General features: G+C 68.5%; 52 protein-coding genes (2 of these 52 running past the window's edge). 33 read left to right on the top strand and 19 right to left on the bottom strand.

Going from position 1 to position 55981, the window contains the following annotated elements:
* The 3 genes in view from ACQZ13_RS25180 to ACQZ13_RS25170 are tightly spaced (at most 7 nt apart) and all read right to left on the bottom strand, a layout consistent with a single transcriptional unit that may run on beyond the window.
* Positions 1 to 50, bottom strand: the beginning of a protein-coding gene (locus ACQZ13_RS25180; protein WP_431048606.1) for an efflux transporter outer membrane subunit. Its footprint begins 1474 nt before the window's first position; only the first 50 of its 1524 coding nucleotides appear in the window; the start codon lies at positions 48 to 50; the stop codon falls past the left edge of the window.
* Positions 51 to 57: 7 nt separating this feature from the next.
* The gene (locus tag ACQZ13_RS25175) at positions 58 to 1698 is read right to left on the bottom strand and encodes an MDR family MFS transporter (RefSeq protein ID WP_431048605.1); all 1641 of its coding nucleotides are present in this window, start codon (positions 1696 to 1698) and stop codon (positions 58 to 60) included.
* Positions 1691 to 2842: an HlyD family secretion protein gene (locus ACQZ13_RS25170; RefSeq protein WP_431048604.1), complete on the bottom strand. Its 1152-nt coding sequence runs from the start codon at positions 2840 to 2842 to the stop codon at positions 1691 to 1693. The genes ACQZ13_RS25175 and ACQZ13_RS25170 overlap by 8 nt, the downstream gene beginning before the upstream one ends.
* A gap of 108 nt (positions 2843 to 2950) precedes the next feature.
* Here ACQZ13_RS25170 and ACQZ13_RS25165 point away from each other — a divergent pair, with 108 nt between their 5' ends.
* From ACQZ13_RS25165 to ACQZ13_RS25150, 4 genes are all read left to right on the top strand, one after another.
* Positions 2951 to 3670 (top strand): CerR family C-terminal domain-containing protein, encoded by a 720-nt coding sequence (locus tag ACQZ13_RS25165; protein WP_431048603.1) that lies wholly within the window; start codon positions 2951 to 2953, stop codon positions 3668 to 3670.
* 99 nt (positions 3671 to 3769) lie between these two features.
* Entirely contained in the window at positions 3770 to 4237 is a 468-nt protein-coding gene (locus ACQZ13_RS25160; protein ID WP_431048602.1) for a BPSL0067 family protein, read from the top strand.
* A complete protein-coding gene (locus ACQZ13_RS25155; protein ID WP_431048601.1) occupies positions 4234 to 4683 on the top strand; it encodes an STY0301 family protein in 450 nt (149 codons plus the stop codon). The genes ACQZ13_RS25160 and ACQZ13_RS25155 overlap by 4 nt, the downstream gene beginning before the upstream one ends.
* Positions 4684 to 4921: 238 nt before the next feature.
* On the top strand, positions 4922 to 6445 hold the full coding sequence (locus tag ACQZ13_RS25150) for a hypothetical protein (RefSeq protein ID WP_431048600.1): 1524 nt from the start codon (positions 4922 to 4924) through the stop codon (positions 6443 to 6445).
* 33 nt (positions 6446 to 6478) lie between these two features.
* Here the strand turns inward: ACQZ13_RS25150 and ACQZ13_RS25145 are convergent, their stop codons facing one another.
* Positions 6479 to 6877: a response regulator gene (locus ACQZ13_RS25145; protein WP_431048599.1), complete on the bottom strand. Its 399-nt coding sequence runs from the start codon at positions 6875 to 6877 to the stop codon at positions 6479 to 6481.
* A 171-nt stretch (positions 6878 to 7048) separates the two neighbouring features.
* Here ACQZ13_RS25145 and ACQZ13_RS25140 point away from each other — a divergent pair, with 171 nt between their 5' ends.
* Positions 7049 to 7681, top strand: coding sequence for a LysE family transporter (locus tag ACQZ13_RS25140; protein WP_431048598.1), 633 nt, complete (start codon positions 7049 to 7051; stop codon positions 7679 to 7681).
* Here ACQZ13_RS25140 and ACQZ13_RS25135 read toward each other — a convergent pair.
* The 4 genes from ACQZ13_RS25135 to ychF form a co-directional block, all read right to left on the bottom strand.
* A complete protein-coding gene (locus ACQZ13_RS25135) occupies positions 7671 to 8096 on the bottom strand; it encodes a DUF6220 domain-containing protein (protein ID WP_431048597.1) in 426 nt (141 codons plus the stop codon). The two genes, ACQZ13_RS25140 and ACQZ13_RS25135, sit on opposite strands and share 11 nt — an antisense overlap.
* 74 nt (positions 8097 to 8170) lie before the next feature.
* The gene (locus tag ACQZ13_RS25130; protein WP_431048596.1) at positions 8171 to 9559 is read right to left on the bottom strand and encodes a sensor histidine kinase; all 1389 of its coding nucleotides are present in this window, start codon (positions 9557 to 9559) and stop codon (positions 8171 to 8173) included.
* On the bottom strand, positions 9556 to 10221 hold the full coding sequence (locus ACQZ13_RS25125) for a response regulator transcription factor (protein WP_431048595.1): 666 nt from the start codon (positions 10219 to 10221) through the stop codon (positions 9556 to 9558). Before ACQZ13_RS25125 ends, ACQZ13_RS25130 begins: the two co-directional genes overlap by 4 nt.
* Before the next feature lie 83 nt (positions 10222 to 10304).
* Positions 10305 to 11396 carry a redox-regulated ATPase YchF gene (gene ychF / locus ACQZ13_RS25120; RefSeq protein WP_431048594.1) on the bottom strand — a complete coding sequence of 364 codons (1092 nt, stop codon included), beginning with the start codon at positions 11394 to 11396 and terminating at the stop codon, positions 10305 to 10307.
* A gap of 235 nt (positions 11397 to 11631) precedes the next feature.
* On the opposite strand from ychF, the gene ACQZ13_RS25115 reads away from it, so the two are divergent.
* The 7 genes from ACQZ13_RS25115 to ACQZ13_RS25085 all read left to right on the top strand — a co-directional run bounded on the left by ACQZ13_RS25115 (position 11632) and on the right by ACQZ13_RS25085 (position 18724).
* The gene (locus ACQZ13_RS25115) at positions 11632 to 12750 is read left to right on the top strand and encodes an FAD-dependent monooxygenase (RefSeq protein ID WP_431048593.1); all 1119 of its coding nucleotides are present in this window, start codon (positions 11632 to 11634) and stop codon (positions 12748 to 12750) included.
* Between the two features lie 41 nt (positions 12751 to 12791).
* Positions 12792 to 13583, top strand: coding sequence for a DsbC family protein (locus ACQZ13_RS25110; RefSeq protein ID WP_431048592.1), 792 nt, complete (start codon positions 12792 to 12794; stop codon positions 13581 to 13583).
* 63 nt (positions 13584 to 13646) lie between these two features.
* Positions 13647 to 14117, top strand: a complete 471-nt coding sequence (locus ACQZ13_RS25105) for a DUF3429 domain-containing protein (protein WP_431048591.1) — start codon at positions 13647 to 13649, stop codon at positions 14115 to 14117.
* Between the two features lie 143 nt (positions 14118 to 14260).
* Positions 14261 to 16027, top strand: a complete 1767-nt coding sequence (locus tag ACQZ13_RS25100; RefSeq protein ID WP_431048590.1) for a M61 family metallopeptidase — start codon at positions 14261 to 14263, stop codon at positions 16025 to 16027.
* Between the two features lie 170 nt (positions 16028 to 16197).
* Positions 16198 to 17268: a DUF3108 domain-containing protein gene (locus ACQZ13_RS25095; RefSeq protein ID WP_431048589.1), complete on the top strand. Its 1071-nt coding sequence runs from the start codon at positions 16198 to 16200 to the stop codon at positions 17266 to 17268.
* Positions 17269 to 17365: 97 nt separating this feature from the next.
* The gene (locus tag ACQZ13_RS25090) at positions 17366 to 18154 is read left to right on the top strand and encodes an enoyl-CoA hydratase (protein ID WP_088406439.1); all 789 of its coding nucleotides are present in this window, start codon (positions 17366 to 17368) and stop codon (positions 18152 to 18154) included.
* A 285-nt stretch (positions 18155 to 18439) separates the two neighbouring features.
* Positions 18440 to 18724 carry a DUF4148 domain-containing protein gene (locus tag ACQZ13_RS25085; protein WP_431048588.1) on the top strand — a complete coding sequence of 95 codons (285 nt, stop codon included), beginning with the start codon at positions 18440 to 18442 and terminating at the stop codon, positions 18722 to 18724.
* Positions 18725 to 18817: 93 nt separating this feature from the next.
* Here ACQZ13_RS25085 and lysS read toward each other — a convergent pair whose 3' ends face one another.
* A complete protein-coding gene (lysS, locus tag ACQZ13_RS25080) occupies positions 18818 to 20359 on the bottom strand; it encodes a lysine--tRNA ligase (RefSeq protein WP_431048587.1) in 1542 nt (513 codons plus the stop codon).
* Positions 20360 to 20412: 53 nt separating this feature from the next.
* On the opposite strand from lysS, the gene ACQZ13_RS25075 reads away from it, so the two are divergent.
* The 12 genes from ACQZ13_RS25075 (at position 20413) to ACQZ13_RS25020 (ending at position 33211) form a co-directional block, all read left to right on the top strand.
* Positions 20413 to 21477: a Gfo/Idh/MocA family protein gene (locus ACQZ13_RS25075; protein ID WP_431048586.1), complete on the top strand. Its 1065-nt coding sequence runs from the start codon at positions 20413 to 20415 to the stop codon at positions 21475 to 21477.
* A gap of 1 nt (position 21478) precedes the next feature.
* Complete coding sequence (locus ACQZ13_RS25070; protein WP_431048585.1) at positions 21479 to 22075, top strand: acyltransferase; 597 nt, start codon at positions 21479 to 21481, stop codon at positions 22073 to 22075.
* On the top strand, positions 22072 to 23175 hold the full coding sequence (locus tag ACQZ13_RS25065; RefSeq protein ID WP_431048584.1) for a DegT/DnrJ/EryC1/StrS family aminotransferase: 1104 nt from the start codon (positions 22072 to 22074) through the stop codon (positions 23173 to 23175). The genes ACQZ13_RS25070 and ACQZ13_RS25065 overlap by 4 nt, the downstream gene beginning before the upstream one ends.
* Positions 23176 to 23182: 7 nt before the next feature.
* Positions 23183 to 23743, top strand: coding sequence for an acyltransferase (locus ACQZ13_RS25060; RefSeq protein WP_431048583.1), 561 nt, complete (start codon positions 23183 to 23185; stop codon positions 23741 to 23743).
* Complete coding sequence (locus tag ACQZ13_RS25055; protein WP_431048582.1) at positions 23740 to 25005, top strand: DegT/DnrJ/EryC1/StrS family aminotransferase; 1266 nt, start codon at positions 23740 to 23742, stop codon at positions 25003 to 25005. Before ACQZ13_RS25060 ends, ACQZ13_RS25055 begins: the two co-directional genes overlap by 4 nt.
* Complete coding sequence (locus ACQZ13_RS25050) at positions 25002 to 26306, top strand: lipopolysaccharide biosynthesis protein (RefSeq protein WP_431048581.1); 1305 nt, start codon at positions 25002 to 25004, stop codon at positions 26304 to 26306. Before ACQZ13_RS25055 ends, ACQZ13_RS25050 begins: the two co-directional genes overlap by 4 nt.
* A complete protein-coding gene (locus tag ACQZ13_RS25045; protein WP_431048580.1) occupies positions 26303 to 27451 on the top strand; it encodes a glycosyltransferase family 4 protein in 1149 nt (382 codons plus the stop codon). The genes ACQZ13_RS25050 and ACQZ13_RS25045 overlap by 4 nt, the downstream gene beginning before the upstream one ends.
* A 14-nt stretch (positions 27452 to 27465) precedes the next feature.
* Positions 27466 to 28698, top strand: coding sequence for a glycosyltransferase family 4 protein (locus ACQZ13_RS25040; RefSeq protein ID WP_431048579.1), 1233 nt, complete (start codon positions 27466 to 27468; stop codon positions 28696 to 28698).
* Between the two features lie 83 nt (positions 28699 to 28781).
* On the top strand, positions 28782 to 29507 hold the full coding sequence (locus tag ACQZ13_RS25035; RefSeq protein ID WP_431048578.1) for a class I SAM-dependent methyltransferase: 726 nt from the start codon (positions 28782 to 28784) through the stop codon (positions 29505 to 29507).
* Positions 29504 to 30688 (top strand): DegT/DnrJ/EryC1/StrS family aminotransferase, encoded by a 1185-nt coding sequence (locus ACQZ13_RS25030; protein ID WP_431048577.1) that lies wholly within the window; start codon positions 29504 to 29506, stop codon positions 30686 to 30688. The genes ACQZ13_RS25035 and ACQZ13_RS25030 overlap by 4 nt, the downstream gene beginning before the upstream one ends.
* Before the next feature lie 24 nt (positions 30689 to 30712).
* Positions 30713 to 31306: a sugar transferase gene (locus ACQZ13_RS25025; protein WP_431048576.1), complete on the top strand. Its 594-nt coding sequence runs from the start codon at positions 30713 to 30715 to the stop codon at positions 31304 to 31306.
* Positions 31307 to 31339: 33 nt separating this feature from the next.
* The gene (locus tag ACQZ13_RS25020) at positions 31340 to 33211 is read left to right on the top strand and encodes a polysaccharide biosynthesis protein (RefSeq protein WP_431048574.1); all 1872 of its coding nucleotides are present in this window, start codon (positions 31340 to 31342) and stop codon (positions 33209 to 33211) included.
* A gap of 27 nt (positions 33212 to 33238) precedes the next feature.
* Here the strand turns inward: ACQZ13_RS25020 and ACQZ13_RS25015 are convergent, their stop codons facing one another.
* From ACQZ13_RS25015 to ACQZ13_RS24990, 6 genes are all read right to left on the bottom strand, one after another.
* Positions 33239 to 34177 carry a WxcM-like domain-containing protein gene (locus tag ACQZ13_RS25015; protein WP_431048572.1) on the bottom strand — a complete coding sequence of 313 codons (939 nt, stop codon included), beginning with the start codon at positions 34175 to 34177 and terminating at the stop codon, positions 33239 to 33241.
* A gap of 108 nt (positions 34178 to 34285) precedes the next feature.
* On the bottom strand, positions 34286 to 35353 hold the full coding sequence (locus ACQZ13_RS25010) for a hypothetical protein (protein WP_431048571.1): 1068 nt from the start codon (positions 35351 to 35353) through the stop codon (positions 34286 to 34288).
* Positions 35350 to 36624: an O-antigen translocase gene (locus ACQZ13_RS25005; protein WP_431048570.1), complete on the bottom strand. Its 1275-nt coding sequence runs from the start codon at positions 36622 to 36624 to the stop codon at positions 35350 to 35352. Before ACQZ13_RS25005 ends, ACQZ13_RS25010 begins: the two co-directional genes overlap by 4 nt.
* Positions 36621 to 37727, bottom strand: a complete 1107-nt coding sequence (locus ACQZ13_RS25000; protein WP_431048569.1) for a DegT/DnrJ/EryC1/StrS family aminotransferase — start codon at positions 37725 to 37727, stop codon at positions 36621 to 36623. The genes ACQZ13_RS25005 and ACQZ13_RS25000 overlap by 4 nt, the downstream gene beginning before the upstream one ends.
* A gap of 81 nt (positions 37728 to 37808) precedes the next feature.
* Positions 37809 to 38537: a glycosyltransferase family 2 protein gene (locus ACQZ13_RS24995; protein WP_431048568.1), complete on the bottom strand. Its 729-nt coding sequence runs from the start codon at positions 38535 to 38537 to the stop codon at positions 37809 to 37811.
* Between the two features lie 20 nt (positions 38538 to 38557).
* Positions 38558 to 39628 carry a glycosyltransferase gene (locus ACQZ13_RS24990; protein ID WP_431048567.1) on the bottom strand — a complete coding sequence of 357 codons (1071 nt, stop codon included), beginning with the start codon at positions 39626 to 39628 and terminating at the stop codon, positions 38558 to 38560.
* Between the two features lie 305 nt (positions 39629 to 39933).
* Here ACQZ13_RS24990 and ACQZ13_RS24985 point away from each other — a divergent pair, with 305 nt between their 5' ends.
* Genes ACQZ13_RS24985 through ACQZ13_RS24955 form a run of 7 tightly spaced genes read left to right on the top strand, consistent with a single transcriptional unit; the run spans position 39934 to position 48609 of the window.
* On the top strand, positions 39934 to 40941 hold the full coding sequence (locus tag ACQZ13_RS24985) for an NAD-dependent epimerase (protein ID WP_431048566.1): 1008 nt from the start codon (positions 39934 to 39936) through the stop codon (positions 40939 to 40941).
* A 46-nt stretch (positions 40942 to 40987) separates the two neighbouring features.
* Positions 40988 to 42322: a UDP-glucose dehydrogenase family protein gene (locus ACQZ13_RS24980; RefSeq protein WP_431048565.1), complete on the top strand. Its 1335-nt coding sequence runs from the start codon at positions 40988 to 40990 to the stop codon at positions 42320 to 42322.
* A 5-nt stretch (positions 42323 to 42327) separates the two neighbouring features.
* Positions 42328 to 44238: an asparagine synthase (glutamine-hydrolyzing) gene (gene asnB / locus ACQZ13_RS24975; RefSeq protein ID WP_431048564.1), complete on the top strand. Its 1911-nt coding sequence runs from the start codon at positions 42328 to 42330 to the stop codon at positions 44236 to 44238.
* A complete protein-coding gene (locus tag ACQZ13_RS24970; RefSeq protein ID WP_431048563.1) occupies positions 44235 to 45425 on the top strand; it encodes a glycosyltransferase family 4 protein in 1191 nt (396 codons plus the stop codon). Before asnB ends, ACQZ13_RS24970 begins: the two co-directional genes overlap by 4 nt.
* Positions 45422 to 46225 (top strand): glycosyltransferase family 2 protein, encoded by an 804-nt coding sequence (locus ACQZ13_RS24965; protein ID WP_431048562.1) that lies wholly within the window; start codon positions 45422 to 45424, stop codon positions 46223 to 46225. The genes ACQZ13_RS24970 and ACQZ13_RS24965 overlap by 4 nt, the downstream gene beginning before the upstream one ends.
* Before the next feature lie 4 nt (positions 46226 to 46229).
* Complete coding sequence (locus ACQZ13_RS24960; RefSeq protein WP_431048561.1) at positions 46230 to 47273, top strand: acyltransferase family protein; 1044 nt, start codon at positions 46230 to 46232, stop codon at positions 47271 to 47273.
* 28 nt (positions 47274 to 47301) lie between these two features.
* On the top strand, positions 47302 to 48609 hold the full coding sequence (locus ACQZ13_RS24955) for a hypothetical protein (RefSeq protein WP_431048560.1): 1308 nt from the start codon (positions 47302 to 47304) through the stop codon (positions 48607 to 48609).
* 43 nt (positions 48610 to 48652) lie between these two features.
* On the opposite strand, the gene ACQZ13_RS24950 is transcribed toward ACQZ13_RS24955, so the two are convergent.
* Entirely contained in the window at positions 48653 to 49759 is a 1107-nt protein-coding gene (locus tag ACQZ13_RS24950; protein ID WP_431048559.1) for a Wzz/FepE/Etk N-terminal domain-containing protein, read from the bottom strand.
* Positions 49760 to 49764: 5 nt separating this feature from the next.
* The gene (locus ACQZ13_RS24945; protein WP_431048558.1) at positions 49765 to 51804 is read right to left on the bottom strand and encodes an SLBB domain-containing protein; all 2040 of its coding nucleotides are present in this window, start codon (positions 51802 to 51804) and stop codon (positions 49765 to 49767) included.
* A 142-nt stretch (positions 51805 to 51946) separates the two neighbouring features.
* Between ACQZ13_RS24945 and ACQZ13_RS24940 the strand changes: the two genes are divergently transcribed.
* Both ACQZ13_RS24940 and ACQZ13_RS24935 read left to right on the top strand, forming a co-directional pair.
* Positions 51947 to 53071, top strand: coding sequence for an MraY family glycosyltransferase (locus ACQZ13_RS24940; RefSeq protein ID WP_431048557.1), 1125 nt, complete (start codon positions 51947 to 51949; stop codon positions 53069 to 53071).
* Positions 53072 to 53144: 73 nt separating this feature from the next.
* The gene (locus ACQZ13_RS24935) at positions 53145 to 54704 is read left to right on the top strand and encodes a DEAD/DEAH box helicase (RefSeq protein ID WP_431048556.1); all 1560 of its coding nucleotides are present in this window, start codon (positions 53145 to 53147) and stop codon (positions 54702 to 54704) included.
* On the opposite strand, the gene ACQZ13_RS24930 is transcribed toward ACQZ13_RS24935, so the two are convergent.
* Together ACQZ13_RS24930 and ACQZ13_RS24925 are read right to left on the bottom strand one after the other, a co-directional pair.
* Positions 54705 to 55496, bottom strand: coding sequence for an SAM-dependent methyltransferase (locus ACQZ13_RS24930; RefSeq protein ID WP_431048555.1), 792 nt, complete (start codon positions 55494 to 55496; stop codon positions 54705 to 54707). It lies immediately after the preceding gene.
* A 76-nt stretch (positions 55497 to 55572) separates the two neighbouring features.
* Positions 55573 to 55981 carry the 3' portion of a Maf family nucleotide pyrophosphatase gene (locus tag ACQZ13_RS24925; protein WP_431048554.1) on the bottom strand. The gene runs 203 nt beyond the window's last position, so only the last 409 of its 612 coding nucleotides appear in the window; its start codon lies off the right edge, out of view — the gene reads right to left on this strand; the stop codon is at positions 55573 to 55575.

The following is a 55981-nucleotide window of genomic DNA, read 5'->3' as shown; positions in this document are numbered from 1 at the left end:
GAGAGCCGGAAGCGGGAGAGCGGAACGGAGGGGTGGGGAAAGTGGAGCATGGGACTCTCAATGCGCGTCGTTGGACACCGGCGCCTTGCCGGGCTGCTGCGGTGTCTTGAGCGTGAGCGCGAGCGGGACGCAGAGCAGCAGCGCGGCCGCGAGCACGTAGAAGGTTTCGGAGAAGGTCATGACGCTGGCCTGCTGATGGATGGTCAGCACGATCTCCTTCATCGCCTGCAGCTGCGCATACGCGAAGTCGCCCACCTGCGCGAAGTGGCTGGCGGTGCTGCCGGCCAGGCGTTCCTGGACCAGCGTGGAGTTCGCGTTGAGCGTCTCGCCGAGCCGGTCGATGTGCAGGCTGTTGCGCCGGTCGATGAAGGTGCCGATGACGGCCAGCCCGACCGAGCCGCCGAGGTTGCGCGCCATGTTGTAGATGCCGGCGGCGTCGCCCGATTCCTCGCGCGTGACGGTGGCCATCGAGGCCTGGTTGAGCGGCATCATGCAGAGCATCTGCCCGACGCCGCGCAGCAGTTGTGAGCCGATGAAGTCGTGACCGACGCTCTGCGCGGTGAGGCTGATGTCGAGCAGGCAACTGGCGGCGAACGCGGCCAGGCCGAGGATCACCATCACGCGCAGGTCCACGCGCGAGATCAGCCGCGGCAGGATGGGCATCATCAGGAAGGCGGGCACGCCGGCCAGCAGCATGATCGCGCCGGACTGCTGCGCGTTGTAGCCGGCGATCAGCGCGAGGAACTGCGGCACCAGGTAGGAGATGCAGTACAGCCCGGCGCCGACGGTGAACACGATGACGATGACGCTGGCGTAGTGCCAGTTGCGCATCAGGCGCAGCCGCAGGATGGGCTTGGCGGCGTAGCGCTGCGAGAGCGCGATCATCGCCATGCCGATCGCCGAGACCAGGCTCAGCGTGACGATCAGCGAGGACTCGAACCAGCGCTCGCGCTGGCCTTCCTCGAGCACGACGGTGAGCGTCGACAAGCCGACCGCGAGGCCGACGATGCCGAGCCAGTCGGCGCGGATGAACTCCTCCAGATGCATGCGCTGCGCGGGCAGCCCGAGCAGCAGCAGCGCGAGCAGCGCGGCGCAGACCGGCACGTTGATGAAGAAGCACCAGTGCCAGCTGGCGTTCTCGGTCAGCCAGCCGCCGAGCACCGGGCCCAGCAGCGGGCCGAGCAGCACGATGAGCCCGAACAGCGTCATGCCGACGGGGAGCTGATGACGCGGCAGGCGTGTGCGGATGATGGTCTGCGCGGTGGGGATCATCGCGCCGCCGGTGAAGCCCTGCCCGATGCGGGCGAGGATCAGCATCGGCAGGCTGCCCGAGAGGCCGCACAGCACCGAGAAGAAGGTGAACAGCGCCGCGTTGCCGACCAGGAAGTTGCGCAACCCGAAGACGCGGGTGAGCCACGCGGCCAGCGGGATCATGACGATCTCCGACATCAGGTAGCCGGTGGAGATCCAGGTGCCTTCGGTGCCGGTCGCGCCGATGGCGCCCTGGATCTGCGGCAGCGCCGAGTTGGTGATGGAGATGTCCAGCGTCGCCATCAGCGCGCCGAGCGCGCCGGCCGCCACGGCGATCCAGTCGGCCGTGCTGGCATTGGGCTCCGCGTGCGGGGCGGCAGTGGGAACGCTCGAGGCGCTCGATGCATTCGGCGCACCGGGCGCGGCCGACGAGGCGGCCTCAGCCATGGCGGGCTCCGCGGGTGTCGACGTCGGTGGTCACGGACAGGCCGGGCAGCAGGCGGTCGCGCAGCGCCGGATCCGCCTGCGGATCGAGTTGCACGCGGATGCGCACCGGCACGCGCTGGACGATCTTCGTGAAGTTGCCGGTGGCGTTCTCCGACGGCAGCAGCGCGAACTGCGCGCCGGTGCCGGGGGAGAAGCTCTCGACGGTGCCGTGCAGGTCGAGGTCGGGCAGGGCGTCGACGTGCAAGGTCACCGGCTGGCCGGCGCACATGCGGCCGATCTGCGTTTCCTTGAAGTTGGCGACGAGGTACACGTCCTGCGTCGGCACGACGGTCATCATCCGCGTCCCCGGCTGCACGAACTGGCCGACGCGCACGGTGGTGTCGCCGATGCGGCCGTCGATGGCGGCGCGCACGACGGTGTCGTCGACGTCGAGGTGGTTCTGGCGCAGCGCGGCCTCGGCGGCCTCGACCTGCGCCTTCGACTGCGCGACCTGCGCCTCGCTCGACTTCAGCCGGCCGTCGGCGGCCTTCACCGCGGCCTCGGCGGCGGCGAGGCTGGCGACGGCCTGGTCGCGGTTGTTGCGCAGTTCAGCCAGGCGTTCCGCGGTCGTCGCGCCGGTGGCGGCCAGCGGCGTGTGGCGCGTGACCTCGTCCTGTGCGTGCGCCAACGCCAGGCGCGAGGCTTCGGCCTGGGCGCGCGTCTGCGCGAGCTGGCCCTGCTGCTGGAGGATGTCCGCCTCGAAGCGGCGGATGTCGGCCTTGCGGCCGTCGATGGTGGCCTGCGACTGGTCGGCGGCGGCCTGGTACTGGCGCGCATCCAGCTTCACGAGCGGATCGCCGCGCTTCACGGCCTGGTTGGCGACCACGTAGACCTGCGTCACGTAGCCGCCGACCTTGGGCGCCGCGGTGACGCTGTCGGCCTTCAGGTAGGCGTCGTCGGTGGTCTCGATGAAGCGGCCGGTGGTCCACCAGTGGACGCCGTACGCGCCGGCGGCGACCAGCGCCGCTGCGGCGATCACCAGCAGCAGGGGCTTGCGATTCGAGGCCGGCTTGGAGGGTAAAGACGAGGGCGGCACCGGGGCCGATGCGGGGGAGGACGCCGGGGCGTCGGGCCCGTTCGGGCCGGCGGAGGTCTGCGAAGACATGGGACGTGGCCGGGCGCGCCGGCTCGAAGAATTATTCCGGTCGCTATCTTTTTCCAGTTGGAAGATTTCTGTCAACTGGTATATTTTTGACTTCAGCCAGCTTTACACATGACCGAACGCCCTGTCCGAGCCCCCCGACACCGTGCCGACGCCGCCTATGCGCGCGGCGAGGAGACGCGCCGCCGCATCATTGACGTGGCGCTGCGGCTGTTCAGCGAGCGTGGTTTCGAAGGCGCCTCGACGCGCGAGATCGCGAAGGCGGCCGGCGTCAACGCGCCGGCGCTGCAGTACTACTTCGACAACAAGGAAGGCGTGTACCGGGCCTGCGCGCAGTACATCGCGGACAGCCTGACGGCGCATTTCGATCCGGTGGTGGCGCGGACGCAGGCGGTGCTCGACGATGCCGCTGCCACGCCGGACCAGCTCTTCGAGGCTTTCGGGGACATGCTGGATGCGCTGACCGACTTCCAGCTGTTGCCGGACGACGCCGAGCACCGCCGGCTGTTCATCGCGCACGAGCAGATCGGGCACGCGCCGGGCGTGCTGTTCGAGCTGTTCGACCAGGGGCACCGTCCGAAGATGGGCGAGATGTCGGCGAGGGTCGTCGCGCGCTACTGCGGCATGACGGAGAAGGACCCGCTGCTGGCGATGCGCGTGATGATGCTGTGCGGGCAGGTGATGGTGTTCTCGCTGGGGCGGCGGACCATGCTGACCAAGCTCGGCTGGGAGCGCTTCGGGCCGGAGGAGGTCGCGACGATCAAGCGGTCGTCGCGCGAGCACAGCCGGGCGCTGATGGACAGCTGGCGCCGGGAATCGATCGCGTCGTAACGAGTCGTTGACGCATGCCCCTGCCGGGTGACGAAGGTCAGTACGGCGGCGGGGACCGGATCCCTAGACTCCGCCGCTGTCGTCATCTCCAGGACTCCCATGACCGCAGCCGCCATTGCCACCCGCAGCTACTTCGAACACTTCGGTGTCGTCCCCGACATCTCGCGCCATGTCGGCCAGCCGCCGGTGCTGCGCGCCGACGGTGCCATCCAGTGCGCGGAGCTCGTGAAGTCGCTGGCCGGCGCCCCGCGCACGCAGCCGGACAACTGGAAGAAGGGCACGGCGCTGACGCCGGCCTTCGTGGGCTCGCTGCAACTGGGCACGCCGATCGCGAGCGGCTGGAACGCGGGCGGCTACTACCCGAACGGCTCCACGGGCCAGCACTCGGGCTTCTTCTCCGGCGTGGTGAAGGACAAGAGCGGCGTGGTGATCGGCTTCAAGATCGTCGAACAGTACCGCGGCGTGGACGCGATCAAGGAACGTGAAGTCTACTTCGACCCCGTGGCCCACAAGAAGGCCAACACCTACTTCTATCGCGGTCTCGACTACGCAACGATCCAATGGTGACCACACTTCTGCGGGCCGCGCTGCCCGCCTCGATGATCCTGGCCTGCGCGACGGCGTTCGCCGCGCCGGAGCCGTTCTCCTGCCCCACGGAACTCGGCGCGACCGAGCAACGTGCCGCGAGCGCGCCGGCAGGCTGGGAAGCAGCCGTGGAAGGCGCCGGCCCGACGCGACATGCGCTGACGGGGTTCCAGATCAACCTGGGCCCGGTGAGCAAGTCCGACGGCGCGATCTACGACGATCTGAAGGAGAAGAAGGATCCGAAGGGCGGCGTCACCGAGACGGCGACCTGGAAGGTCGGCGCGCTGGAAGACGCGTATGCGGTGTGCACGTATCACCGCACGGCGGTCGTGCTGGTCCGTCCGTTGAAGGGCTACGCCGAATGCCGGCTGGTGAACCAGCGCACCAAGGACACTGCGTTCCGGATGAAGGAAGCAGGCTGCCGCTGAGCGTGGCGCCTTGCCCATGAGAAACGCCCGCGCAAGCGGGCGTTTTGCGTTTCAGGGCCCCTGCGCGCTTGATCGCGGCACGTCCGCGAAAGCAATTTTTTGAGCGCGAGTCCGAATTGATCAACTTCGACGTCGAGCGTCGCGGCATGAGCGCAACAAACCCCAGACCCCCCGAAATGCGAGGCTTTGGAATCGCCCTGTAATGGCCATCTCGTCTTGAAGTCGAAGGTGGAATGACATGGTGGAAGGCAAGGAATTCGGGAGCGTTTCGGATGCGGGCAACGCGAGCATCAAGCGCTTGATTGAAGAGATCGGGGTCTGGACACCTCTGCTCGGCCTGGTGATTGAGGGGATCGGATCAAGCGCGTCGCAGATCGTGCAAGCGCCGCCGTACGAGGTCGTCTCAAGGAAGCTCGAAGTCGATGGCTACGTCTTCGACATCCAGGTGATCCATTGGGAATGCAACGCGCCAGGACTCACGTCCAACCTCTACTTGAGGAATGGACGAGGGCATCTCGTCCACAAGGCGCCGAGTCCGCTGCGGGACCGGCCGCACTTTCTGACGAGCGTTTGCGCATCGTCCTCCTGGGCCGATCGATTCACTCCGGAGACCGATCCCATGCACCCCGAGGCGCCGTCGCCGGAAACGCAGACGTGGGCGAAGCTGCTGGTCCAGCTGGACGAACTCGGGGAGGAGATCTACGCGGCGTTCATTCCCAAGAAGGCCGAACAGGAGGTGCAGGGCTTTGAGGCGAAGGGATTCTTCCCGACGTATGAAGGACTCGATGACGACGAGCAAGCCTGGCGCCGCGGGCATGCGCGCGAGATGGTTCGTCAGATCTACATCGCCGAGCCCCGGTTGTTCATTGGCGGCAACCACCAGCAAACCAAGGTCCTCATCCGGTTGCTTGATCGTCTGGCGGTGTCGAGCGACAACGATGCGTTGATGGAAGTGCTGAATGGAGCGCTGGATCTGGACTCTGAATCCCTGGCCCGACTTGCTGGTCATCTTCGCCGCTCGTCGATGGAGAACGTCGTGGCCACGATTGAAGTGTTGCAACGGCGGGCTCTAGCGGTGCAGCAGTTGCGGCACCTGATGAACGAGCATCATCGCGAATTGCTCGAGACGCCAGACCTGCAACGCATCATCGAAAACAACACTTGGCTCTTTGGGCCCCGATACGAAACGATCGGCGCCGAGGACGACAGCTTCACGAAAGTCGCTGAGTCGCTGCGTGAGAGCGTGTTTGGAAATCTGGATGTGAATGAAGACGACGTCGACAGGTTGGAGCACCTCCCGGCGGCGAGGCGGCAGACGGATCTCTTCCTGGCCCGGAAGTTCCCAACGCTGGATTCAGCCGGGCAGCGCATCTACAAGTGCATCGTCATCGAGATCAAGAGGCCGTCGATTTCGCTCAACAGGAAGCACTTGCGCCAATTGGAGGACTACTCCGACATCATCAAACGACTGCCGGAGTTCAGTTCCGAGAAGGTGCATTTCGAGCTGATCTTGATCGGTCGCAAACTCTCTTCGCGAGAAGGCCTGCTCACGGACCGTTTGTTCGACCTCTCGGGGCGCGGGGAGCAGGGACTTGTCGAAAGCCGTCCACGCATGAAGCTCTACGTGATGAACTGGTACTCGCTCCTGGACAGCTTCGAACTGACCAACAGCTTCATGCTGGAAAGGCTGAAGCTGAAGCGGGCGGAGCTTGAAGGGAAGACGAAGACCGAGTTGGTCACCGAGCTCCAGGAAGCCCATTGAGCGGAACCGGCCGGATGCGCGGGGCGCATCCGGTCAGCTCAGCTTGATCCTCGCCGCCTCGAAGTTCTTGGGCGCCGTGGCGAGCACGGTCAGCGCCTGGATGAGGCGCTCGATGTCGAGCAGCTTGTCGTAGAAGCCGTCGATGCCGGCCTCCACGCATTGCGGGCCGTACTCGCTCTCGTCCGCGGTCGTCAGCAGATAGGACGTGCCGTTGAAGCCGCCCGCGCGCAGTCGCTGCAGCGCGGTGAAGCCGGAACCCGATCGCAGTTCCACGTCCGCCAGCACCACGTCCGGCGCGCAGAGGGATGCGGTGACCATGGCCTGCTCTTCGCTGCCGGCCTGACCCACCACCATCGCGCCGGGCACGACGCGCAGGCGTTCGGACAGGTACTTGCGGAAGGTGTCGGAGGCGTCGACGAGGAGGATCTTCATGATGGTGCTCAGCCGGGAAGTGGCGTGAACCATTCTGAGGCTCGCGCCAGTCACCGGCGAGCAGGGAAGCGCGCGACTTCTTGTCGGGAATTGCCTGACACGGTACGTCAAGCGGGAAGTCCGCACGCCCGGGCGCGTCTGCTTTAATCGACGCTCAACTGCGCTCCTGCCATGACCTACGTTGCCTCGCTCCTGACCCTGGCGGCCGTCTACCTGGCCGTCCTGGCCAGCCCCGGACCGAACTTCTTCATCCTCAGCCAACTGGCTCTGGAGGGGCGGGCGCGGGAAGCGCGATGGACGGTCCTGGGGCTGACCACCGGCTCGATCGTCTGGGTCGTGCTGTCGCTCGCCGGCCTGTCCGCGGTCTTCGGCAGCCATCCGATGCTGGCCGCGGCGGTCCGGGTCGTCGGGGCGATCTACCTCATCTGGTACGGCGTCGGGCTGCTGAAGGCAGCGCTGAAGCCGCGCGCGGCGCCATCTGCATCGACGGGCGTCCTTCCGGTCGCGGCCGCGCCGTCGGCCGCCTACCGGACGGGCCTGATGACTGGTCTGACCAACCCGAAGGGCGCAGCCTTCTGGACCAGCGCGTTCGCTGCCATGCTGCCCGTCAATGCGCCGGGATGGTTCCTGGCGGCCACCGTGTCGATGGTGGCGTTGCTGTCGCTGGGATGGCACCTGGGCATCACGGCGGTCTTCGGCTTGCCCAGGCTTCGCAGCCGCTATCTGCGATTCGAGCGCGCCATCAATGGCGTGGCCGGGGGCGCGCTGGTGCTGCTCGGCGTGCAGCGCGCCGTCAGCCGCTGAAGGATCGAGAGCTTCCGCGCTGGTTGCGCCTCAGCGCGATCAGTTCCATCAACAGCGCCACGGCTCCGACGAGCATCAAGGCGCCGTTGAAAGGATGCAGGCTCTGCCAGAGCGGAGAAGCCCCCTGCTTGCCGGCGATGACCAGGCCGACCTGCACCACGTAGGCCCCCAGCAACGCCGACGCGTAACGCGTGACGATCCGCATGCGGGCCTTCAGGGCGACCACCAGCGCCGCGCCGATGGGCACGACGAGGAGGAAGCCCGCGATCACGTGGCAGGCCCACAGCCCGCCGTCCTTGAACAGCGCGAGGCCTGCCATCAGGAACTGCAACAGCATCAGCACCACCGTGGCACCGACGCAGGCGAACACATAACGCGAGGCGGAACGCGCCGGCGATGGGAAAAGGGCAGACATGACAGGCTCCTCGAATCACGGTTGAACACCGGCAGCGATCTGCTGCGGTTTCACACCATGTTCGTCCTGCGTTATTAGTTTCTTTTTAAGGCCGGGAACGAGAGACGTACGCGCAGTCCCGCGTTGCCCAGCCCGGTGCCCGTCTCGATCCGGGCGTGATGCAGACGCGCAATGCGGGCCACCAGGGACAGCCCGATGCCGCTGCCGCGCACCGGGTTGCCGGTCACGCGATGAAAGCGCTCGAAGATCGCATCGCGCTCGTCCTGCGGAACGCCGGGGCCGTCGTCGACGACTTCCAGAAAGACCTCCGCCGCCTCCGGACCCGTGGGGCCGCAGCGCACCACCACCTGTCCTCCGGGCGAGGTGTAGCGCACCGCGTTGTCCACCAGATTCCTCAACAGGATGCCCAGCTCGTCCACGTCGCAGAGGAGGCCACAGGGCTCGGCGTCGACGCTGATCCGGCGCTGGCTACGCCCGGCGAGCATCTCGAATTCGTCGACGACATGGCGGACGATGTCGTTGAGGTCATGGACGGCGCGCACCGGCACCTGCTCGCCGGCATCCAGACGCGCGAGATCGAGCAGCTGTTCCGCCAGCCGGCTGCTTCTCTGCGTCGCGGCCAGCAGCTTCACGAGCGCGGCATCCTTGTCTTCGAGGGTCGTCGCGCGCAGCGCCACCTCGGCCTGCGCCTTCACCACGGTCATCGGCGTCCTCAACTCATGCGCCGCATCGCCGATGAAGCGACGCTCCGCCTGGACGGTGGCGTCCAGCTTCGCGAGCAGATGATTGAACCCGTGCACCAGCGGCACCAGTTCCGCCGGCAGCGCGGACACCGCCAAAGGCGTCATGTCCAGCGACGCTCGCGCCCTGACGGTCGCCTCGATCTGTCGCAACGGCCGCAGGGCGCGTCGCACGGCCCACCCCATCGCCAGGCCGAGCAGCGACAGCAACGCCGTCGCGATGCCCAGCGCCGTCAACGCATTGCGCTGGAACGGCGCATTGATCAGGCGACGCGGACTGCCCACCTGGACCTGCACCGTGCCCGTCCGGTCGGATGCGGAATACACCCGCCACGACTCGCCGCCGATCTCCACATTCGAGAACCCGTCCGTGAACGCAGGATTCATCGGCGTCGAGGGAGATCCCAGGGTGCTCGAGAGGAGGGTGCGCCGCTCGCTCCAGATCTGGAAGCTCAGCCTGGCGTTCTCGGCGACGAGATCCGGCCGGGGTTCCAGCCGGGGCCCGGCGGCGCCGAGGCCGGCGCCGGGAACCATCGCCACCATCTTGACGCCGATCGACTGCAGCTTGTCGTCCCAGATGCTGATGCTGCTGTGGGTGCTGAAGACGAAGATGGCGACGAGCGCGCCGCACCAGGCCACCGCGATGGACAGTCCGAGCGCCCACCGCATGCGCGCGCGCAGCGAGCGCGCCGTGGACGCGGTGGACGTTGTCGACGCCGTCATGACCGGGGCCGACCGACGCTGTAGCCGAGCCCATGGACGGTCACGATGAGTTCCTCGCCGAGCTTCTTCCGGAGCTGGTGGATGAACACCGCGATCGTGTTGCTCTCGACCGCGTCGTCGTCGCCGTAGACCATCCGTTGCAGGTGGTCGCGCGTGACCACGCGGCCCGCACGCTCCATCAAGGCCACCAGCGTCTTGTATTCGTTGGCGCTCAGGACCACGTTGACCCCGGATCGCGTGACGATCTTCCGGTCGATGTCGACCGCCACGTCGCCGCACACCAGTGTCGGGACGACGCGTCCCTGGCTTCGGCGGGTGAGGGCCCGCACGCGGGCCAGCAGTTCGTCGAGCTGGAACGGCTTGATCAGGTAGTCGTCGGCGCCGGCGTCTAGCCCCTGGATGCGTTCACTCAGCTGCGCTCGCGCTGTGAGGATCAGCACCGGTGTCGAGTCGTAGCGTTCCCGCATCCATCGGAGCACCGACAGGCCGGAGTCGCCCGGCAGGCCGATGTCGAGCAGGACCGCCGCGAAGGTGTGGTCCAGCAGGGCCATCCGGGCGCCGGAGGCGTCCGAGGCATGGGCGATCGACCAGCCGCATCCGGCCATGCCGTCGCGGATGGCCTCGGCCAACATCCCGTCGTCCTCAACCAGCAGCAGGTTCACCGGGCGCCTTCCCGCGTTCCCTCCCGGCACGCCGCCCGCTCATGTCGATGGGCGGGTGCGCGCGGGTGGAGGTCGACAGGGTCTCAGACGTTGAACAGGAAGTTCAGCACGTCGCCGTCCTTGACGACGTAGTCCTTGCCTTCCGCGCGCATCTTGCCGGCGTCCTTCGCGGCCTGCTCGCCCTTGAACTGGATGAAGTCGTCGAAGGCGATCGTCTGCGCGCGGATGAAGCCGCGTTCGAAGTCGGTGTGGATCACGCCCGCCGCCTGCGGCGCCGTGTCGCCGACGTGGATGGTCCACGCGCGCACTTCCTTCACGCCCGCGGTGAAGTAGGTCTGCAGACCCAGCAGCTTGAAGCCGGCGCGGATCAGGCGGTTCAGACCCGGCTCGTCCTGGCCCATCTCGGCCAGGAACATCGCGCGGTCCTCGTCTTCCATCTCCGACAGCTCGGCCTCGGTCTTGGCGCAGATCGCCACCACCGGCGCGTTCTGGCCCACCGCGTATTCCTTCAGGCGGTCCAGGAACGGGTTGTTCTCGAAGCCGTCTTCCGCCACGTTGCCCACGAACATCGCCGGCTTGGCCGTGATCAGGCACAGCGGCTTCAGGATGACCAGCTCTTCCTTGCTGAAGTCGATCGAGCGCACCGGCTTGGCCTGGTCCAGCGCGACCTGGCACTTCTCCAGCACCTTCACCAGCGCCGCCGCGTCCTTGTCGCCCGCGCGCGCCACCTTGTTGTAGCGGTGCAGGCTCTTTTCCACCGTCCCCAGGTCGGCCAGGCACAGCTCGGTCTGGATCACCTCGATGTCGGAGATCGGATCCACCTTGCCGTTCACGTGGATGACGTTCGGATCCTCAAAGCAGCGCACCACGTTCACGATCGCGTCGGTCTCGCGGATGTGCGACAGGAACTGGTTGCCCAGGCCTTCGCCCTTGGACGCCCCCGCCACCAGGCCCGCGATGTCCACGAACTCGACGATCGCCGGCACGATGCGCTCGGGCTTGACGATCTCCGCCAGCTTCCCCAGTCGCGGATCCGGCAGCTCGACGATGCCCACGTTCGGCTCGATTGTGCAGAAGGGATAGTTCTCGGCGGCGATGCCGGCCTTCGTCAGCGCGTTGAAGAGGGTGGACTTGCCGACATTGGGCAGGCCCACGATGCCGCATTTGAGGCTCATGGTTGGCTTTCGGGGGAAATGCTGGGGTGCTGTTCGGGCCTGCGGCACGCGCGGGCGAAACCGGCATTTTAGTCAGGCGGCGCTCCCGCCACCTTCCCACCACCTTCCCGCTGTCTTTCCCACCGGCTTTCCCACCGGCTATCCCACCGGCTATCCCACCGGCTATCCCGCCTTGGATCACCGCCTGGAAGTCCGCCCGGGACGCCCGCATCGCCCCTGCCTACAATCGCCGTCCATGGAAAAGTTCGACGTCCTGGTGCGCGGCAACGGCTGCGTCGGTCGCAGCCTGGCGCTGGCGCTCGGCGCCCGCGGCCTGCGCGTGGCCCTGCTCGCCCGGCCGACCGCCCCCTCCGGCTCATCCTCGTCCGCCGACGTGCGTGCCTACGCGCTCAATGCCGCCTCCGTCGCGCTGCTCACCCGGCTGCGCGTGTGGGAAGGCCTCGCCGAGGACGCCCGCACCCCCGTGCACGACATGCGCATCCACGGCGACCGCGCCGGCGCGGAACTGCACTTCAGCGCCTGGCAGCAGGGCGCCGGCGAGCTCGCCCACATCGTCGACGCGGCCGCGCTGGAGGACCAGCTCGACGCCGCCCTGCGATTCGCGCCGCACGTGCAGCGCGTGACCGAGCCGGTCCCCGCCACGCTGCAGGCCCTGTGCGAAGGCCGCGACACCGGCGCAGCACAGGAATTCGGCGTCCAGTACGAGCGCCACGACTATGGCCACATGGGCGTCGCCACGCGGCTGATCGCCAGCAAGCCGCACCAGGGCCAGGCCTGGCAATGGTTCCGTTCGCCGGACGTGCTGGCGCTGCTGCCCTTCGACCGTCCCGAACCCGGCCACAGCTACGGTCTGGTCTGGTCGCTGCCCAAGGACGAGGCCCGCCGCCTGATGGCCGCCGGCCCCGCCGAATTCGAATCCGCGCTGCTCGAAGCCACCGGCGGTGCCGCCGGCACGCTCAAGCTGGCCGGCGAGCGCCAGTCCTGGCCGCTGCAGCTGTGCCGCGCCGACACGCTCTGCGGCCCCGGCTGGGTGCTGCTCGGCGACGCCGCGCACCTCGTGCATCCGCTGGCGGGGCAGGGCCTGAACCTCGGCCTGGCCGACGTGGAAGCGCTGGTGGACGTGATCGTCCGTCGCGAATCCTGGCGCAGCCTCGGCGACGAGAAGCTGCTGCGCCGCTACGCCCGCGCCCGCATCGCCCCGACCTGGGCGATGGGCGAGCTGACCGACGGCCTGCTGCGCGGCTTCGCCAGCCAGGCGCCGGTGCTGGCCCGGCTCCGCAATGAAGGCCTGCGCCTGGTCGACCGCGCGGGCCCGCTCAAGAAATGGCTCACGGCGCGCGCGCTCGGCCACTGAACGGCCTCGTCCGTTCATCCTGAAGTCCCTCGAAAGATCCCATGACCGCCCTGCAGTCCAAGTCCTTCTTCCGTCTGTCCCGCGCTTCCCGCAAGACCGTGGCCCTGGCCGCCTCGCTGGCCGCGCTCGGCCTGTACGGCTGCACCGCCCAGGCCAACGAGGACACCATCCGCAAGAACCTCGCGACGGTGATGCCCAAGGAGATCAAGATCGACGAGATCCGCCCCAGCCCCATCGCCGGGCTGTGGGAGGTCCGCATCGGCAGCGAGATCCGCTACACCGACGCCACCGGCCAGTACCTGATCGAAGGCGAGATCCTCGACCTCAAGAGCCGCAAGAACGTCACCCAGGAACGCATCGAAAAGATCACCGCGATCGACTTCGCCTCGCTGCCGCTCAAGGACGCGATCGTCTGGAAGAAGGGCGACGGCAAGCGCCGCATCGCCGTGTTCGCCGACCCGAACTGCGGCTACTGCAAGCGCTTCGAGAAGTCGCTGCAGGAGGTCGACAACATCACCGTCTACACCTTCGTGATCCCCATCCTGGGCGGCGACTCGCCGGAGAAGTCCCGCACCATGTGGTGCGCCAAGGACAACACCGTCGCCTGGCGCAACTGGATGATCGACGGCGCGATGGCGCCCCCGGCCGACGCGAAGTGCGACAGCTCCGCCATCCAGCGCAACCTGGCCCTGAGCCAGAAGATCCGCGTCAACGGCACGCCGGCCATCCTGTTCGAGAACGGCACCCGCGCCCCGGGCGCGATCAGCCCGCAGCAGCTCGAACAACGCTTCCAGGCGATCCAGGAAGCGGACAAGAACCAGAAGAAGTCCTGATCGAGCCCCTTCGATCCCGGCCTGAATCCCGATTGATCCCCGATTGATCCCAGACTGCCCCCGATGAGCGACCGCACGCCCCACCATCCCGCCCCGGTGCACGCCGCCTCGGCCTCCGTCAACCCGATCGCCGCGCGACTGGGTTATGCGGGGCTGATCCCCTTCGTGCTCGGCGCGGTGCTGGTCTGGCTGGTGCGCGAGGACGCCCATCCCTACGTCACCGACGGCCTGTCGCGTTACGCGGCCATCGTGATCACCTTCCTGGGGGCGGTCCACTGGGGCCTGGGCATGCGCCAGAGCGTCCCGTCGCCGTCGCCCTTCATCTGGGGCGTGGTGCCGGCGCTGCTGGCCTGGATCGCCTCGACGATGCCGCCCTACGCCGGCCTGGTGATCGAGGGCTTCCTGCTGATCGCCTGCTACGTCGCCGACCGCAAGCTGTACCCGTCGCTGGGTGCGTCGGCCTGGCTGACGCTGCGCTTCCGGCTGAGCGCCGTGGCGGCGCTGAGCTGCTTCATCGCCGCCCAGGGAACTTGAAGGCCCGCCCCTGAAGTCCAGAACCCGAGAACCCGCACGGGCGTCGATCCGGGCGAACCCTGGCCCGGCGCCCTGAACGGGAACCGCCCAGAAACGCGCACCCCGTGCACCACGCGCGGGCCAGCCTTGGTAGGCTGTTCCTCATGACCGCTCGCCCCACGATCCATTACCGCATCGCCGTCGCCGACCCGCACGCGCACCGCTTCGAGGTCACGCTGACCGTGCCGGCGCCAGAGGCGCGCCAGGTCCTGAGCCTGCCCGTCTGGATCCCCGGCAGCTACCTGGTGCGGGAGTTCTCCCGCCACCTGGGCGCCGTGACGGCGCGCCAGGGCCAGCGGGAGGTGCTGGTCACGCAGACGGCGAAGAACCGCTGGGAGTTCGAGTGCGCCGGCCGCGGCGCGCTGGTGATCAGCTGCCCGGTCTACGCCTTCGACACCTCCGTGCGGGCGGCCTTCCTGGACGCGCAGCGCGGCTTCTTCAACGCGACCGGCCTGTGCCTGCGCGCGCACGGCAAGGACGACCTGCCGCACCGCGTCGAGCTGACCGGCCTGCCCGAAGGCTGGGACGTCGCCACGGCGATGACGCCGGTCGAAGACGCGCCGTTGCAGTTCGAGGCTGCGGACTACGACGAGCTCGCCGACCATCCCTTCGAGCTGGGCCCGTTCTGGCGCGGCGAATTCGTGGCCGGCGGCGTGCCGCATGAGCTCGTCGTGTCGGGCGCGTTGCCGATCTTCGACGGCGAACGGCTGCTGCGCGACGCGCAGAAGATCTGCGAGACGCAGATCGCCTTCTGGCACTGCGGCAAGAGCAAGCCGCCGATGTCGCGCTATGTGTTCCTGCTGAACTGCACCGACGACGGCTACGGCGGGCTGGAGCATCGCGCCAGCACGGCGCTGATCGCGGCGCGGCGCGACCTGCCGCGCCTGGGCCAGTCCGAGACCAGCGACGGCTACGTGAAGCTGCTGGGCCTGATCAGCCACGAGTACTTCCACACCTGGAACGTGAAGCGGCTGCGGCCGGACGTGTTCGAGCGCTACGACTACGAGCAGGAGAACTACACCGAGCTGCTGTGGTTCTTCGAAGGCTTCACCTCGTACTACGACGACCTGTTCCTCGTGCGAGCCGGGCTGATCGACGAGGCCCGCTACCTGAAGCTGATCGCGACCACCTTCACGCAGGTGCTGGGCGCGCCGGGACGCAAGCACCAGAGCGTGGCGCGCTCCAGCCTGGAGGCCTGGACCAAGTACTACCGGCAGGACGAGAACACCCCCAACGCGGTCGTCAGCTACTACGCCAAGGGCTCGATGGTGGCGCTGGCGCTGGACCTGTCGCTGCGCGGCGCGGAGAAGTGCGAGAAGCCGATGTCGGTGGACGATCTGATGCGCGGCCTGTGGAAGGACACCGGCGGTGGTCCGGTGAGCGAGGCGAAGATCCTGCAGAAGCTCGTCGACATCGGCGGCGAGGCGATCGCGCAGACGCTGTCGACCTGGGTGCACGGCACCGAGGACCTGCCGCTGCCGCAGCTGCTGGAACGCGTGGGCGTGCGCTGGTGCCTGGACAAGCCGACGCTGGCGCAGCGGCTGGGGCTGCGGGTGACGGAGAGCGACGGCATCGTGACGGTCAAGAACGTGCTGCTGGACAGCGCCGCGCTGGCGTCCGGGCTGAGCGCGGGCGACGAGATCGTGGCCTGCAACGGCTGGCGCGTGCGCAAGCTGGAAGACCTGCCGCTGACGCTGAACCATGTCGATCCGCAACGGCTGGAGCTGCTGGTGACGCGTGACCAGCGGATGCTCCATCTGGCCCTGACGCTGCCGACGCAGGACAGCGCGGCGCGGCCGGTCTGCCTAGGCCTGCTCGACAAGGCGCCCGCGCGTGCGCAAAGCCTGCGGCGCGCATGGCTGGGTGGCTGAGACGTCGACTCGCCCTGGAGATCCGGCAGATTCGAGATGCCGGACGGGTCGTAGGCCGCTGGCTGTCCGCGGCGGCCACGGGTATCGCGACGGGGGGAGTACGTCTCGCCGACCCGCAGCGTTGGCGCGAAGCGGCGGGGAACATCCGACGACATCACGTCGCGCTCGCGGTGCTCACGGCGACGGTGATCGCCGCCCACCTCTGGCTGCTGAGCGAGGCCCGCGAGCTCCACGACCACTGGATGCCGAACATCCCCGAGCCGGAACGGCTGCAGGCCGCCTTCGTCCGGGAACTGGCGCCGGCACCTCCGCCGCCGCCCGCGACCGCGGCGCCGAAAGAAGGACCGCCGGGCACGCCGCAGCGTCGCATCGAGTCGATGCCGGCCTTGGGCGAAGGACCCGCCCCGCTGCCGCCGGATCCCGCCGCGAGCGAGCCGCCGCCTGAACTGCAGGCGCTGGCGATGCCGCCGGCGCTGGCGATCTCCGACGCGGTCGGCACCTGGATGCCGGGCATCGAATGGCCGCTCTCGACAGAGCTGGACTACAAGCTCACCGGCGATTTCCGTGGCCCCATCTACGGCGACGCCCGCGTGCAATGGCTGCGGGAGGGCTCGCACTACCAGGTCCACCTCGAAGCCTGGATCGGCCCGAAGTTCGCGCCGCTGATGTCGCGCCGGATGAGCAGCGACGGCGAGATCACGCCGGTGGGTCTGGTGCCGCATCGTTTCGACGAGGTCACCGGCGGACTCGCGGGCGGGAACCGGCAGTCGACGCTGCTGTTCGACGACGGCGGCGTGCGCCTGGCCGACGGTCGCCGCGTGCCGGTGGCCGACGGCACGCAGGACGCGGCCAGCCAGTTCGTGCAGTTCACCTGGCAGTTCCTCACCGGTCGTCTGGCCTCGCACGGCGGGCAGTTGATCCAGCAGCCGCTGGCGCTGCCGCGCAACGTGCACCTGTGGCGCTACCAGGTGAGGAACCTGGAGGAGGTCGCGACGCCGCTGGGGCCGATCCCGGCGTGGCACGTGGACTCGGACATGACCGACACCCGCGGCGACATGCAGGCGGAGTTCTGGCTGGCGCCGTCGCTGCAGTACCTGCCGGTGCGGGTGCGGATCTGGCAGAACCGTCAAACGGATCCGCGCACGCACATCGACCTGGTCTTGAAGGCGCCGCCGAAGCAGGCGCAGGCCACGTCGGCATCGGGCGCGGCGAGCAAGCCGACGGCCGCCACTGGCCCCTGAGGGCCTTGGCGCGCGGGCGTCGTCCCGTCGCGGGCGCCTCTATAGTTGCCGCCATTCGAGTTCAAGGAGACATCCCATGATTGCAGCCCTGACCGGCGTGACGTTCGAGAACATCCTGGTGGAGGTGGCCGGCAGCGGCGACCGCAAGACGGGGGTGATCCGGCTGAACCGGCCCAAGCAGCTGAACGCGCTGAGCGACCCGCTGATGGACGAACTGGGCCGCGCGCTGCTGGCCTTCGACGCGGACGACGGCATCGGCTGCATCGTGCTGACGGGCAGCGAGCGCGCCTTCGCGGCGGGAGCGGACATTCCGACGATGGCGCCGCACACCTTCCTGTCGGCGTTCAAGAGCGGGCTGATCTCGAAGAACTGGGAGACCATCCTGCAGGTGCGCAAGCCGGTGATCGGCGCGGTGGCAGGTTTTGCACTGGGCGGCGGTTGCGAGCTGGCGATGATGTGCGACTTCATCATCGCGGCGGACACGGCGCGCTTCGGCCAGCCGGAGATCAAGCTGGGCATCATCCCCGGCGCGGGCGGCACGCAGCGCCTGCCGCGGGCGGTCAGCAAGAGCAAGGCGATGGACATGCTGCTGACGGCGCGCATGATGGACGCGGCGGAGGCGGAACGCGCCGGGCTGGTGTCGCGCGTGGTGGCGGCGGAGCAGCTGATGGCCGAGGCGCTGACGGCGGCGGAGACGATCAACGGCTTCAGCGGCCCGTCGACGATGCTGATCAAGGAACTGGTCAACCTGGCCTACCAGGGGCCGCTGACCGACGGTGTCGCGATCGAGCGCCGCTACTTCCACGCGCTGTTCGGCTCCGACGACCAGCGCGAAGGCATGGACGCGTTCCTGGCGAAACGGGCACCGGCGTTCAAGCACAGCTGAGCCCTTCGCCGCAGGAGCACTGGGGTGGCCCCCTCTCCCGCACCGCGGGAGAGGGCGGGGGTGAGGGCCAGCGGCCTCGGCAGTCCACCCCATTCCCGGCCCCGATTGAAACAATCCTTGACCCCGATCGGTGTACGCTGAGTTACCGGTTGGGGGATTGTTGACAATCCGTGAACGGATCTTTCCAGATTGCCTAGTGTTTCCCCTAGGCGCTGGCGCCTAGAGTTCAACCCATGGACGACGCGGAGTGCGGAGTCCGGTGCAACGCACCGCTAGGAGCCCGCCATGAACACCCTGATCAAGACCACCCTGATCGCCGCCGCCTTCCTGACCGCCGGCGCCACCTTCGCCGCCGAACCGGCCCAGAAGACCCGCGCCGAAGTCGTCGCCGAACTGCAAGCCGCCCGCGATTCCGGCGAAATCGCCTCGCTGACCGCCGAACAAGCAGGCGTCGGCTCGCTGGAAAACGGCATCAACGCGCCGACCTCGGCCCAGATCGCCGCCAAGAAGGCCGCCGTGAAGACCGCCGCCAAGAAGGGCGCGACGACCGAAGGCAACTCGGCCAAGTAAGGCCAACGCTTCCCCCTCGACACTGCCGGACGCACCGGCCGGCCTGGGGGGCCAGCAAGAAAAAAGGACACCGTCAGGTGTCCTTTTTTTCGTTCAACCCTCGCGACGCAGCGCGGGGAAGAGGATCACGTCGCGGATCGAGGGGCTGTCGGTGATCAGCATCATCAGACGGTCGATGCCGATGCCGCAGCCGCCCGTCGGAGGCATGCCGTACTCCAGGGCACGGATGAAGTCGGCGTCGAAGAACATCGCCTCCTCGTCGCCCGCATCCTTGTTGGCCACCTGCGACTGGAAACGCGCCGCCTGGTCCTCAGCATCGTTCAGCTCGGAGAAGCCGTTGGCGTACTCTCGGCCAGTGATGAAGAGCTCGAAACGCTCGGTGATGGTCGGATCGGCATCCGACGCACGCGCCAGCGGCGAGACCTCGACCGGGTAGTCGACGATGAAGGTCGGCTCCCAGAGCTTCTCCTCGACCGCCGCCTCGAACAGGCCGAACTGCAGCGCCGACAGGCCCCAGTGCTTGGGCGCTTCCTCGCCCAGTTCCTTGAGCTTGGCGCGCAGCACCTCGGCGTCATCGGCCTCGGCTTCGCTGACGCCTGCGTGCACGATCAGCGACTGGCGCACCGACAGGCGCGTGAAGGGCTTCTCCAGATCCACCGGCTTGCCGGCGTAGGTGACCTGGGCGCTGCCGGTGGCGGCGCGCGCGGCGTGGCGGATCACTTCCTCGGTGAAGCTCATGACCTCCTGGTGGGTCCAGAAGGCCGCGTAGAACTCCATCATCGTGAACTCGGGGTTGTGCCTGACGCTGATCCCCTCGTTGCGGAAGTTGCGGTTGATCTCGAAGACACGCTCGAAACCGCCCACCACCAGGCGCTTCAGGTAGAGCTCCGGCGCGATGCGCAGGTACATCTCCTGGTCCAGCGCGTTGTGGTGCGTGATGAACGGCTTGGCGTTGGCGCCGCCCGGGATGGGGTGCAGCATGGGCGTCTCGACTTCCAGGAAGCCGTTCTCGACCATGTACGAGCGGATCGAGGACACGGCCTTGGAACGCGCCACGAAGCGGTCGCGCGCCTTGCCGTCGGAGATCAGGTCGGCGTAGCGCTGGCGGTACTTCTGCTCCTGGTCGGCCATGCCGTGGAACTTGTCCGGCAGCGGGCGCAGCGACTTGGTCAGCAGGCGCAGGGTCGTGACCTTGACCGACAGCTCGCCGGTGCGGGTGCGGAAGAGCGTGCCTTCGGCGCCCAGGATGTCGCCCAGGTCGAAGTGCTTGAAGTCGGCATAGACCTCTTCACCCAGCGCGTCCTTGGACAGGAAGAGCTGGATCGCGCCGGTGGCGTCCTGCAGCGTGGCGAAGCTGGCCTTGCCCATGATGCGCTTGAGCATCATGCGGCCGGCCACCGTCACCGCGACGGCCTGCGGCTCGAGCTCCTCGTTGGGGAGCTCGCCGTACTGGGCCTGCAGCGGCTGCGCGCGGTGCTGCGGTTTGAAGTCGTTGGGGAAGGCCGCGACCCCCTTGGCCTTGGCTTTTTCGCGGACGGCGGCGAGTTTCTCGCGGCGTTCGGCGATCAGCTTGTTCTCGTCTTGGGCGGGCGCCGGCGTGTCGTTGCCGGTCTGGGGGTCTTGGGGCTGGCTCATCGTGGGCTGCAAAAAGGGCAGGGCGCGATTTTAGGCTCTTAAAATCGCGCCCCATGTCTCAGCTCCCCATCCTGGACCGCCCGGTCCGCGTCGCCCTGGTCGGTTGCGGCCGAATTTCGAAGAACCACGTCGACGCGCTGACCCGGCATCACGGTCGCGCGGAGCTGGTCGCCGTCTGCGATACGCGGCCCGAAGCCGTGCAGGCTGCGCTGGCCCAGACCGGCCTGCCCGCGGACCGCGGCTTCGCCTCGCTGGACGCGCTGCTGGCGGGCTCGGACGCCGACCTGATCGTGCTGTCCACGCCCAGCGGCCTGCATGCGCAGCAGGCCATCGCCTGCGCGCAGGCCGGCCGCCACGTGCTCAGCGAGAAGCCGATGGCGACGAAGTTCGAGGAAGGCCAGGCCATGGTCCGCGCCTGCCGCGACGCGGGCGTGAAGCTCTTCGTCGTGAAGCAGAATCGCCTCAACGCGACCGTGCAGCTGGTCAAGAAGGCGCTGGACGAAGGCCGCTTCGGCCGCATCTTCATGAGCACGGTCAACGTGTTCTGGACCCGCCCGCAGAGCTATTACGACGCCGCCCGCTGGCGCGGCCGCTGGGACATGGACGGCGGCGCCTTCATGAACCAGGCCAGCCACTACGTCGACCTGCTGGACTGGCTGGTGGGCCCGGTGGACAACGTCCACGCCTACACCGCCACGCTGGACCGCGACATCGAGGCCGAGGACACCGGCGTGCTGGCCCTGCGCCTGCGCCACGGCGGCCTGGCCAGCATCAACGTGACGATGCTGACCTATCCGCAGAACCTGGAAGGCTCGATCACCATCCTGGGCGAGAAGGGCACGGTCAAGATCGGCGGCACCGCCGTCAACAAGATCGAGCACTGGGCCTTCGACACGCCGCATCCCGACGACGAGCTGGTGAAGAACGCCAGTTACGAGACGACCAGCGTCTACGGCTTCGGCCACGCCGCCTATTACGACAACGTCATCCAGACGCTGCGCGGCGAGGCGCAGGCGCAGGTGGACGGCTACGAGGGCCTGCGTTCGCTGGAGCTGCTGATCGCCGCCTACCGCAGCGCGCGCGACGGCCAGCGCGTCGGCCTGCCGCTGGTGTTCTGACATGGCGTTCTGGCAGCACGCCTCGGCCGTCGTGGACGACGGCGCCCAGCTCGGCGAGGGCACCAAGGTCTGGCACTTCAGCCACGTGTGCGCCGGCGCGCGCGTGGGCGACGGCTGCTCGCTGGGGCAGGGCGTGTACGTCGGCAACGACGTGACGATCGGCCGCAACGTGAAGATCCAGAACAACGTGTCGGTCTACGACGCGGTGACGCTGGAGGACGACGTGTTCTGCGGCCCGTCCATGGTCTTCACCAATGTCTACAACCCGCGCTCGGCGGTGCCGCGCAAGAGCGAGTACCGCCGCACGCTGGTGAAGCGCGGCGCGACGCTGGGCGCGAACTGCACCGTGGTCTGCGGCGCGACGATCGGCGAATACGCCTTCGTCGGCGCCGGCGCCGTCGTCAAGGGCGACGTGAAGCCGTATGCGCTGATGGTCGGCGTGCCGGCCCGCCAGATCGGCTGGATGAGCCGCCACGGCGAGAAGCTCGATCTGCCGGTCGACGGCCGCGGCCGCGCGAGCTGCCCGGCCGGCGGCGACCTCTATGAACTCGACGGCCAGACGCTGACGCTGGTCACGCCCCAGGATCCCCAGCCATGAGCCTTCCCTTCATCGACCTCAAGGCCCAGTACGCCGCGCTGAAGACGACGATCGACGCGCGCATCCAGCGCGTGCTGGACCACGGCCAGTACATCATGGGCCCGGAGGTCAAGGAGCTGGAGACCGCGCTGGCCGCCTACGTCGGCGCGAAGCACTGCATCACCGTCGCCAGCGGCACCGAGGCACTGCTGATCGCGCTGATGGCGCTGGACCTGCAGCCCGGAGACGAGGTCATCACGACGCCGTTCACCTTCGCCGCGACGGTCGAGACCATCGTGCTGCTGGGCGGCGTGCCGGTGCTGGTGGACATCGAGCCCGACAGCTGCCACCTCGACGCGTCGCTGATCGAGGCCGCCATCACGCCGCGCACCAGGGCGATCATGCCGGTGAGCCTCTACGGCCAGGTCTGCGACATGGACACGATCAATGCGATCGCGGCGAAGCACGGGAACATCCCGGTGATCGAGGACGCCGCGCAGAGCTTCGGCGCCTCCTACAAGGGGAAGAAGAGCTGCGGCCTGTCGACCTGGGGCGCGACCAGCTTCTTCCCGAGCAAGCCGCTGGGCTGCTACGGCGACGGCGGCGCGCTGTTCACCGACGACGACGCGCTGGCGCAGGCCGCGCGCGAGATCCGCGTCCACGGCCAGAGCCAGCGCTACACGCACACGCGGGTGGGCGTCGGCGGCCGCATGGACACGCTGCAGTGCGCGGTGGTGCTGGGCAAGCTGGAACGCTTCGACTGGGAAATCGCGCAGCGCCTGGCCATCGGCGAGCGCTACCAGCGCCTGATCGCCGACCTGCCGCTGCAGCGCCTGGCGGTGCGCGAGGACCGCGATTGCGTCTGGGCGCAGTTCACGGTGCAGGTGGACCGCCGCGACGCGGTGCTGGAAGCGCTGAAGCAGGCCGGCATCCCGACGGCGGTCCACTATCCGAAGCCGCTGCACCGCCAGCCCGCCTACGAGCAGCGCTGCCGCGTGGCGACGCCGCTGCCCAACGCCGAGGCCGCCGCGCAACGCGTCATGAGCCTGCCGATGAGCCCCGACCTGAGCGAGGCGCAGCAGGACCAGGTCGTCGCCTCGTTGCGCGTCGCGCTGACCTGATCCCCCGATGCTCATCGGCTACACGCTGGATGCGGTGCGCGCCCGGATGCGCGCGCGGGTCGCGGCGTGGCTGGGGCTGGACGTGGGCGTGCGCGCGCAGATCCACCCCGGCGCGCGCGTGCGCTGCGGCGCGGGCAGCGCGATCGGCGCGGGCTCCATCCTGTACCGCGACGTGCAGATCCTCGCCACCGGCCAGGGCCGCTTCACGATCGGTGCGCGCAGCCACATCGCGCCGGGCGGCTACCTGCTGGTCGGCGACCAGTCCCTGTCCATCGGCGACGACGTCGCCATCGGCCCCGGCCTGATGCTGTTCTGCGAGTCCAACGCGGTGACGGCGACCGGCCTGTTCCGCGACCACTACCGGCGCGGCGAGATCCGCATCGGCTCCAACGTGTTCGTCGGCGCGCGCGTGACGGTGCTGCCGGGCAGCTTCATCGACGACGGCGTCGTCGTCGCGGCGCACGCGGTGGTGCGCGGCCACCTGCCCAGCGGCTGGGTCTACGGCGGCGTGCCGGCGCGGCCGCTCCACCGGATCGACGGGGCCCGGCCGCCGTCGATCGTCCCGTGAAGGGCCACGTCGCCGGCGCGCTGCGCTGGCGCGACCTGCCCGGCGCGCTCTGGCACTGGCTGCGCCGCGGCGACGCCGGCGCCGAGGACTTCCGCGCCGCCTTCGCCCGCAGCCTGGGCCTGGACCCGGCGCAGGCGGGCGAGGTCCGCCTCTTCGGCACCGGCCGCGCCGCGCTGCATGCGTTCACCGCGTCGCTGGACCTGCCGGTCGGCTCGGAAGTGCTGCTGCCGGGCTACACCTGCGTGGTGGTGCCCAACGTGTTCATGCACCTCGGCCTGGCGGTGCGCTACGTCGACATCGCCCGGGACGACTTCAATCCGACGCCCGACGCGATCTCCAACGAGATTTCGCCCGCGACCCGCGTCGTCGTCGTGCCGCACAACTTCGGCCTCGTCACCGAGGGCCTGGACGCGCTGCGGGCCAAGCACCCCGACGTCGTCTTCATCGAGGACGCCGCCCACGCCTGGGGCAGCACCGACGCGGTCGGCCGCATGGTCGGCACGCTGGGGCATGCGGCGTTCTTCAGCTTCGAATTCTCGAAACCGCTGACCACCGGCATCGGCGGGGCGCTCGTGATCCACGACCCCGGCTCCCGCGAGCGTTTCACGGCGCACCTGTCGGCGAACCCGCTGACGTTGCACGCGCCGTCGACCTCGACGGTCATCAAGCAGCTGCTGACGCTGTGCTGGCACCGCCTGACGATGAGCTTGCCGCGCCCCGCGCTGCACGCGCTGATCGCGCTGCTGCGGACGCCGTCGCGCCTGCTGGGCGTTGTGGCGAAGACGCCCGACAGCGAAGTGGCCGGCGAGACCGAACCCGACTACCGCGCCGGCCTGCATCCGCTGAGTGCCGCGATCGGCCTGATGCAGGCGCGCCGCTTCGACGAGATCCATGCGCTTCGCCGCGCGCAGGCGCAGGACTACGACGCGTTGCTGACCCATCTTCCCGGCTGGGAATGGCCGGTGCGCGCGCCCGGCGCCGTGCTGCTGCGCTACCCGCTGCTGCTGCCCGACGCGACGACGCGCGACGCCGCGATCGCGGCGCTGGAGGACGTCGGCATCGTCGGCGGCACCTGGTTCGACGACGTCGTCCATCCGCGCGGCAGCCGTCGCTTCGGCTATGCCGCAGGCGATTGCCCGAACGGCGAACGCGCCGCGCGCACCGTGCTCAACCTGCCGCTCGGTCGCCACGCACGGCTGAGACCGTCGCAACGCGCCGCCCTGCGCGCCATCGCGGAGCGTCACGGGGGCAGATCGCCATGACGGTGCGCCGCCGCTTCGCCCAACTGGCCGGCGCGTCGATGCTGACGCAGGCGATCCCGATGCTGATCGCGCCGCTGCTGACGCGCTGGTACGGCGCGGAGGCGCTCGGCCACTGGGCGCTGTTCGTGGCGCTGGCCGCGAACCTCGCGACCATCGCCAACGCGCGCTACGAGTTCGCCATCGTCCTGCCGCGCCGCGACGGCGAGGCCGCGCTGGTGCTGCAGCTGGCGCTGTGGATCGCGCTCGGCGTGGGCATGGTCACGGCCGTCGGCGCCACCGCCTGGCACCTGCTGATGGCGCACCACGCCAAGCTGGGCGGACGCTGGGTCTCGCTCGATCAGCTGGATCCCTGGCTGCTGATGCTCGCGCCGGTCGTGGCGCTCGCCGGCATGCAGCAGGGCTTGAGCCTGTGGAACAACCGCCAGGGCCGCATCGACGTGATCGCCCAGGCCCGCGTGCTGCAGCAAGGCGTGATGGCCGCCGCACAGGCCGTCGCTGCGCTCGGCGGCTGGGCGGGTGTGGCGGCGCTGGTGCTGTCGCAGAGTCTGGCCGCGCTGCTCGCGCCGCTGTGGCTGCTGCGACGCGGCGCGCGCTGGCGCCGCGCGACGCGGCTGGACCAGGCCGGCAAGACCTGGCACTGGCGGCATCTGCGCCGCCTGGCGTGGCGCTACAAGCAGTTCCCGCTGCTCAACAGTCCGCATGCCTTCGTCAACGCGGCGCAGGAGACGCTGGTGCTCGCGATGATCGCCGCCTGGGCGGACGCCGCGACGGCGGGCTACTACGCGCTGATGGTGCGCCTCGTGAAGGCGCCGGCGACGCTGGTCGGCGGCGCCCTGTCCGAAGCGCTGCTCGGCGAACTCGCCCGCGACTGGCAGCGCGGCGTCGACCTGCGTCCGCGCCTGCTGCGCGGCATCAAGCTGCTGGCCATGGTCGCGCTGCCCTGCATGGTCGTGCTGATCGCCGTCGGTCCGGCGCTGTTCGGCTGGCTGCTCGGTGAGGACTGGGCCCGCGCCGGCGAGTACGGACGCTGGCTTGCCCCTTACGTGGCGGCGCACTTCATCGCGGCGCCGCTGACGGTCACTCCCATGGTCACCGGCCGCCAGCGCGGCGCGCTGGTCTTCAGCCTGGTCGGCAACGCGCTGTACGTGCTGCCGGTGGCGCTGGTGCTCAGCCGCGGCGGCGCGTTGACGACGGCCCTGGCCGCCATCGCGGTGCTGCTGCCGATCTATTTCGCGATCTATCTGGCGTGGCTGGTGCGCGGCTCGGCGCCGCGTACTGCCCTGCACGGAGCCCCTGCATGAGACTGGTCCTGATCGGTGACGGCGACAGCCCCCACCTCCTGAAATGGGCGCGAGCGCTGTCGCAGCAGCGCGACCTGGAACTGTGGGCCGCGTCCACGCGCGGCTTCGCGCCGGAGTTCCAGTTCCTGATCCCGGAGGATCGCCGCCTGGCGCTGAACACCGATCCCGCGCACGCCGGCGGCAACATCGCCGTGCTGCGACAGTTGCCGGCGCTGGGCGCCTGGCTCAAGCAGGTCGACGCCGACTGGCTGCACGCGCATTACCTGACCTCGCACGGCACGCTGGCCTGGGCCGCGCGCCGCGGCTGGAAGCTGCGCGCGAAGATCGCCGGCTCCGCCTGGGGCAGCGACATCCTCGTCACGCCCGACCAGGGCTTCGCCTACCGCTGGCTGACGACGAAGGTGCTGAAGGCCTGCGCGATCACGACCTCGGACTCCGAGCACATGAGCGCCCGCATGCGCGAGCTCGGCGCGGCCGAGGTGATGACCTTCCCGTTCGGGCTGGAGCAGCTGCCCAAGCAGAACGTGCGCAAGCAACCGTGGCTCTTCTACGCCAACCGGGGGCTGGAGCCGATCTATCGGCCGCACCGCGTGATCGAGGTCTTCGCCGCGATCGCCGCGAAGCAGCCCGAGGCGCGCCTGGTCGTCGCGAACGACGGGTCGCTGCGCGGCGCGATGGAAGCGCAGGTGGCGTCGCTCGGCCTGGCGGATCGTGTCGAGTTCGTCGGTCGCCTGGACGCCACCTCGCAAGGCCGCCGCTACGCGCCGGCGCGCTGGTTCCTGAGCCTGCCGCAGAGCGATTCCGTGTCGGTCTCCGTGCTGGAGGCGATGGCCCACGAGTGCCTGCCCATCCTGTCCGACCTGCCCGCCAACGACGAGGTGCTGGGCACCGGCGGCATCGCCAGCATCGACGCGGCGCTCCATCCCAACGTCAAGCTGCTGGGCCGTCACGGCCTGATCCTGAAGGACGGCGACGACCTGGCCACGCTGGCCGACCGGCTCCAGCTGATGGTCGGGCAGAGCGACGTCGCGGGGCACTCGGTCGACGCCGACCGGCTGGGCGCCGCCAATCGCGCCTGGGTCGCGGAACACGCGATGTTCGGTCCCGCCGTCAAGCATTTCATCGAGCGCCTGAAGCGCCTCTGAGCCTGTCCATTCCCATGAAGCTGCTGCTGATCAACCACTACGCCGGCTCGCCGAAGCACGGCATGGAATTCCGCCCGTTCTACCTCGCCCGCGAATGGGTGCGGACGGGGCACCAGGCGCTGATCCTGGGCGCGTCCTACTCGCATGTGCGCACCACCCAGCCCGAGCCGGGCATGGCGGCGATGAGCGGCGTGAACTACCTCTTCTACGACACGCCCGAGTACCAGGGCAACGGCACGGGCCGGGTCAAGAACATCTGGTCCTTCTGCCGCCAGGTCTGGAAGGACGCCGACATCCTGGCGCGCGAGTTCGCGCCGGACGTCGTGATCGCGTCCAGCACCTACCCGATGGACATCTGGGTCGCGCGCCGGGTCGCGAAGCTCGCCAAGGCCAAGCTGGTTTACGAGGTGCACGACCTCTGGCCGCTGTCGCCCATCGAGCTGTCGGGCATGTCGAAGTGGCACCCGTTCGCGATGCTCTGCCAGAAGGCGGAGAACGACGCCTACCGTGACGCCGACGTCGTCGTGTCCATGCTGCCCAAGGTGCATCAGCACATGGCCGCGCACGGCCTCGACCTGAAGAAGCTGCACATCGTGCCCAACGGCATCACGCTGGACGAATGGTCCGAGGACGGCGAGCCGCTGGACGCCGCGATCCAGGCGCATCTGGACGCCGAGCGGGCGGCGGGGCGCACCGTCGTCGGCTACGCCGGCTCGATGGGCGAGCCCAACGCGCTGGACGTGCTGCTGGACGCGGCGAAGCGGCTCAAGGACGCGCAGGGTGCCGAGAGCGCGGCGCTGAGCTTCGTGCTGGTCGGGGGCGGGCATCTGCGGGACCACCTGGAAGCGCGCGTGCGCGACGAAGGCCTGACGAACGTCGCCCTGTTCTCTGCGATCCCGAAGGCGCAGATCCCGTCGCTGCTGAAGGGCTTCGACATCGCCTACATCGGCTGGCAGCGCACGCCGATCTACCGCTTCGGTATCGCGCCCAACAAGCTGATGGACTACATGATGGCGCAGCGCCCGGTGCTGCATTCGGTGGAAGCCGGCAACGACCCGGTGGCCGAGGCCGGCGCCGGGCTGACGGTGCCGCCGCAGGACGCGAAGGCGGTCGCCGACGGTCTGCTCCAGCTCGCCGCCGTGCCGGCCGACGAGCGCGCCGCCATGGGACGCCGCGGCCGCGAGTTCGTGCTGGCGAATCACACCTATCCTGTGCTGGCGCAGCGTTTCATCGACGCGGTGTCCTGACCCGACTTTTCCTGTTTTCGCAGTTCCGATCCACGCAGTCCCGATCAACGCAGTCCTCACCACGGCGTTCCGCCGACGACGACATGACCCAGGACCGAGAACTCCAGGCCATCGCCCAGCGATACGCCCGCCGCGACCAGCGGCTGGCCGGGCTGGAGCGCTACAGCCTGCTGCGCCCGGAGGTCTGGCAGATGCTGCACGAGCGCCAGGCCGCGATGCTGCGCCTGCTGGCGGCGCACCGCGCCACACTGCCTGACCCCGCCGCGCCGCTGAGCGACTGGCGCATGGCCGAGGTCGGCTGCGGCGCCGGCGGCAACCTGATGGACATGCTGCGACTGGGCCTGCTGCCGCAGCACCTCACCGGCATCGAGCTGCTGCCCGAACGCCTGGAGGCCGCGCGCGCCGCGCTCCCGCAGCAGGTGCGGCTGCTGGCGGGCGACGCGTCCCAGGCGGACGTCGAAGCCGGCAGCCAGGACCTGGTGCTGCAGTCGACGGTGTTCTCCTCCATCCTGGACGACGGCCTGCAGCGCCGCCTCGCCGACGCGATGTGGCGCTGGGTGAAGCCGGGCGGGGCGGTGCTCTGGTACGACTTCATCGTCGACAATCCGCGCAATCCCGACGTCCGGGGCGTGCCGCTGAAACGCGTGCGCGCGCTGTTCCCTGAGGGCCGGATGGCGGTGCGCCGCGTCACGCTGGCCCCGCCGATCGCGCGTGCCGCCTGTCGCGTCCACCCGGGCGCCTACCGCGTCCTCAACACGATCCCCTTCCTGCGCAGCCACGTGCTGGCGCTGATCACCAAGACATCATGAGCACCACCGATCCGAAGCTGCCGTTCCTTCCCTTCGCGCTGCCCGAGCTGGGCGAGGAGGAGATCGCCGAGGTCGTCGATACGCTCAGGAGCGGCTGGATCACCACCGGCCCGAAGGCGAAGCGCTTCGAGCAGGCCTTCGCCGAGTTCCTGGCCGAGCCGCAGATCGAGTGCATCGCCGTCAACTCCGCGACCGCCGGTCTGCACCTGGCGCTCGAGGCCCTGGGCATCGGCCCCGGCGACGAGGTCATCACGACGACGCACACCTTCACCGCGACGGCCGAGGTGGTGCGCTACATGGGCGCGGACGTGAAGCTGGTCGACATCGACCCGGCGACGATGAACATCGCGATCGACCAGATCGAGGCCGCGATCACGCCGCGCACGAAGGCGATCATTCCGGTGCACTACGCCGGCCTGGCGGTGGACATGCTGTCGCTGCTGGACATCGCCCGCCGGCACGGCCTGAAGGTGGTCGAGGACGCCGCGCACGCGCTGCCCACGACGCTGGAGAAGGAGCTCATCGGCACCATGGGCAGCAACGCCACGGTGTTCAGCTTCTATGCCAACAAGACGATGACGACGGGCGAGGGCGGCATGCTGGTCACGCGCGATCCGGAGCTGGCCAAGCGCGCCCGCGTGATGCGGCTGCACGGCATCAACCGCGACGCCTTCGACCGCTTCACGGCGAAGGTGCCGAGCTGGTACTACGAGATCGTCGCCCCCGGCTTCAAGTACAACCTGACCGACATCGCCGCGGCGCTGGGGCTGCACCAGCTCAAGCGGTTGCCGGCCTTCCAGAAGCGGCGCGAGCAGATCGCCGCGCGTTACTTCGAGGCGCTTGCCGACCTGCCGCTGATCCTGCCGCCCAAGGCCCCCAACGAGGACGTGCACAGCTGGCACCTGTACGTGCTGCGCCTGTCCGATGCGGCGGTGGCGGCCGGCGTGTCGCGCGACCTCTTCATCGAGCGCATGTTCGAGCGGGGCATCGGCTGCAGCGTGCACTACGTGCCGCTGCACCAGCATCCGTACTGGAAGGATCGCTACGGCCTGACGGCCGAGATGTTCCCCGAGTCGCAGAAGGCCTACGAGCGCACGGTCACCATCCCGCTCTACACCGCGATGACCGACGAGCAGGTCGAGCGCGTCATCGACGCGGTGCGCCGCAGCCTGGGTTTCTGAGCCTCACCGATCGGGAACAGGCCGATGGCCAAGCGACTCTTCGACATCCTCTGCGCCGGCGTGGGCCTGCTGCTGCTGAGCCCGCTGCTGCTGGTCGTGGCGGCGTGGATCAAGCTCGACTCGCGCGGGCCGGTGATGTTCCGGCAGGAGCGGGTGGGGCGCTTCGGCCGCCCCTTCCGCATCCACAAGTTCCGCACGATGCGCGTGGACGCGCCCAGCCTCGGTCCGCAGATCACCATCGGCGACGACGCGCGCATCACGCGCAGCGGCCGCTGGCTGCGCGCGAGCAAGGTCGACGAGCTGCCCCAGCTGTGGGACGTGCTGCGCGGCGCGATGAGCCTGGTGGGGCCGCGGCCCGAGGTGCCGCGCTACGTCGCGCTGTATCCGGCGGAACTGCGCGCGCTGGTGCTCTCAGTGCGGCCGGGCATCACCGATCCGGCCTCGCTGACCTTCCGCAACGAGAGCGAACTGCTGGCGCGGGCCGAGGATCCCGAGCGCGAATACGTCGAGGTCGTCATGCCGATGAAGCTGGGCCTGGCCGCGGACTACGTGCGCAACGCCAGCCTGCTGGGCGACATCCGGCTGATCCTGGCGACGCTGGGCGCGATCAAGGCCTGAGCGCACAAGAGAACAAGAGAGCAAGAGAACCCGATGAACTGGTTGTCCCTGGATGCCTTCCTGACGCGGATCCGCCCGTACCGCGAGGCGGCGGCGCTCGCGCTGGACATGGCGGCGGTGGCGCTCGCGTGGCAGGCGACGTATCTGTTCCGCCTGGGCTTCGAGCGCTGGTTCGAGGCCCGGCCCGACTACGACCACTGGGTGATGCTGGGCATCGTCGCGCTGTACGGGCTGTTCCTGAAGCTGTTCCGCGTGCCCAAGGGGATGTGGCGCTTCAGCGGCTTCGGCGAGGTCAAGCGGCTGGCGGCGGTGTGCATTCTCGCGGGCCTCATCGCGGCGGTGGCGGTGCTGATGGCGCAGCTGACCAAGGTGCCGCGCGCGGTGCTGGCGCTGCATCCCGTGTTCACGCTGATGGCGCTGGCGACGATGCGCATGGGCTACCGCATGCTCTATGAGCACATGCGCAGTCGCATCAGCGGCAGCGCGCTGGAGCAGCGCCGCGCGCTGGTGATGGGCGCGGGCGACGCGGGCCGCCTGCTGGTGGCGGGCATCCAGCACCAGCAGGGCTGGGTGGTCGTGGGTTATCTGGACGACGCGCCGGAGAAGCGCGGCGCGCGCGTGGCAGGCGTGCCGGTGATCGGCACGTTGGAGGACGCCACGCGGCTGGCGGACATGCACGGCATCACGCACGTGATCGTGGCGATGCCGGCGGCGACGACGCCGGAACGGCGCCGCGCGCTGGACCTGGCGGGCAGGACGGGGCTGGCCGTGCTGACGGTGCCGAGCAGCGAGGAACTGCTGGCGGGGCGCACGGTGAACCAGGTGCGCGACATCGAACCGGAGGACCTGCTCGGGCGCGAGCCGGTGGAGCTGGATGAAGGCGGCATCAGCGAGTGCATCGGCGGCAAGGTGGTGCTGATCACCGGCGCGGGCGGATCGATCGGGTCGGAGCTGTGCCGGCAAGTGGCGCGCTACGGCCCGTCGAAGATCGTGCTGTACGAATTGAGCGAGTTCGCGCTCTACCGGATCGAGCAGGAGCTGTCGGAGAAGTTCCCGCACATCCCGCTGGTGCGGCTGATCGGCGACGTGAAGGACCTGGCGCACCTGCGCTTCACCTTCGGCAGGTACCGGCCGCAGATCGTCTTCCATGCCGCAGCCTACAAGCATGTGCCGCTGATGGAGGAGGACAACGCCTGGGCGGCGCTGAGGAACAACACCCTGGGCACGTATCACGCGTGCGTGGCGGCCGCGGAATCAGGGGCGGAACGCTTCGTGATGATCTCGACGGACAAGGCCGTCAATCCGACCAACGTGATGGGCGCGACCAAACGTGCTGCGGAGCTCGTCATCAGCCACATGGCCGGGCAGGGGCACGCGACGAAGTTCATGGCGGTGCGATTCGGGAACGTGCTGGGCAGCAGCGGCAGCGTGATCCCGAAGTTCAAGGAACAGATCGCGAAGGGCGGGCCGGTGACGGTGACGCACCCGGAGATCACGCGCTACTTCATGACGATCCCGGAGGCGGCGCGGCTGGTCGTCCAGGCGGGTGCGATCGGAGAGACGGGACAGGTGTTCGTGCTCGATATGGGCGATCCGGTGAAGATCGTCGATCTGGCCAGGACCATGATCCGGATGAGCGGCAAGGACCTGCGCGAGATACGGATCGAGTTCTCGGGCTTGAGGCCGGGGGAGAAGTTGTATGAGGAACTGTTGGCCCAGGACGATCGCGTGATCCCGACGCGCATCGTCCGCCTCATGATTGCCCGGCTGGACAGCACCAAGGCCGGATCCTCGCTGCCGGATGTGCTGGCGTCACTGACTGCCGACGGCTATGCGGACGACTCGACGATCCGGCGGATGCTGCGCGCCGTCCTGCCCGAATACGCCAGCGCTCGGTCCGATTGAGCCGGCGCAGGCGCCGGCGCTGGAAGTTCAGGTGCGCGGATTGGTGAGCCGCTTGAACTCGTCATAGTCGCGGATGTAGTCCGCGTTGTCGTAATAGTCCGAAGCGAAGACCAGCAGGACTGCATCTTCCGAATACTTGTACTGGATGCCCCAGGTCATCGGCGGCAGATGGATCCCCACTTCCGGGCCGTCCAGTTGGAACTCCTGGCGCGAGGTGCCGTCGTCCGCGACGACCGCGCAGCTGCCGCGCACGCAGATCAGGAACTGGTGGCAGGCGTGGTGGGCATGTTCGCCGCGGGTCTCCCGGCTCGGCACGTCGAACACCATGAAATAGCGCTTGGCCGGGAAGGGAATGCCGCGTTCGAACTCGCCGACCGTCAGGCTGCCCCGGATGTCGGAGATGCGCGGCATGCGGTGCAGGGTCACGCCGCGCACGGCGGTGGCCTCCACACCGGGCGAGGCCTTCACCGGCGCCGCGACCTTGCTGCGGTCCTTGTCCGCATCGACGTAGCCGACGATCTTGGCGGGGTTGCCCACGACGATGGCGTTCGGCGGCACCGATCGCGTCACCACGGCGCCGGCGGCTACCATCGCGTTGCTGCCGATGGTGATGCCGGGCAGCACCGTGGCATTCGCACCGATGGATGCCCCATCCTCGAGTCGCGTCTCCAGGAACTTCTCAGGCGTCCTCTTGCTGCGCGGAAAGAGGTCGTTGGCAAACGCGGCATTGGGGCCGATGAACACGTCGTTGCCGACCCGCAGACCGTCCCAGAGCTGGACGCCGCTCTTCACGGTCACGCGGTCGCCGATCTGAACGTCGTTCTCGATCAGGCTGTGCGAGCAGATGTTGCAGTCGTCCCCGATGCGGGCGCCGGGCAGCACGACGACGAATTGCCACACGCGCGTCGATGCGCCGATCTGCGTCGATTGGACGTCGGCCAGGGGGTGGATGAAAGTATTGTTCATGACGCTGGATTCTGTGGGCGGCGCGTCCGGAGAGGCCGGCGCGCGGGACGCATGAGTGTAGTGGCAGCATGCGCCGGACCGCCGTGCGCGCATGCCGGCCTCCTGCCGTCAGAGGACTTCCAGCCGCTGCAGGAAGCCTCGCGCCACCTCGACGTGGTCGTGTCGCTGGCGCGCGGCGGCGATGATGGCGTCCCGCGCCGGTCGATGGGCAGCGTGCTCGCGCAAGGCGATCGTCAGCGTTCGGGCGTCCTGCGCCGGATCGCCCGAGATCGGCACCGGCAGGCAACCCGGACCGTCGAAGCCGGTCGCGGGGGTCCCCCGCGTGTGACCGAAGGCGACCGAGGTGCCGGTCGCAAGGGCTAGCGCCCCTGACATGCCGTATCCGTTGGCCAGCAACTGATCCAGCAGGATCGGCGAATGACCGACGCAGTCGACGAAGCTGGCGAAGTTCATCCGCGGCAGCAATTCGACCTGCTCCTGCAGTGCGGGATCGGCGGCGAACATCTCTTGCAGGTGCTTCGTGCCCTTGAAGCCGAGTCGATTCTGGCCGTGGATGGCCTTGCTCCGGTCCTGACCGCCGGGTTGCACCATGTTCTGCACGTAGTCGACGTCCACGGGGAACTGCAGCGGCGCGGCGACCTGCGACTCGGGGATGCCGTATCCCCTGGCGCTGTCGGTGTAGATGCTCGTGAACGGGATCACCAGGTCCAGCCGGCGCAGCGCGGACTGCAGCATCGGCCATTGCGACGCCTCGGCCACGCAGCGGTTGCCCGGCATGTCGAAGCGCTTGCACTCCCGGCAGAGCATCTCGTCCTGATGCAGATCGTGGAAAGCCGTCGTGCAGCCGGCGTGCAGAAGCACCGTACGACCCGCCTGACGCATGAGGTTGGCGACCAGCGCGGTGTTGACCCACCGATGGAACAGCAGCTCGGTCGCCAGGACCAGGGTGTCGTCCTTGGTCAGCGCACGGCCGACCGACAGACCGCCGCTGACCTGGTTCCAGGCCCAGCTCACCTTGCTGCTGCCGGGCTTGTACAGCTGCGCGTTGCGCGGCAGGTCCTTCCAACCGTCGCCGTTGGAGTACATCGCCGTGTCGGCGCCCAGCCGATCCGCGCCCATCTTCAGGAAGAGCGACAGGCCGCTGTAGTCGCCGATGAAAACCAGTCGCCGCGTCATGTCGCTTCTCGCTGTTCAGGGGGCAACCGCGATATCTCCTTGCGCACGAACAGCGCCATCGCGATCCAGTAGAGGGCGTAGTTGAGGGCGTAGCCCATCGGGGCGCCGATCACGCCATATTGCCGCACCAGGCACCAGCTCAGGGTCACCAGGGACGCGGAGAACAGGATCTCGGTCAGGATGAAGACCCGGACCATGGCCCGACCCAGCATGATGTAGCCCAGGACCCAGGATCCGATCTTGATCACGTCGCCGGTGAGCTGCCAGGGAAACAACGCGCGCATCGGCGCGAAGTCTGCGGCGAACAGGACCTGGACGATGAAATCGCGCAGCAGGAAGATGACCAGCGCCCCGGCGATCGTCACCGGCAGGACGAGGCGATATACCTTGAAGACCTCTCGCCTCAACTCTGCGCCGGTGCGGATCTCCGCGATGCGCGGCAGGTAGTAGACCGCCAGCGTCGTGGTGATCAGCATCAGGTAGAGCTCGCTGATCTTGGTGCTGGCCTGCCAGAGGCCGGCCGTCGCGAGCCCGGTGTGGCTCACGAGGATGTCGCGGATGAGGATCTGCGACATCGGCAGGGCGACGGCGGACGTCAGGCCCATCAGCGCGAAGCCCGTCAACTCGCGGCCGGCACCTCGATCCAGGCGGCCCCACAGGTGCGCGAAGCGGAACCAGCCGTGGCGGGTGATCAGCCAGGCGGTCACGCCCAGGGACAGCACGGCGCCGATCGACGACGCCGCCAGCGTGCCATACAGACCGAAGACGTGCGTGAGGCCGCCCGTGACCAGCAGGCTCACGAGGCTGGTCGCGATGTTGGCGCCGACGTAGGTGCGGACTTCCTTCTTGCCGTTGGCGATCGCCAGCAGCAGGTTGTTCAGCGCCAGCGCGGGCAGCGACGCGGCGATCCACAGATAGATCGTGGAGAGATCGTCGCGGTGGAGCAGCCATCGGACCAGATCCGCACCGCCCGCCAGGATGGGGAGCGCCACCAGCAGGCAGGCGACCAGGGACAGGCGCAGGGCCGTCTGCCACACGGCATGCTGTCGCGCCGGGGCATCGAAGTGCTCCGCGGTCGCTTTCGTCACGCCGGGCGAGAGCGCATTGCCGACCAGATTCCCCGCGATGGCCACGGCGTTCTGGAACTGGCCGATGACGGCGTAGCCGCTGGGGCCGACGTAGAGCGCGAGGATCTTGTTGAGGACCAGGGCGCAGGCGACCTTGGTCGCCACCGCGATGCCGTTGAGCAGGCTGGTCTTGATCAGTGTCATGCGCCGACGGCCAGGGCGGCCCGGCAGGCGGCGATGACGCCGTCGACCTGGTCCGCCGACATGTGCGGCGACATGGGCAGGCTGAGCACGCGACGATGCATCGCCTCGGACACGGGGAAGGCGCCTTCGGCCAGGCCCAGATCGGCGTAAGCCGCCTGACGATGCGGCGGGATCGGGTAGTGGATCAGCGTGCCGACACCGGCGTCGCCCAGCGTCTTCTGCAGTGCGTCGCGGTCCTCCGTCTGGATGACATACAGATGCCAGGCCGGTTCGGCCCACGTCGGCACGACGGGCAGCACGAGGCCCGTGTCGGCCAGCGCCTCGCTGTAGCGCGCGGCCACGGCGGCGCGACGCTGGTTCCACTCGTCCAGGTAGGGCAGCTTGACGCTCAGGATGGCCGCTTGCAGCGGATCCAGGCGGCTGTTGTAGCCCTGCACCTCGTTGACGTACTTGACGCGCGAACCGTAGTTGCGCAGCACGCGCAGACGGTCGGCGATGACAGGGTCATTGGTGGTCACCGCGCCCGCGTCGCCCATGGCACCCAGGTTTTTGCCGGGATAGAAGCTCCAGGCCACGGCGTCGCCATGGGCGCCGATGCGTCGACCCTTGTAGCGCGCGCCTTGCGATTGGGCGCCGTCTTCCAGCACCTTCAGACCGTGTTTGGCGGCGATGGCCACGATGGGGTCCATGTCCGCCGGCTGGCCGTACAGATGCACCGGCAGGATCACCTTGGTGCGGGCGGTCACGGCGGCCTCGATCCGGTCCGGATCGATGTTGAAGGTGCGCGGATCCGGTTCGACGGGCACCGGTGTGGCGCCGCACTGCGTGACGGCCAGCCACGTGGCGATGTAGGTATTGCTGGGAACGATGACTTCGTCGCCGGGCCCGACGTCCATCGCGCGGAGCGCAAGATGCAACGCATCCAGGCCGTTGGCCAGGCCGATGGCGTGCGCCGCGCCGCAGTAGGCGGCGAACTCGGCCTCGAAGCGATCGACTTCGGGGCCGCCGATGAACCAGCCCGAACCGACGACACGCGCCACGGCAGCGTCGATCTCCTGCTTCAGTTCTTCGTAGGGGGCTTTCAGGTCGAGGAAGGGAATCATGGAGGGGCTCCGGTAGCGTGAGAGGACACGGATGGGGCGGGGGGACAAGGCGCCGGCGGGCGGCGCGTGCGAAAGATCAGATCAGTTCCCGGCCAGGAAACGGAAGGCGCTCGTCAGATGCCAGGCCAGGTGGCGCGCCGAGCGCCGGCTGGCCCGCTGGGCATCGTGGATCACCCGGACGCCGGGGACCACCACGGTGCGCAGGCCGCGACCGCGCAGCCGCTTGCAGAGGTCGACGTCCTCGAAATACATGAAATAGCGGTCGTCGAAACCGCCGATCGCCGCGTACGTGTCGCGGCGCAGCACCATGAACATGCCGGCCACCCAATCGACCTCGGCGGGGGCCTGGCCGAAGACGTAGTCCGGTCCCCGCACGCCCTGCAGCTTGCGACGCAACAGCCGTCCCACGGTCGGGAAGCGGCGTGCGCTGTCCTGCAGTTCTCCCGCGCCCGAGAAGACCAGCGGGGCGGCGAGACCGATCGACGGGTCGTCCAGTGCGGCCAGCAGCGGTGCGATGCTGAATTCCTGCAGCCGGATGTCGGGATTCACCACGACGAAATACGGTGCGGTCGACGCCCGGAAAGCGGCGTTGTGGTTGGCGCCGAAGCCCTGGGGGGCGTCGTTGCGGATCACCCGCAAGGGCAGGGCCGGGAATTCCCGCAGGAAGGATTCGTCCTCCGGGAGGTTCAGGGTGACGATGATCTCGGCGGCGGCCACGGCGCCGCGGCTCAGATCGGCCAGCAGGGGGCGGATGAGGGCGCCTTGTCCGTGGCTGACGATCGACAGGCAGACGGGGGTGGTGTCAGGCATGGCGGCAAGCGTGGGCGCGGTCATTGGAGGGCATGCACGAGGTGGCGGCGTGCGTCGGCGCAACGGCTCAGGCCGTCGGTGAACAGCTCGCGGGAAATCTGCGACAGGCGGTCCAGGCGCGCGGGGTCCGCCAGCAGGGCGGTGGCGGTCTCGAAGACGCGTTCCGCCGGCATGTCGGACGACAGGAGCAGGCCGTCGAGCGCTTCGGTCTGCATGAAGGCGCGAACCCCGCCGGAATCCCGGCACACGGGGACGCAGCCGGCCCCCATGGCCTCAAGCGGCGGAAGTCCGAAGCCCTCGTGATCGCTCAGATGGATGAAGCAGCGGCTGTGTGCGTAGGCCTCGCGCATCGCTTCCGCCGAGGGACGCAGCAGGCAGTTGGCGACCTGGTGGCGGACCTGGTCGGCGATGTCGTCTTCCGGGGTGATCACGGTCACCGACCGGCCCGCCTCGTGGCACCGCCGGATGAAGTCGAGGTAGAGATCGAGGCGCTTGTGCGCACCCTTGCGCAGGACCATGGCGAAATCGGTGCCGCGCGAGGGAGAGGGCGAGGGGCCCTCGGCGAAGAAGCGGTCGGCCCAGATCGGCAACTCATGGGCCACCGGCAGGCCTTCCGCCTCCAGGGCCTTCGTGAGATAGGCATTGGCCGACACGATGCGACCGGTCCGGTAGATGCGCTTGAGCATCGCGCGGATCCCGCCGGACAGGAGCTTGTTGGCAACGAAGTGCCATTCGAGGTCCTGGACGAAGAACAGACGCTGCGCGCGCGGCACCAGGAGGGCCAGCGGCACGGTGGCGTAGTGCGTGAAGATGAAGCGATCCGAACCGGGGGCGGCCGCGAGCCTCGTGCGGTGCAGCCAGGCGCGGAAGCGCCACATCAGGAGCGGAAACTCCATCGGCGCGCGGCGGATGCGTGGTGGCAGGGCGGAGAGATGCTCGACCGGCGCGGACGCCGCCATCGCATGCGGGCTGTGCCACATCGACAGCACGGAAGCCTCCTGGCGTTCCTGCCGCATCTCGGAGACCAGACGCAACGCCTCTCGAGTGCCGCCACTGATCTTCAACGAAGGAACCACCAGGACTGTAGTCATCGAGCACTTGCCGGCGTCGAGCGTCGCCCGACCGCCACGGCGGAAATCTTGAAAGGGGAAAAGGGGCCGGAATGCCAGGAGGGCGCGTTCTTCTTGTCGTTGTCGCCCGGAAGTTCCGGGTCGCTACTATAACCGCACGCCCTCGCGCGTTCCTGGCGAAGCGCCGTGGCACGGGCGTTCTCGTGCGGCGGACGTCGCTCGGGGGAATGGCACAATCCGGCGCCGCGCGACGCCTTCGATCCAGGGCACGAAGGCGGCGCATGTTGTGCCGTGGACCGCATCGGCGGAAGAAGAAGGTTTCCCACTTGAAAGTCCTAGTCACCGGCGCCGCCGGCTTCATCGGCATGCATGTCAGCCAGATCCTCCTGGCGCGGGGCGACCAGGTGGTCGGCCTGGACAACCTCAACGACTACTACGACCCGCGGCTCAAGCACGACCGCCTGGCGCGACTGACCGGCCAACCCGGTTTCGAGTTCGTCCAGCTGGACGTGGCCGACCGCCAGGGCATGGCCGACCTGTTCGCGAAACACAAGGTCGACCGCGTCGTGCACCTGGCCGCGCAGGCCGGGGTGCGCTACTCGCTGGTCAACCCGCATGCGTACATCGAATCCAACATCGTCGGATTCACCAACATCCTGGAAGGCTGCCGCCATCACGGCGTGCAGCATCTGGCCTACGCGTCGAGCTCCAGCGTCTACGGCGGCAACACCTTGATGCCCTTCAGCGAGCACCACGGCGTGGACCATCCGGTCAGCCTGTACGCCGCGACGAAGAAGGCCAACGAGCTGATGGCCCACACCTACAGCCACCTGTTCAACCTGCCGACGACCGGACTGCGCTTCTTCACCGTGTACGGGCCCTGGGGCCGGCCGGACATGGCGCTGTTCCTGTTCACCAAGGCGATCCTCGCGGGCGAGCCGATCAAGGTGTTCAACCACGGCAGGATGATCCGCGACTTCACCTACATCGACGACATCGCCGAAGGCGTGGTGCGCGTGCTCGACCGCACCGCCACCGCCGATCCGGCGTACGACCCGGTGGCGGCCGATCCGGCGCGCTCGAACGCGCCGTACCGCGTGTTCAACATCGGCAACCATGCGCCCATCCCGCTGATGGACTTCATCGGCGCGATCGAGCAGGCCGTCGGCCGCGAGGCGGTCAAGGAGTTCCTGCCGCTGCAGGACGGCGACGTGCCGGCGACCCACGCCGACGTCGAGGAACTGGCCGCGTGGACTGGTTTGAGGCCGGGCGTGGCCGTGACGACGGGCGTGGCGCGTTTCGTCGACTGGTATCGGAACTACTACAAGGTCTGATCGCCGTGCGGCGGTCGGTGCCTACAGCATTGAATAGGGACGCAACATGAATGTGACGACGATCGGCACCGGCTACGTGGGCCTGGTCACCGGCGCCTGCCTGGCCGAGATGGGCAACCACGTGGTCTGCCTGGATGTGAATGCCGAGAAGATCCGCATCCTCAACGAGGGCGGCATTCCCATCCACGAGCCGGGCCTGGACGAGGTGGTCAAGCGCAACGTGGCCGCCGGCCGCCTGCAGTTCACCACCGACGTGGACCAGGCCGTCAACCACGGCACCATCCTGTTCATCGCCGTCGGCACGCCCCCGGGCGAGGACGGCTCGGCCGACCTGCAGTACGTGCTGGCGGCGGCGCGCTCGATCGGCCAGCGCATGACCGACTACAAGGTCATCGTCGACAAGAGCACCGTGCCGGTGGGCACCGCCGACAAGGTCCGCGCGGCGATCGGCGAGGAACTCGCCAAGCGCGACACCCAGGTCGGTTTCTCCGTGGTCTCGAACCCCGAGTTCCTGAAGGAAGGCGCGGCGATCGAGGACTTCATGAAGCCCGACCGCATCGTCGTGGGCTCCGACGACGAGCAGGCCACGCTGATGATGCGCGCGCTGTATGCGCCGTTCACGCGCAGCCACGACCGCCTGTTCGTGATGGACGTGCGCAGCGCCGAGTTCACCAAGTACGCCGCCAACGCGATGCTGGCCACCCGCATCAGCTTCATGAACGAGCTGGCGCTGCTGGCCGAGAAGGTCGGCGCCGACATCGAGCTGGTGCGTCGCGGCATCGGCTCCGATCCGCGCATCGGCTACCAGTTCCTGTACGCGGGCGCCGGCTACGGCGGTTCGTGCTTCCCCAAGGACGTGAAGGCGCTGGTGCGCACCGGTCGCGAGCACGACCAGCCGCTGTTCGTGCTGAACGCCGTCGAGGAAGCGAACGACCGCCAGAAGCTGGTGCTGGTCGACAAGATCGTCGCGCGCTTCGGCGAGGACCTGGCCGGCAAGCGCTTCGCGCTGTGGGGCCTGGCCTTCAAGCCCAACACCGACGACATGCGCGAAGCGCCGTCGCTGGTGATCATCGAGGAACTGGTCAAGCGCGGCGCGGCGATCGCCGCCTATGACCCGGTCGCGATGAGCGAGGCCAACCGCCTGCTGGCGCACGTGCCGGGCGTGAGCTTCTGCGAACGCGCGGAGCATGCGCTGGCGGACTCCGACGCGCTGGTCATCGTGACCGAGTGGAAGGAGTTCCGCACGCCGGACTTCGACCGCATCAAGTCCGAGCTCAAGCAGCCGTTGATCTTCGACGGCCGCAACCTGTACGAGCCGGCGCTGATGAAGACGCTGGGCATCGAGCACCACGCGATCGGCCGCGGCCGGCAGGGGCGCTGACCACCATGTGCGGCATTGCTGGGCTTTTCCAGTCTCCCGACGCATCGGCCGACCGTTCGGGCGAACTGCACCGGATGCTGCAGAGCATCCGCCACCGCGGTCCCGACGACCAGGGCGACTGGCAGGGCGGGGGCGTCTTTCTCGGGCAGCGGCGGCTGTCCATCGTCGACCTCTCGCCCCTGGGGCATCAACCGATGGCTGCCGTTTCCGGCCGCTACGTGATCGTCTACAACGGCGAGATCTACAACCATGCCGCGCTCCGCCAGGAATGCCAGGACCGCGGCATCCAGTTCAGGGGCCATTCCGACACCGAGACCCTGCTCGCGCTGATAGACCTGTTCGGCCTGAAGGCGGCGCTGGATCGGTGCATCGGCATGTTCGCGATCGCACTCTGGGACCGGGAGCGCAACGTGCTGACGCTGGCACGCGACCGGCTGGGCGAGAAGCCGCTGTACGTCGCGGCGAACGACCGGGAGCTGGTGTTCGCCTCCGAACTGAAGGCGATCCGCCAGACCGCGCTCGGGGCGTTGCGCGTCGATCCGGGCGCTGTCCTGGACCTGCTCTCCTACGGCTACATCGGCCGCTCGCGCAGCGTCCTGGCCGATGTGGAGCAGGTGCGGCCCGGCGAGATACGCGAGTATCGCTTCGACGGCGGGCGGCTGCGCCAGCAGCACAGCGTGTACTGGTCCGCCGTCGATGCGTTGTTCGCGGCGCGTGCCAAACCGTTCCAGGGCAGCTTCGACGAGGCGACGCAGGCCGTCACCGCGCTGCTGTCGGATGCCGTCGGCCAGCAGATGCAGGCCGATGTACCGCTGGGCGCCTTCCTGTCGGGCGGCATCGATTCCAGTCTCGTGGTCGCCCTGATGCAGCGCCAGGCCAGCCGTCCGGTGCGCACCTACTCGATCGGCTTCAATGATCCGCGTCTGGACGAAGCGTCCTATGCCAAGGCGGTTGCCGACCACCTGGGCACGGAACACACCCAGTGGTACGTCGACGAGTCCGAGATCCTGAAGCTGGTGCCTGACATCGCGGGCTACTACGACGAACCGCTGGCGGATCCTTCCCAGTTGCCGACCATCATCCTGGCGCGGCTCACGCGCAGGGACGTGACGGTGGCGCTGTCGGGCGACGGCGCCGACGAACTGTTCGGCGGCTACCCGAAGTACTGGGAGGGGCCGCGATTGTTCGATCGTTCCGGACGTCGCGCGATGGGATGGGGCGCCAGCCTGGTGGGCGGGCTCATCTCGCCCGCCGCGTCGCTGCTGCCGGCGTCGTGGACGCGACGGGTCCCCCTGCACCGGGTCGAATCGGTGGCCACCTTGTACGGCGCCTCCGGTCGCCATGCCTTCATCGACAACCTGAACAAGCTCAACCGCGGGGCTCGGCGTTTCATGTCGGCGGCGGCCAGTGCCGCTGCCGGCGACACGTCGGCACCGAGCTGGGTCGGCGACCTGTCGCTGCAGCGCGCGGCCATGCTGACCGATGTGCAGAACTACCTGCCCAACGACATCCTGGTCAAGGTCGATCGGGCGACGATGAGCGCTTCGTTGGAGAGCCGTGCGCCGTTCCTCGACCATCGCGTCTATGAGTTCGCGGCCTCCCTCCCGGAGGCTTATCTGTACGGCGACGGCCAGGGCAAGCGCGTGCTGCGGGCTGCGTTGGCCGGGCTGGTGCCGCAGCAGTTGATCGATCGACCCAAGGCCGGCTTCAGTCCGCCGATCGGTCAATGGCTGCGCGGCAGTCTGCGCCCCTGGGCGCAGGAGCTGCTGCACGATCGCAGCGCGGCGGAGTTCCTCGATCTTGCCGAATGCCGGCGCCTGCTGGACCTGCACACGGAGAGCCGTTTCGATCTGTCCGCCCGCCTCTGGCCCATCCTCAGCTTCGCACACTGGTACCGCGAGGCCCGTTCGGCATGAAGGCGAAGGCGTTCTCCGCGGCGGCCCGCCCGCGCGCGCTCCTGGTCCTGAGCCGCTTCCGGCCGATGATCGGTGGTGCCGAGCGGCAATGCGAACTGTTGATCGAGCATCTGGCGGACCGCGTCGAGTGGGTCGATGTCCTGACGCACCGCTATGACGACCAACTTCCCGCGCGCGAGGCCGGCCCGCATGTGGCGATCCAACGCCTCGGACGCAGCGGGCGCAAGGGGGCCTCGCCGGTCAGTTTCTACGCGGCCCTGGTCCGCGCGATCCTGTCCCGCCGCGCGGACTTCGACCTGATCCATTGCCACACCGCCGGCATGACCGGCCTCATGGTGGCGATGGTCGGACGCCTGCTGGGAAAGCCGGTGTTGCTGAAGCTCACCGCAGCTGACGAACTGCGTCACCAGATGCGGCCATCCGCGCCGGGCGGCGGGCTCGCGTCGCGCTTCAAGAACGGCGTCCGACGGATGCTGGGCCGACTTGCCGTGCAGGCGCCCTCGACGCACGTCGTCGCCCTGACCCTCGCCGGCGGCGACGAGGCGCGCGAATGCGCAGCGGGTCATGTGCACGTGATCCCCAACGGCGTGGAGGCGGAGCGGTACGACGGTCTGCGCCGCGGTCCGGTGCCGGGGGAGCTTCGCTTCGGATACTGCGGCCGCCTGACCGCGGAGAAGGGCACGCATGTGCTGGCGGAGGCTTTCTCGGCCGTCCTGTCCGGACATCCCGGCGTGAGCTTCCTCGTGGCGGGCAGCGGGGATCGCCAGCTGGCGTCGTCGGAGGATCTGCTGCGCGGACTGTCCGTCCGCCAACCGGGGCAGGTCCACTTGCTGGGCAGTCTGGTCGATACGCGGCGCATGCTCGGAGACATCGACGTCTACGTGTCCGCGTCCACCTATGAAGGCCTTCCCAATGCCGTGCTCGAGGCGTTGGCTTGCGGTCTTCCCTGCGTGCTCAGCAACATCGACGCGCATCGCGAAATGAAGCGCCTCAACCCCGCCGCGCAGATCCGCCTGTTCGAGCCGAATGATCCGCAGGCCTGCCGCGAAGCCCTTGAGCAGGTGTGCGCCGACTGGCCGCTGCCGGCTTCCCGCCTGTCCGACGACCTGCGCATGGAGCGCGTCGCGGATCGCTATCTTTCCCTTTATCAAGCCATGCTGATGACGGCGGACCGGAGTGTCACTTGAAGCCTTCGCTCGATATCTCGATCTGTGTGGTCCTGTTCCGGGCGGAAGAGGGCTCGATCCGTTTTCATCATGAGCTGCTGGCGTCGCTGCGGGAGCACCAGGGCTTCGAGGTGCTCTACTACGACAACTCGCCGACGGACGGGCTCCGGGAGCCGCTGGGATTCAACCCCGACGGCCTGCCGGTGACATATGTGCACGATCCGCGCAACCTGGGCTTCAGTTACGCCAACAACCAGCTGATCCTCGGATCTCGCCGCACCAAGGTCCTGCTGCTGAATCCGGACGTCTATGGCTTCACACCGGAACTCTGGCGCTTCATCGCGTCGCTGGACGTTGCGGAATGCGCCCGATTCGCGCGCCTGCTCAACGCCGACGGATCCTTCCAGGACTGCGTCGGCGAACCCACGAGCCTGCTGCGTCCGTTCCGGCCTCGTCGCGCCTACGCAGACCTCCGGGAGCCGGAAGCCGTCGGCATGGGCATCATGGCCTTCATGCTGGCGGAGCGACGGGTCTACGCGCATGTCGGGCTGCTGGACTGCGCCTATCCCCTCTACGCCGAAGACATGGACTGGTGCTACCGCGCAGGCAAGATGGGCTATCCCTCCGTCTTCGACCCGCGCATCGAGCTGACCCACACCGGGGGCGCTTCCGCGAGCGATCGTTGGAGCCGCAACGCGACGTTGCTGAAGAAGTACCGGGCGGAAGCCCTGTTCGTCGACCGGCACTTCAGCGGGCTGCATTGGATGGCGTTGCGGGCGCTCAATGCCGTCAAGCAGTGGCGCGCCCGCCTCAAGCGTTGAAACCATGAGCCCGTCAACAAGGATCGCTTCGCTGGATTACCTCCGTATCGCTGCGGCCAGCGCGGTGATGATCAGCCATGCCTATGTCCTGACCGGTTCGCCGGGTCATGACATCGTCATGCAAGCCACCGGACAGATGGATCTGGCCGCCCTGGCGGTGGATTTCTTCTTTTTCCTGTCGGGCTTCCTGATGTTCGGCGCGCTGTCGCGCAGCCCGGACCGCCTGCGGTTCGCAAGGAACCGGCTGGCGCGCATCCTGCCGGGGCTGGCCGTCTGCGTGCTGCTGTGCATCGTGCTCGGCGCGGTCGTCACGACGCTGCCCCTGTCGCGGTATCTGTCCTCCGGAGAGACCTGGCGCTTTCTCAAGAACGGGGTGTTCCTGTTCACGCCGTCGCTGCCTGGCGTGTTCGAGACGGTGCCTTATCCGCGCGTTGTGAACGGCAGCCTCTGGACGCTGTTCTACGAGATCGCGTGCTATGCGGTGGTCGGCGGCGTGGCGAGCATGCGGGCGGTCTGGCGGGTGCGGCTCTTCGAGGCCATCGCGCTGGCTTGCGCCCTGTACCTCGCGGTGGATCCCTCGACGGGCCCGAACGCCCTGTCCAACGCCACCCGGCTGATGCTGTTCTTTGCGCTCGGCCATGTGTTCGGCGCGCCTTCCGGCGCATGGCGCGCGCTGATCGTGGTGGCGATCGCCGGCGGCGCTGCGGCGCTCCTGGGTCACGCGGGCTGGTCGAAGCTGTCCTGGCATCTCGCGGCCGCGCTGATCTGTGTCGCCTGCCTGGTGATCGCGCGAGGCGTGGATGCCTACGTGCGAGGTCTGCCCGCGGACTACTCGTTCGGCATCTACATCTACGGGTTTCCCGTTCAGCAATGGCTGGCCGAGCGGCAATGGGTGGGTGACCCCGGGACCTTCTTCGTCTGTTCGATGATCCTGGTTCTGCCGTTGGCGGCCTTGTCCTGGCACTTCGTCGAGCGACCGGCCATGGCATGGGTGCAGCGTCGATCATCACGATCGACGCAAAGGGATCGATATGCCGCCATCGGTTGAGTTCACGACCTCTGCCAGGGCGGGCCAGGTGTCGTCCCTGCGGCTGCTGACGCTGGGGGCTCTGGCGGCCATCGTGGTGTTCGGCACGACCTACCGCATCGGCGGGCTGTTCTTGTACCCGCGCGCGATGATGGCGTTGTACGCCTTGTGGGTGCTCTGGCGCGAACCGCGTCTGCGCGGCCTGCTCAAGCCGCTGGCCGGTCTGCTGATGATCGGCGTGTTCGCGTTGGCGAGCGCTTTCGGGGCCGACGAGTGGCGCCAACTGCCCATCTTTCTTCAACTGGTGGTCCGCGGCGTGGCTTTGCCTTATCTCGCAGCGATCGGCCTGGCTCGGCTGATGGGGCTGACCGATCGCGGAGACGGCCCGCGTACGCTGACGACGCATCAGTCCATCCAGATCGTGTGCCTGGCCTTGGTGGCCCAGTGCGCGGTCTCGGTGGCTCATCTGGCGCTGCCGGCGTTCCGCACGGTCTATCTGGAGTGGGTCAACCTCGCCGACACATGGCGCGAACTCGCGGCGCTGGGGCTGCCCCGCTTCTCGGGCATCGGCGGCATTTCCATCTACGACACCGCCATCGCCTACTGCGTGCTGGGAGCGGCGCTGCTTCTGAGCGCGCCGCGCACGTCGGCGGACATGTGGCTGCGCGCGCTCGCGGTGGCGATCATCATGGCGCTGTGCATGCTCCACGGGCGGACCGGCATGGTGTTCGCTGCCGTGCTGCTGGGGATCCTGGCCTGGCAGGACGTGCTCAACCGCCGGCATCAACCCGGCAGCGTGGCGCTGCGGGTGGGCGCGGGCCTCGGCTTGTTGGGCGTGCTGGCGTTCGTCTTCGTCGACGAGGAGCTGCGCAGCTACGTGCTCGAGTTCTCCGGCGAGTTGTTCATCAACCTGTTCGCAGGGGATGGCCTGCGTTCGGACTCGACCGACGACTTTGTCGAGAACCATCTGCACCTGCCCGATTGGGAGACAGTCCTGGGGGGCTCGGGCCTCTGGGCGCAGCCCGATGTCGCCGAGGCGATCGGCGCGTCCTATACCACCGACTCGGGCTACCTGCTGCTGCTGAACTTCGGCGGCGTGCCGATGGTGATCGTCTGCGTACTGGCGCTGACGTGGTTGCTGAGGGGGTATGTGCGCAGCCTGCAGGCACTGGGCGAACCGCCCCCCCCCGACCAAGTCCCCGCGCGGCGCTGGGCGCCCGTGGCTTTCTACGCGTACCTGGCGACGGTCATCGCGCTGGTCAGCTGGAAGGGGCCGATCTTCTTGTCAGAACACTGCATGACGGCGCTGTTCCTGGTGCTGACGATCGGCAGCCGGCGCGGACGGTCGCGCTGCTGAGCGCATCCGTCAGGGCCGCAGCAGACATCCGCAGGGGCGAGCGTCAGCGCACAGCGGTGCGACGGCGATGGCGGAACAGCAGGAAAGCCGCTGCCGCCAGAAAACCCAGACCCGCGCCGGCGATCGCCAGGGTGGAGCGCTTGGGCTTGCTCTTGCGCTCCGGCGTGGTGGCTGTATCCAGCACCTGGATCAACGTTCCCTCGCGGCTTTCATCGAGGCGCGCCAGTTCGTACTGTCGGGCGAAGATCTCGAACAGCGTTTCCTGGTACTTGTAGTCGCGGTACGCGCCGATGTAGTCCTGGTCGCCGGAGGCGTCGAGCGGCTGCTCGAGCTTCGCGAGTTGTCCACGCAAGCCGCCGAGCATGGCGTTCTGCTGGGAGATCTCCGGGGCGTTGTCCGCAAGCGTGCGACGCAGGACCGTCAGGCGGATCTCCGCCGCGGCCACTTCCGCCTTGAGTCTCGCGTAGCTCTCGGCGGCTGCCTTGGGCTCGCTCTTGAGCGCGCCGGCGCCGATGCCGGACTTCTGGAGCGCGGCCTGCGCCGTCTTCAAGGCGTCGCGGCTGCCGGCCAGATGCTGTTCAAAGAACTGGCGACGCACCTGGGCTTCGCTGAGTGCCAGACCGTTGGAGAGTTGGCGAAGTTCCTCGACGAAAGCGTTGGCGATGTCTGCGGCTCGCTTGGGGTCGTGGTCGTCGACCTCGATGCTGATGAGGTTGTCCTTCTTTCCTGCGGCGATGCGGGTACTGTCCGCCAGCTTGCGCTGCGCATCGACACGGAACTTCTCGCCGTAGACCGTCAGCAGGTCGAACCGGTCGATGATCTTGTTCGAGATCGTGACGCTCTGCATCAAGGACACGTACTGGTCGGCAGGAGTCCTGCCGGACAGCCCGGCCAGTCCTGCCAGTGCGCCGACCGACGAGAGCGCGTTGGCTGCGGAGTTCTGCTGCTGCTGCGGGCTGACGATCACGGCCTTCGCCGTGAACGTCAGCGGGACGAGGAAGCTGAGCCCGTAGGCGACGACGCCGCTGGCCACGGTGGTCAGCGCGATCCGGCGCCAATGGGGCCAGAGCTGCGAAAGGACATCGGCGTCATCCGTCACGGTCGATCCTGTCGACACGACGCCGGGCGCCGGCTGTTGTTCTGCCTGCATGGGGGTCAATTCTTGATGGTCTTCAGGGCAGCCGCACCCAGGCCGAAGTTGGCCAGGATCTGCGTCCAGTCCTTCGCGTCCTGGATGAAGGTCGACTTGTTCATCTGCTCCGGCACGAAGACCGTGTCGCCCGGCAACGCCGGCAGCCCGGCCAGATTGGAGCCGAAACCCAGCCAGCCGCTGCTCGACTGGCGCGCGCTCACGACCGTGCCGTTGGCACGGATCACGAAGGAGCTGCTGGCGTCGGCGCCGCGGGTCGGTCCGCCGGCCAGCTTCATCACGTCGTCGACCGACGCATTGTTCTGGAGGAGGAAGCTGCCCGCGTTGAACACGCTGCCGAACACGCCGACGGTCGTGGGCTTCGCCGGGATCAGCAGACGGTCGCCGTCCTCGACGGTCAAGGTCGGCAGCGAGCGCGCATCGGACTCCAGCTGCAACACCACGCGGCCGGTCGGTCGCACGGCGCGCAGCCGGGCCACGAGGCGTTCGGTGCCGGCGGCGCGCTGCGCGTTGCCTGCGGCTTCGTCGGCGTTCGTCGCGCGTTGCGTGGAACTGTTCTTGGTGAACTCCGTCTCCAGGTCCCGCAGAGCCCTGTCGTAGTTCTCCTGCTGCGACTGGCGCACGCTCTCGCGCGAGAAGTCCGTGCCGAACACGTAGGCCTGTGACGTCAGGCCGCCGGCCGCCGCGATGGCGTCCTGCAATGTGCTCGTCGGAGGCAGCACATATTCGCCAGGGCGGGCGACCTCGCCCTCCACCGTCACGCGCTTGAACTGCTTGCCCAGCGGCAGGGCGGTATTGACGCTGCTGAAGGCGCGGATCACATCGCCGTTGCTGGCCACCGTCTTCAATTGCGCGGGGAGTTGCAGCTCGCGCACGCGGCGGTCGTTGCGGTCGCTCAACTGTTCGATGGACACGCGCGAGCGGTCCGCCACGGCGCTGAAGCCGCCCGACATCGCCAGCACGTCTTCCAGCGTCTCGCCGGGCTTGAGCTCGACGATCGATTGCTTGTTCACGCTACCCAGCACGGCCACCTGGGGGCCGATCGCGCCGATGTGGATCACGTCTTCCGCCTGCAGCGCGCGGTCGCTGGCTTTGTCACCCTTGAGCAGCAGGTCGTAGGCGTCGAAACTGGCGACGATCTGGCCGTTGCGACGCAGTTCGATCTGGCGGAAGCTGCCCGCGGCCGACGGGCCGCCAGCACGGATCAGGCCGTTGACGATGGTGGCGAGACTGCTCACGGTGTAGGCACCCGGCTTGGCGGTGAAGCCCGTGACATAGATGCGGATCGTGCGCAGCTTGCCCAGCGAGGTGCTGACCTGGAAGTTCTTGAAGACCTGGGCGATGCGGGCGCGGACGACCTCGTTCAGGTCGCCGTAGCGCACGCCCGCGACCAGCACGGGACCGACGCGAGGGATCGTCACCCGGCCGGCGCGGTCCACCGTCAGGCGCAGGTCGGCATCGACCGAGCCCCACGCCGTGACCTGGATCTCGTCGCCGATGCCGATCAGGTAGTCCGACGGCGCCTGACGCGGGCCATCGGCATCGCCGCCCATGCGGGCGTCCAGCATCAGGTCCGAGCCGAGCCGGCGCACGATGTTGTCCGCGGAGACGGCGGCGCTCTTGCCGATGGCCGCCGTCTGCGTCTGCGTCTGCGACACGGCGGCCGTCTCGGTCTGGCTGGCTTCCGAGCGGCGCAGTTGCTCCAGCGTCGCCGGGTCGGCCAGATCGATGCCCAGCAGCTTGTTGACGTAGATCTCGAACTCGCCCGGCACGTACTTCGGGGCGCGGGCGATCGCCTGGGCCTGCGAGCCGGATGCGTCCTGCACGTTGCGATTGGCCGGAGTCAGCCGCACCGGTCCGGATGAGTCGACGCCCATGTCCGAGGAGGACTGGCCGCTGCCCGTGTTCATCTGCGCGAGGGCCGAAGTCGCCCCGAGGCCGACCATGAGGCAGGCCGTCAACAGCGCCAGCGCGGGCTTGCGAAGGGAGTGGCGCGCGCGAGTCGTCGACGTCGGCGAAAGGGCGCGTTGGGCGCTAAGTTCCATGCGTGATCTCGTCTCAGATGAACTCGGCCGCCCGCGACGGGCCTGAAGATCAGGGTGTCGGAGCGACCAGCGGCGCATTCTATGGCAGCGCTGTTGCGCCAAAACCGCCTCGGGCGGGAAGCCGCTCGTTACACTGCCGCCCATGTTGTATTTGCTCATCCCGTTTGCGCTGGCTGCGGCGATCACGCTGTACGTGGTGCATTCGTCGACGGTCCACGGCCACCTGTCCGCGGACCACGACCTGTCCGGCCCCCAGAAGTTCCATGCGCGGCCCGTGCCGCGCATCGGCGGGGTCGGCATCTTCGTGGGCCTGGTCGGCATGGTCGCGCTGGCCTATCTGCTGAAGCACCCGCAGGCCAAGACCGGCCTGCTGCTGCTGCTGTGCGGCCTGCCCGCCTTCGCCGCCGGCCTGATCGAGGACTTCACCAAGAAGGTCTCCCCGCGCGAGCGCCTGATCGCCACCGCGATCTCCGCCGGCCTGGGCTGCTGGCTGCTCCAGGCCATGATCTCGCGCACCGACATCCCGGGGCTGGACTTCATCGTCGGGACCACGGTCGGCGCGGTGATCATCACCATCTTCGTGGTCGCGGGCGTGGCTAACTCCGTCAACATCATCGACGGCTTCAACGGCCTGTCCTCGATGTGCGTCAGCCTGATGCTGCTGACCCTGGCCTACGTCGCCTACCAGGTCGGCGACACCGAGCTGGCGCTCTGGGCCCTCGCGGGCGTCGGCGCGATCCTGGGCTTCTTCGTCTGGAACTACCCCGCCGGCCTGATCTTCCTGGGCGACGGCGGCGCGTACTTCATGGGCTTCTACCTGGCGGAGATCGCCATCCTGCTGATCCACCGCCATCCGCAGGTCTCGCCGCTGTTCGCGCTGATGGTGTGCATCTATCCGGTGTTCGAGACGGTCTTCTCCATCTACCGCCGCCGCTTCCTGCGCAACACCAGCCCGGGCGATCCGGACGGCATCCACCTGCACTCGCTGATCTACCGCCGCCTGATGCGATGGGCGATTGGCGCACGCGATGCGCGCCTGATGACGCGCCGCAATTCGATGACGGCGCCGTATCTCTGGACGCTGTGCCTGTCGTCGCTGGCGCCGGCGCTGCTGTTCTGGGATTCGACGCCGATGATCGCGGGCTGCATGGTTCTGTTCGGGGTTGCCTACGTCGCGCTGTACTGGCGCATCGTGCGCTTCCGGACGCCCAAGTGGATGGTCTTCCGCGGCGACCAGCGCAAGCTGAGCGATCGTCAGTCGCAGTGATCCCGCAACGGTCCGCGTGCGCGGATCGGTGGTTTCCCGGGGCTTTCGAGGGCTTGGAGGATAATCCGCGCCCATGACCGACACCACCCCGACGCCCAACCCTCTTTTCGACACGCTGCCGCTGGACCCCAAGCTGCTGCGCGCCGTGTCCGATCAGGGCTACGCGACGATGACGCCCATCCAGGCCAAGGCGATCCCGATCGTCCTCTCCGGCCGCGATGTGATGGGCGCCGCCCAGACCGGCACCGGCAAGACCGCCGCGTTCTCGATCCCGCTGCTGCAGCGCATGCTCAAGCACGAGAACGCCTCGATGTCCCCGGCCCGCCACCCGGTGCGCGCGCTGGTGCTGGCCCCGACCCGCGAGCTGGCCGACCAGGTCGCCAACAACGTCAAGGCCTACGCCAAGCACACCAACCTGCGCGTGGCCTGTGTCTTCGGCGGCATCGACATGAAGCCGCAGACCCTGCAGCTCAAGGCCGGCGTCGAGGTCCTGATCGCCACGCCGGGTCGCCTGCTCGACCACATCGAAGCCAAGAACGCCGTGCTGAACCACGTCGAGTACGTCGTGCTCGACGAGGCCGACCGGATGCTGGACATCGGCTTCCTGCCGGACCTCCAGCGCATCCTGAGCTACCTGCCCAAGACGCGGCAGACGCTGCTGTTCTCGGCGACCTTCTCGCCCGAGATCAAACGGCTGGCGCAGAGCTACCTGCAGGATCCGGAGCTGGTGGAGGTCGCCCGCCCGAACGCGACGGCCTCGACGGTCGAACAGCGCTTCTTCAGCGTCGACGACGATGACAAGCGTGCCGCGGTCAAGCAGCTGCTGCGCCAGCGCGAGATCCGTCAGGCGATCGTGTTCGTGAATTCCAAGCTCGGCGCCGCGCGCCTGGCCCGCGCCTTCGAGCGCGACGGCTTGCGGACCGCCGCCCTGCACGGCGACAAGTCCCAGGACGAGCGCCTGAAGTCGCTGGAGGCGTTCAAGCGCGGCGAGGTGGACCTGCTGGTCGCGACCGACGTGGCCGCGCGCGGCCTGGACATCGCCGACCTGCCGGCGGTCTTCAACTTCGACGTCCCGTTCAATGCCGAGGACTACGTGCACCGCATCGGCCGCACCGGCCGCGCGGGGGCGTCGGGCCTGGCCTTCACGCTGGTGACCAAGGGCGACGCGCGCCTGGTCGGCGAGATCGAGAAGCTGATCAAGAAGAAGCTGGACCTGGAGCCGATCGAGCTCGAGGGCGAGCGTCGTCGCTTCGACGGCGACCGTGGCGAGCGCGGTGATCGCGCTCCCCGTGGCGATCGTGGTGATCGTGGCGGTGACCGGGGTGCCGAACGCGCGCCGCAAGGCGAGGGCGGCGGCGAGCGTCGCGACTTCCGTCGTGAACGCGAGGATCGCCGCGACGAGGCCTACGGCTCGCACGGCGCGCATGCGCCGGCGCGCGCGCCACGCCAGGCCTACGACCCGCTGTTCGACAAGCCGTATGAGGCGACGCAGGGCGGCGACGTGGCGGCCTGGGAGAAGGGGCCGGCCAACGCGCCGCGCGGCGGCCTGTCGGCCAACATCAAGCCGAAGAAGAAGGTCGCGGCGCTGTTCGGTGCCAAGCGCCCGCCGGTCACGGCGGACAGCGAGTCCTGATCAGCGGACGCCGAGGATCGCGAACACGGCCGGCACCTTGTCCGGCAGCGTCTTCGGCGCCTGACGCCATTGCTCGACCGTGGCCGAATGCGTCCACGCGTCCTTCAGGCTCAGCCCGCAACTGACCGACAGCAGCGAGCCGGGCCTCAGCGCCGCCAGCAGCGCCTGCAGCAGCGCGCTGTTGCGATAGGGCGTCTCGATCATCAACTGCGTCTGCTGCTCGCGCGCCGAGAAGGCGTCGAGCGCCTTGATGCGCGCCGTGCGCTCGGCCGCGTCCAGCGGCAGATAACCCACAAAAGCAAAGCTCTGGCCGTTCAGGCCGCTGGCGGCGAGCGCCATCAGGAGCGAACTCGGCCCGGTCAGCGGCACGACCTGCACCTTCGCCGCGTGTGCGGCGGCGACCAGCTTCGCGCCCGGGTCGGCGACGGCGGGCATGCCGGCTTCGGAGATCAGGCCGATGTCGTGACCGGCCATCGCCGGCTCCAGCAACGCCAGCCAGAGCTTCTCTTCGCTCGACGAGGCCGTGACCGCGCCGGCCGCCGGACCGCGGCCCTTGGCCGGGCGGGGCAGTTCCTCGATCTGCTGCTCCTGCAGCGGCACCGCCAGCGGATGGATCGCGCCGACGCGCTTCAGGAAAGCGCGGGTGGTCTTGGCGTTCTCCGCGGCCCAGTGCGTGATCGAGGCGGCTCGCGCGAGCACCGCGTCGGGCAGGACTTCGCGCAGGTCGACTTCCTGGCCGTTCATGCCGAAGTCGAGGGTGTTGGGAACGAGGAAGAGGCGGCCGCGGGTCATTGCTGTTCTCTGTAGTGCTTTGTTGTTCTCTGTCGTTGTCGGGCGTGCTGTTGGAGGTGCTGTTGGAAGTGCTGCTTCAGGCCAGCAGGCTCAACACGTCCAGTCCGCCTTGTCGCAGCAGCGCGGCGGTGCGGATCAGCGGCAGGCCGATCAGCGCCGTGGGATCGTCGGACTCGATGGCCTCCAGCAGCGCGATGCCCAGGCCCTCGGCCTTGGCGCTGCCGGCGCAGTCGTAGGGCTGCTCGGCGCGGAGATAGCGCTCGATCTCGTCATCGCTCAACTCGCGGAAGCGCACGCGCACCGGGGCCAGGTCTTGCGCGACGAAGCCGGTCGCCTCGCAGACCACGGCCAGCGCCGTCTGGAACACGACGGTGCGACCGCGCATCGCGCGCAACTGCTCGACGGCGCGCTCATGCGTGCCCGGCTTGCCGATCGGTTGGCCGTCCAGATCGGCGACCTGGTCCGACCCGATCACCAGCGCCTGC

Source organism: Roseateles sp. L2-2, from assembly GCF_050613215.1.
GTDB lineage: Bacteria > Pseudomonadota > Gammaproteobacteria > Burkholderiales > Burkholderiaceae_C > Roseateles > Roseateles noduli.
This window is presented reverse-complemented; position numbering and strand designations above follow the sequence as displayed.

Excerpts from the sequence above, each read along its gene's own strand:
- asnB (WP_431048564.1), top strand. The coding sequence starts at position 42,328 with ATGTGCGGCATTGCTGGGCTTTTCCAGTCTCCCGACGCATCGGCCGAC.
- ACQZ13_RS24990 (WP_431048567.1), bottom strand. The coding sequence starts at position 39,628 with ATGACTACAGTCCTGGTGGTTCCTTCGTTGAAGATCAGTGGCGGCACT.
- ACQZ13_RS25085 (WP_431048588.1), top strand. The coding sequence starts at position 18,440 with ATGAACACCCTGATCAAGACCACCCTGATCGCCGCCGCCTTCCTGACC.
- ACQZ13_RS24995 (WP_431048568.1), bottom strand. The coding sequence starts at position 38,537 with ATGCCTGACACCACCCCCGTCTGCCTGTCGATCGTCAGCCACGGACAA.
- ACQZ13_RS25105 (WP_431048591.1), top strand. The coding sequence starts at position 13,647 with ATGAGCGACCGCACGCCCCACCATCCCGCCCCGGTGCACGCCGCCTCG.
- ACQZ13_RS25145 (WP_431048599.1), bottom strand. The coding sequence starts at position 6,877 with ATGAAGATCCTCCTCGTCGACGCCTCCGACACCTTCCGCAAGTACCTG.
- ACQZ13_RS25035 (WP_431048578.1), top strand. The coding sequence starts at position 28,782 with ATGACCCAGGACCGAGAACTCCAGGCCATCGCCCAGCGATACGCCCGC.
- ACQZ13_RS25020 (WP_431048574.1), top strand. The coding sequence starts at position 31,340 with ATGAACTGGTTGTCCCTGGATGCCTTCCTGACGCGGATCCGCCCGTAC.
- ACQZ13_RS25015 (WP_431048572.1), bottom strand. The coding sequence starts at position 34,177 with ATGAACAATACTTTCATCCACCCCCTGGCCGACGTCCAATCGACGCAG.
- ACQZ13_RS25160 (WP_431048602.1), top strand. The coding sequence starts at position 3,770 with ATGACCGCAGCCGCCATTGCCACCCGCAGCTACTTCGAACACTTCGGT.
- ACQZ13_RS24935 (WP_431048556.1), top strand. The coding sequence starts at position 53,145 with ATGACCGACACCACCCCGACGCCCAACCCTCTTTTCGACACGCTGCCG.
- ACQZ13_RS25010 (WP_431048571.1), bottom strand. The coding sequence starts at position 35,353 with ATGACGCGGCGACTGGTTTTCATCGGCGACTACAGCGGCCTGTCGCTC.
- ACQZ13_RS25030 (WP_431048577.1), top strand. The coding sequence starts at position 29,504 with ATGAGCACCACCGATCCGAAGCTGCCGTTCCTTCCCTTCGCGCTGCCC.
- ACQZ13_RS25135 (WP_431048597.1), bottom strand. The coding sequence starts at position 8,096 with ATGTCTGCCCTTTTCCCATCGCCGGCGCGTTCCGCCTCGCGTTATGTG.
- ACQZ13_RS25130 (WP_431048596.1), bottom strand. The coding sequence starts at position 9,559 with ATGACGGCGTCGACAACGTCCACCGCGTCCACGGCGCGCTCGCTGCGC.
- ACQZ13_RS24960 (WP_431048561.1), top strand. The coding sequence starts at position 46,230 with ATGAGCCCGTCAACAAGGATCGCTTCGCTGGATTACCTCCGTATCGCT.
- ACQZ13_RS25150 (WP_431048600.1), top strand. The coding sequence starts at position 4,922 with ATGGTGGAAGGCAAGGAATTCGGGAGCGTTTCGGATGCGGGCAACGCG.
- ACQZ13_RS25140 (WP_431048598.1), top strand. The coding sequence starts at position 7,049 with ATGACCTACGTTGCCTCGCTCCTGACCCTGGCGGCCGTCTACCTGGCC.
- ACQZ13_RS25050 (WP_431048581.1), top strand. The coding sequence starts at position 25,002 with ATGACGGTGCGCCGCCGCTTCGCCCAACTGGCCGGCGCGTCGATGCTG.
- ACQZ13_RS24940 (WP_431048557.1), top strand. The coding sequence starts at position 51,947 with ATGTTGTATTTGCTCATCCCGTTTGCGCTGGCTGCGGCGATCACGCTG.
- ACQZ13_RS25075 (WP_431048586.1), top strand. The coding sequence starts at position 20,413 with ATGTCTCAGCTCCCCATCCTGGACCGCCCGGTCCGCGTCGCCCTGGTC.
- ACQZ13_RS25110 (WP_431048592.1), top strand. The coding sequence starts at position 12,792 with ATGACCGCCCTGCAGTCCAAGTCCTTCTTCCGTCTGTCCCGCGCTTCC.
- ACQZ13_RS24930 (WP_431048555.1), bottom strand. The coding sequence starts at position 55,496 with ATGACCCGCGGCCGCCTCTTCCTCGTTCCCAACACCCTCGACTTCGGC.
- ACQZ13_RS25170 (WP_431048604.1), bottom strand. The coding sequence starts at position 2,842 with ATGTCTTCGCAGACCTCCGCCGGCCCGAACGGGCCCGACGCCCCGGCG.
- ACQZ13_RS24970 (WP_431048563.1), top strand. The coding sequence starts at position 44,235 with ATGAAGGCGAAGGCGTTCTCCGCGGCGGCCCGCCCGCGCGCGCTCCTG.
- ACQZ13_RS24950 (WP_431048559.1), bottom strand. The coding sequence starts at position 49,759 with ATGCAGGCAGAACAACAGCCGGCGCCCGGCGTCGTGTCGACAGGATCG.
- ACQZ13_RS25100 (WP_431048590.1), top strand. The coding sequence starts at position 14,261 with ATGACCGCTCGCCCCACGATCCATTACCGCATCGCCGTCGCCGACCCG.
- ychF (WP_431048594.1), bottom strand. The coding sequence starts at position 11,396 with ATGAGCCTCAAATGCGGCATCGTGGGCCTGCCCAATGTCGGCAAGTCC.
- lysS (WP_431048587.1), bottom strand. The coding sequence starts at position 20,359 with ATGAGCCAGCCCCAAGACCCCCAGACCGGCAACGACACGCCGGCGCCC.
- ACQZ13_RS25175 (WP_431048605.1), bottom strand. The coding sequence starts at position 1,698 with ATGGCTGAGGCCGCCTCGTCGGCCGCGCCCGGTGCGCCGAATGCATCG.
- ACQZ13_RS24980 (WP_431048565.1), top strand. The coding sequence starts at position 40,988 with ATGAATGTGACGACGATCGGCACCGGCTACGTGGGCCTGGTCACCGGC.
- ACQZ13_RS25045 (WP_431048580.1), top strand. The coding sequence starts at position 26,303 with ATGAGACTGGTCCTGATCGGTGACGGCGACAGCCCCCACCTCCTGAAA.
- ACQZ13_RS25000 (WP_431048569.1), bottom strand. The coding sequence starts at position 37,727 with ATGATTCCCTTCCTCGACCTGAAAGCCCCCTACGAAGAACTGAAGCAG.
- ACQZ13_RS25065 (WP_431048584.1), top strand. The coding sequence starts at position 22,072 with ATGAGCCTTCCCTTCATCGACCTCAAGGCCCAGTACGCCGCGCTGAAG.
- ACQZ13_RS25165 (WP_431048603.1), top strand. The coding sequence starts at position 2,951 with ATGACCGAACGCCCTGTCCGAGCCCCCCGACACCGTGCCGACGCCGCC.
- ACQZ13_RS25040 (WP_431048579.1), top strand. The coding sequence starts at position 27,466 with ATGAAGCTGCTGCTGATCAACCACTACGCCGGCTCGCCGAAGCACGGC.
- ACQZ13_RS25060 (WP_431048583.1), top strand. The coding sequence starts at position 23,183 with ATGCTCATCGGCTACACGCTGGATGCGGTGCGCGCCCGGATGCGCGCG.
- ACQZ13_RS25025 (WP_431048576.1), top strand. The coding sequence starts at position 30,713 with ATGGCCAAGCGACTCTTCGACATCCTCTGCGCCGGCGTGGGCCTGCTG.
- ACQZ13_RS25070 (WP_431048585.1), top strand. The coding sequence starts at position 21,479 with ATGGCGTTCTGGCAGCACGCCTCGGCCGTCGTGGACGACGGCGCCCAG.
- ACQZ13_RS24945 (WP_431048558.1), bottom strand. The coding sequence starts at position 51,804 with ATGGAACTTAGCGCCCAACGCGCCCTTTCGCCGACGTCGACGACTCGC.
- ACQZ13_RS25115 (WP_431048593.1), top strand. The coding sequence starts at position 11,632 with ATGGAAAAGTTCGACGTCCTGGTGCGCGGCAACGGCTGCGTCGGTCGC.
- ACQZ13_RS25005 (WP_431048570.1), bottom strand. The coding sequence starts at position 36,624 with ATGACACTGATCAAGACCAGCCTGCTCAACGGCATCGCGGTGGCGACC.